We start from the raw sequence: 57,671 nt of genomic DNA, 5'->3' as shown, positions 1-57,671 counted from the left end.
CTGCCGGGCGGCGGGGTCCTGGGCCCGGTGGGTGAGCCAGGCGCGGAGGGGAGCGACGGCGGTGGTGGGGAGCAGCCCGCTGCCGCCGCCCGCCGACTCGGGGAGCTCGGGGATGGTGAACCGGGGTACGTCCCCGAGTCCGGCGCGGGTCAGGAGCGCCGCGTACTGCCGGGAGACCTCGGCGATCACCTGGTGGGGCACCCGGTCCAGGACGGTGACGAGGGCCGCGTCGTACTCCTTCGCGGTACGCAGCAGATGCCAGGGCACCGCGTCGGCGTACCGGGAGGCGGTGGTGACCATGACCCAGACGTCGGCGGCGCAGATGAGTTCGGCGGCCAGGACCCGGTTGCGTACGACGAGGGAGTCGATGTCGGGGGCGTCGAGGATCGCGAGCCCCCGGGGGAGGCTGACGGCGGTCTCCACCCGCAGCACGTTCCCCTCGTCGTCCGCGCCCGCGCCGAGGTCGTCGAGCCCGTCCGGGTCCCGGGCCTGACCCGGCGGCAGCCAGATGCGGGTGAGCTGCGGCAGCACCCGTACGCCGGCGAACCAGTGGTGGTCGTCGGGGTGGCAGACCAGCACCGGGGTGCGGGTGGTGGGCCGCAGCACCCCGGCCTCGCTGACCCGGCACCCCACGAGCGAGTTGACCAGCGTGGACTTCCCGGCTCCGGTGGACCCGCCGATCACGGCGAGCAGCGGGGCCTCGGGGTCCTTGAGGCGGGGCAGGAGGTAGTCGTCGAGCTGGGCGAGGAGTTCGACCCTGGTCTGCCGGGCGCGTTCGGCCCCCGGCAGGGGGAGTGGAAGACGCACGGCGGCGACACGGTCGCGCAGGGCGGAAAGTGCGTCGATGAGCTGAGGCCGTACGTCCATGGTCACCACATGCGAAGAATGCCCAATTTTAGAGCCTTTTTGAAGCGTATAGGCCCTTCTGCGCGGCGGTTCCACCCTCCAGACAGACTCCGGACGAAGTCGGGACAGAGGGGACGAGTGGGGCGCAGGCATAACGAGTGCACAACGCCCGGGCCGCAGGGCGCGAAAAGCGGTGCAGGAATCGCACCTACCTGCGATTATCGGTTCGCTTCACCGAACCTCCACATCGTGCCACGCAGGTGAAGCAACCGGGTCCAGGCGATCGGAGCCCTATCCTTGTCCCGGCACGGCCCACGGAACCACCCGATCAGGGCTCCCGGCCCCCGTAGCTCAGTGGATAGAGCAGGCGCCTTCTAAGCGCTTGGCCGCAGGTTCGAGTCCTGCCGGGGGCGCACGTTTTTGCAGGTCAGAGGCTATTTAAGCCCTCCGCAAGATCACTTGCGGAGGGCTTTTTCGTTGCCCTGGAGGGCGTTTTGCTCCGTTTTCTACCCCCATTTTGGGCTCCCCGTCCCACATACGTCCCCCACTTCGAGGGATATTCCACGGTCAGCCTCCAGCCGCGAGAGAGTAACGCCTGGTCAGAGCCGTTCTGATGGTCCATCGGGCACACACAGAGCGAGCGTCAAAGCGGCGCCTGCTCTGTTCGTGGCCGCTGCCTCAGGCTGCTCCGTCGGCGCTCCCCGACGTGGCACGCCACCGAACCAAGCAGATCGCGGAGCCAGCGGCTGTGCATCGGCCGCTTACCCGGAGTACGGCTTCGGCCCAGGGCCCCGCCGGAGACGAGCCTCACCCCTCGTCGTCTCCCGCTTCGGGTTCCGTGGTCAGCCCCGCCGCGTCCATGAGGTCCGGGTCCGAATCGTTGTCCGTCGTGCTCCCCTGCTCCTGCTCCACAGTTGGCCCCGCCGTCGCTCCTGTTGAAGCCTCATCACTCTGCACAAGCATCGGGAGGACGTATGCCTGAGCCAGTCCGGCCAGGTGAAGCGGGAGCGGCAGGGACAGCGCCGCCGCATAGTCCGGTGCCTGGCGCAGTTGGTGTACGGCGAGGGCCAGCGCCTCGGCATCGTCCGGCTTTCCCAGGGCAAGGGCGCCCGCGTCGTTGTTCGCGTGGCAGCCGAGCACCGCAATCTCGAGCAAGGTCGGGTTCCAGGCGCTGGTGCCCGCCTGCGAGGTGAGGTTGCCCGCGGCGTTGACCCTGGTGGCCAGGCGGTCGAGGGCGGGCGACACAGCGTGGGTACCGGGGCGCTCCGTGGTGCTGTAGAAGATCCGGTCCCTTGACGAGGCCCCGCCCTGCGACGGGGTGGTCTGGGCCCAGAAGCCGGCCGGCTGGCCGTGCGGCTTACCGGGGTCCGCAAGGCCCCACCATTGCGCGGACTCCCGCCCTCCGCATCCTCGGACGCGCACGAGGCGGAGTTCGTCGTCGAGCTGGCCCGCGGGGGCGTGGCCCGTCCGGATCAGATCCCGCTCGATCCGGCCGTCCTGCAGCCACGGCCAGTGCAGCCTGCTGTTCTGCGCGTGCGTGATCAGCGCGGTGGGCTGACCGCGCAGCGAGTGCAGGACACGCTGGAGGAAGGCCGCGGTCTCCTTGCGCTGCTGGGCGAGGTTGGTACGCCACTGCTTACCCGTTACCCGGGGAGCACTCGGTTGCGGGCCGTCGCCTTGCGGGTCGGGCTCCGCACATGCCTCGGGATCGATCTCGGCCTGTTTCACCAGGCCGAGGAGGAAGCGTGGATAGGGCACCCACTCCCCAGCGGCGTCGTCCCAGCCTCGTACGGCAGCCTGTCCCGTCGCGTGCGGCAGCGGGGTGGCCAGGACGGCCACGGGCAGGTGCTTGGGCAGGCGGGTCGGGCCGTCCTTGCGGCGCTTCACCATCCACACTGCGGCGTACTGAAGCCCCTCGGGCAGATCGTCGTCGAGGGTGTGCTGCGGCAGTACGCGGACGCCGAGCTGGCGCAGCCCATCGAGCCAGGAGCTGTGGGTGCGATGCCCGATGCTGTCCGCGTTGTCGATCTGCCGGTCGGTGGAGGGGGTCACGACGAACTGGGTCAGTACGCCCGCGTCGGCGCACCCCAGCCGCACGGCGAATTTGGGGTCCGTCGCCGACGGACGGAAGGTGCTGCGGTGGGCGATCTCCACCAGGGCGAGTTCGGGGCGGCCGGGGTCCGCGCCGTCCGCGCGCAGCCATGAGTCCAGGGCTTTTCGGCGCTCGACGATGGCCGTCGAGATGGCCGCTCCCTTGCCTTTGACGGCCGGGTCGGGCACCAGCCGGTCTCCGAGTCCGTCGGCCAGAGGCAGGCACCGCAGCCGCAGGACGAGTTCCTCCGTCCGCCATTCGAGGGCGACCGGTGCCCCGGGCCGGGCTTCGTCGAAGTCCCGATCCGTGATCGCGGCCGCAGAGGCACCACCGTCACCGTCAAGACCCAGGGCGTGCGCGAACTGGGCCACTGCTTCCTTGCGTACGTCTGGCGACTGCCACAGCAACCGGACCTCGACCAGCGGTGGACCACTGTGGTGCGGGGCCGGGTCGGCGATCCGTGCCTGTGCCGCGAGGTTCGCCCTGCGTGCCTGGGTCTCGCGCAGCAGCTCGGTCTTCTTGGCCTCGTCGGTCCTCGGTTTGGGCCGCCGATTCCCGGGAGCTCCGATGCCCTTACCGCGCCCCCGCTTCAGATCGGGAACCCGCACCACGGTCTCCGGAAGGGCCTGTTCGGCCCACTCGGTCAGCTGGGCTCGCTGGTTGGGCATGAAACCCGTGCCGATCTCGTGCTTCCCCATCCGGGTGCTGTGCACCACTGCGGCGCGGACCCCTCCCCCCTCGCCGATCCAGGAGCCCGGTTCGGTGAGAAGTTGTTCGGGGTCGGGGAAATGGCCGGCGAGGCTGAGTCCGCGCAGGATGCCGGCCGTGTCGTTCTCGGACCAGGCGAAGGTGTCCGCTGCCCGGTCCCGGCGCAGTCGGGCGAGTGCGTAGCGCTCGGTGGCCGGTGCTCCGGGGAGCCAGGGGATCGTGGGCCTCAAGTAGACCGTGGTGGCTTCGCGGTAGGAGAGGTTGAGGCGTTTGGTGGTGGCCCGCGGATGCGTCGCCCACCGCCGTACGCCCCAGTGCAGGTGCAGACGCGGCCTGGCGTCGAACGGCGCGGTGTGCAGGGAGATGTTGAGTACGACGGAGAACCACCACTCCTTACGCTTGACCGTCCGGCGTAGAGGCTGCGACATGAGCTCGGCCCCCTGGTCGCGAGGCCCGCGGGGTACAGCCCGAAAGCGCAGCTCTCCTCCTTCGAAGCGGTAGGGGTCGAGGGAGAGGACGCGGCGGGCCAACGCGTCGGTGGCGAGCTGGAACTGCCGGGGGTCAGGGGCGGCGGTCCCGCCGGGGGTGGCAGGGCCGGTGAGCAGTTCGACGCCGGTGACCGGCTGCCACTGGGGCAGGTTCCGCTTGAGGTCGGCGCTGCTCGCGAGGAGCAGCGAACGAAACTCGGGGTTCTGCCCCGCGTCACTGGGGCCGAGTGTGCGCAGCCATGCGTCCAGGAGCTGGCGCAGAGAGCGCTCCGGGAGGGGGTTGGTCGCCGAGGCGGGGACGTACATCCAGAAGTCATCGGCGGTCGGGGGGCGCTGCTCCGGCCCCGGCTCGACGGGGACACGGGGGCGGGGGCGCACGATCACGTCGGGTGCGAGGGTCTGCAGGACGCCGTCGAGCCGGCGCGTGGGCAGAGTCAGCTGCCTCTTCTCCTCGTCGCGCCCGTGGTTGTGCAGTTCGAGAAGGTCCGCGTGCCAGTGTTCGGGAAGGGCGAGGGCGCGGTAGTCCTCGGTCCAGGGGGCGCTGCCCTCGGCAAGGTGGTACGCGGATCGGCGGATGTGCTGGTACATGTCCGTTCTCCCTGCAATGTCGTCCGTGGTCGGTGGAGCGGCGTGTCTTCGACAGCCTTGGCAGCGGCGGCGTCCCGGTGTGTCAGTCGGTGCCTCTCGGCTCGGACGGAGCGCCAAGGCCGCACAGTGCTTCGTACAGCGGCCGGTAGAGCAGCTTGACGAGTTCGATGTCGGCAGGGTCGGGCCCTCCGGCAGTCCTCTCGGTGCCGCTGAAGTACGGGGCGAGGACGTCCCGGAGGCGTACCAGCAGTCCGGGGTCGTTGGTACGGGACCGCCTGCTCCTGCCCGCGACGGGTGCTTGTGCGGCGGCCAACCGCGGTGCGAAGGCGGCGTCGACGAACACGACGCGGGCCGGTACACCACCGCGGACGAGGCGGCCGATGACCTGCCAGAGGGTCACGAGCTGGTCCCAGACGAAGGACTCCTTCTCGTCGTCGGAGAGCGAGGAGTAGATGTAGGGACGGGACAGCACGTGCCGCCAGACCCGGCGGGCGACGGTGCGGAAGGTGCCGCCAGCCGCGTGGAGATCGTCGGCCTCCGCCACCAGATCACCGAATGTCGCCCCTTCGCTGGTCAGTTGACCTCGTACGAACCGGCTCGCCCAGTCGTTGATGGCGAAGACGGCCAGGGACAGGTCATCGGGACGAGGGTGGGGGCGGACCAGGAAGAACACGGTTCCGAACGCCGCCACCCTTTCCTCGCCGGGACGCTGAGGGGTGGTGAGGATGTTGTGCCCGCGCTCGACGGCGAGCAGGGGGGCGACGAGCAGTTCGGCGTCCGGGTCCTCGGCGAAGGAGGCGAGGTCACCGCGTCGCACCGCTCCGGTGCTCCGTGTCCGGCTTCCGGCCGGTGCCCTTCCGTCGATCGCGGTTTCGAGTTCCGCGTCGTCGGCGGCCAGGACACGGACCCGGCCGCGCCAGCGCGGGATCTCGTCCAGGGCCGTGGCAGCCACCCCGGCCTCCGCGTAACTGCCCACCAGAAGCAGGGCGCGCCTGCGACGCTGGTCGGGGATCTGTGCGAGTTCGCTCTGCAGCGGAGACGTGGTTCCGTCCCTGCGGGGACGGGCCAGCCGGTCGATCATCAGACGCAGCACGTCCTCGCGTTTGTCAGGGTCCTGCCCGGAGAGGCGAATCGGCTGCCCGGTCGCGTCGTAGAGGAACTCGGTGCGGAACACGGTGTCCCGGATGGACCGCAGTGCTTTGCTCTGCGGTTTCAGGACCGCGCGGACGGGAGCGAGGACATGGGCGCGGGTGGACGTGCCGGCCCAGCTGGTGCCGGACATCAGCAGAACGTGTGGACCGGGTTCGGCCCGGGAGGGATCGGCGCCGAGCTGGGGGAGGCCGAGGAGCAGTTCGCGGCCCACGCCCGCGCAGCGGAAGAAGCGCAGGGTTCCGGTGCGGCGTCCGTCCTTGTCGCGCGCGGCCGCCCTTTCGTCGATGAGGTACTGAAAACCGAGAACATTTCCCATGGGTGCCTCGGGCAGGAGAGGCGCGTAGTCGAGCGGTGGCCGGCGGGTCAGTTCGTGACTCGCCGCGTCGAGCCGCAGCGCCGCCTCCACCTGCGGCCACAGGAAGGTCACCCGGTCCAGACGCTGGTGCAACGCGGCAAGTACAAGGGTGAACTCCAGTCGCCGGGCGTTCAGTTCCCGCCACTCCTCGCTGAGCGGCACCTCCTCGCGCGCCGGTTCCCTGCCCTGACGGACGGGGTGCGGCGGTCGCTGCTGGGGCCCCGGCGCTCCGACGAGGAAGGAATCGAGGAGCGCGCGGACCCGGGCGCGCGTCCGCTTCTCGTCGAGGGTGTGCAGCACGTCGTGGGCGAGGGCGGTGAGTTCGTCGGCGGGCGTCAGATAGGGGCCCCGCCCGCCGAGCGGGTCGTCCCGGAACGTGTCGAAGAACCCGGTGATCTCACTGCGGCGGTGCGCCCAGGGCGTCTCCGGCTCAGGGAGATCCACCTCTTCTCCCGAGCCTTCCCCTGCGCCGTCGTCCTCGTCCTCGTACAGCGCGGTCTCGTCCTCGACGTCCGACGCCTCCGTGCCGTCCGGCCCCCGGACGGCACGGCCGGATCCCAGCGGGTACCAGGCGTTGAGCAGCTTCTCCTGAAGAGTCCATGCGCTGAAGTAATCGATCTGCGCCCAGTTCCGCAGCCCTTCGTCGTCGATGAGCATGGCGTACAACCGGTCCGCCGCGGTGCCCACGATGTCGAGGGCGGCGGACCACCGCTCCACGTCCTGGTCGGAGAGCGGCAGTCGTCCCTGCCGGGCGAGTTCGGCGATCTCGTGCGTCTGCAACTGGTCGAGCCAGGAATCGGAGACACCGGTGGTGACGAGGGTTGCCGACGGCGCGAACATCTGGTCCAGCTGCATCTGTACGCGGTCGGCCTCGTCAACGATCACGATGTCGCTGCGCAGGCAGGCCAGTTCCAGGTAGCGCAGGCGTTCGGCGTTGAGCTGGCGTGGAACAGCTGTCTGGACGAGGCTGGCGGGGTTCGCCACCCAGATCAGCGCGTCGACGAGGTCGCGCGCTGTGGAGTGCCGGGGACAGGCGCTCCACAGCGGGCAGGTGTGCGGGGTGCCCCATTCCTCCTCTTCCCCGCTGTCGCCCTCCGGGGTCTGCCGGCCGGCAGCGCCTCGGGCTCGTTCGAGTGCGCGCAGAGCGTTCTCGGCCGGCGCTTCGTCACCACCCTCGTCGGCCTCACCCTTGCGCACGGGATGCAGGCCGCCGCACGGTGCGTCGTTGTAGCGCAGTGGCTCCGATGTGTCGAGTGCGCGCAGCGCGTCCAGTGGGCAGGCGGTGCTGAGGTGTCGGAAGGCCGCGCCGGTGTGGGCGAGCAGTGAGTGCGCTCCGCGCGCGGCGAGTCTGCGGTGCAGCCGCTGGGTGTGCTGAGGCCGCGTGGTGCCACCCTGGATCAGGGCGGCCCTCAGGCCGAGTCCGCGGAAGAGCTCGGTCAGGGTGAGCTGCTCGGCCACGTCGCCGACGACGAGAGTGGTGCGCAGATCGTGGTGGTGCGCCCAAACGGCGAGCAGGGTCATCAAGGTCGATTTACCCGCGCCGACCATGCCGACGAGGTGGGTGAGCCGGTCCAGCGGCAGCGCGGAGGCCGACGTGAAGGCGGTTCCGTCGGGGGTACGGGTGTCGAGATCGAGGTCGTCGAGGCGCTGGGACCAGTTTCCCGCCGTGCGGCCGCGCCGCCGCTCCTCCTCTTCCATCCATCGTGCCACGTCGGCGAGTTCGTCGAGCGGCACCTCCAGCGGTCTCGCGGTGGCCGGGCGCCCGGCGGTGAGGGGGTGGCCCGGGAGGGGGTCCCGTACGAGGTCGGCCGGGATGGTGACGGAGGTACGCCGGTGGCGGCGGTCCATGAAGCGATGCTCGCCCGCCTCCGCCTGTTCCATCGGCTGGACGGCGAAGCCCGGCAGGCTCGCCAGGGCCTCGTCGTACACGGCGAAGCGGTCGGCGGCGACCTTGGGAGAGACCCGGTATGCCGCCTCCCCCGGCGCCGGGACACGGTACGCCCGCAGCCGTTCCGGCAGTTCCAGGTACGCGTCCAGGGACTGCCGCCACATCCGGCCGCGGCGCATCGGCCACAGCAGGTGCCGGGCGGCGGCCAGGGCAACCTGCTCAGCGGCGCCCACGGGCAGCTTCGCCGCGCGTGCGAAGGCGAGGCCGTAGCCGCCCAGGAGTGTCCACGCCCCGTCGGCGGCGTGGCCGGGTGCCACGGTCTCCATCAGCCGCAGGGCGAGCTCGACCTGGCAGAGCAGGGCGGGCCGGGTCCTGGCGTGCTCCTCGGGCCAGGGTCCGAGCGCGGCCACGACCGGCTGGTACCAACTGCTACGGTCACGCATCGTCCACTCCGTCCTCCTGCCCGGCGCACTCGGCCGGGGTCGTGGTGTCCATGGGGCGGTGTCCAGCGGCCCCTCGGGCGGAGCGCGGCGGTTCGTCCGCTTCGGCGCGCCGCGGACCGATAGAGGCGTCCGGTCCTCGGTCACCGGCCAGTCGCAGCCGGGCGGCCCGCACGAGTTGTCGATCCGTCAGAAGCCGGAGTCCGTCCGCCTCGGCGCGCCGCTCCTTGGCGTAGCTGTCGAGATAGTCGCGGCGTGCGCGGACCCTGAATTCCGGGACGACCCAGCACGCCTCGTCGTAGGGCGGTTCGGCCCGCACCGCGGTCGCACTGCGGCCGAGGAAGGCGGGATGTGCCCAGTCCTTGACGTCCACGGCCCACACATGACCGTCGGGGAAAATGGCCCGCACGTCGTACGAGTCGAAGTTGGGCCACATCTCGACGGTGAGCCCCAGCGCTCGCAGTTCGCTCTCCAGGGAGGTCTCGGCCTGGCCAGGCCCGGTGACGAACAGCCGTAGTGGTTTGCGCAGTTGGCGCAGCTCTCCGGTCTCCGCCGCCACGAGTGTCCGGCCGTGCGGCGCGGGGCCCTGGTGACGGCACTGGTCGCGCTCGCACCACCACTCGGTGGCGGACACCGGGTGCAGCAGGGTCAGGCAGCGGTGGCAGCACAGGTACGAGCCGTCGCGCCGGAACCCGGCGGGGACGGGAGCGTAGATCTCCTCGACGAGGAACCGGACCGGGTCGAGGAAGAGGTCGCAGGCGATCTCGGTCCAGTCGTCCTCCGTGACCACGGGCTGGGTGACCAGGAGGCGGCGGAAGGCCGTGTACGACTCGGGCGCGGACATCGCGCGGCAGACTCGCAGGGCCTCGTGGATGACCATGCGGTCGTACTGTCGCCCGGTGCTGTCGCCATGTCCGCGCACGGCAAGTTCGTGGCAGAGCTGGGAGGGTTCTGCCGAGCCCTCGTCGATCAGCCGGTCCGCGGCGTCGAACAGGTCGGTGGGCAGCTGGTCGAGAGGCCAGCTCATGAGCGGCCGGGCGCGTGCCCAGCGGACCATCTCGGGCACGCCGGCCGGCGGCGTGGCCCCGTTGCGCAGGCACTGGAGGGTCAAGGCGTCCAGGGCGCGCTGCGCGGCGGCCGGATAGGGCAGGGCGAAGGCATCGAGGTCGTCGACGGCCGCCAGGTGCAGGACGGCGGTGGCTACGTCCTTCAGAAGGACGACGTCCCGGTTGAACATCCAGTCCGGGGAAGCCTGCTGTTCAGTCATCGGACGCGGCACCTCCTCGCGGCGCCGGGTCGGCACTCGGCTCGGAGCCGTCGGCGGCAGAGGACGCATCGAGGCGGTGCGGAAGCGGGTGATCGGTGACGTAGGCGCTGCCGGGACGGCACCAGGTGCGCGCCAGGCAGCCGTGGCAGTGGCGCCCGGTCCTCGGTTCGTATGTGGTGTCCTCGATGAGCGGCTGGGCGAGAGAAGCGATGACATCTCTGGCCTCATCGACGGTCTCGGCGCGCCCGGGATCGACGCGTTCGAGCCTGCTCTCCCTGGGGCTCTCGCGCAGGTGCTCCAGCTCGACCCAGGAGCGGCGCGGGTCGTCGCCCACGGCCCCCGCGTGCAACAGCAGCACGCCGAGCGCCAGTTGCGGATATGTGCGCAGCAGTGAATCCCGCTCCCACAGAGGGCGGGAGGCGGTCTTCGTCTCGCGCCAGATCCACCGGCCACGATGGGTGTACACGAGATCGGGTACGGCGAGGACGACGACATCGAGTTCCGGAACGTAGGCCGTCACCCGATGCTGCACGAGGACGTGCTCGTCGGCGCCGAGTCCGTCGAGCGGGCACAGCAGCCGGTGCCCGGCCAGCATTCCGGCGGCTTCACGCGCGGACGCCTCGTCGAGACCGCTTTCGGACCGCAGCGCGTCCCGCTCGGGGGCCGCACGGTCCCGGCAGCCGCGCACCGGCTTTTCACTGTGGAGCGCATCCAGCCGGGAGTCGACGAACCTGCCACGCCGCGCCCCCTGGTTCTCGCCGGACAGGTTGTTGAGATGCAGATGCCTCACCAGGTGGTACTGGGCGGGGCATTCCGCGTACAGGCGCAGGTCCCAGGCGGAGACGGAACGCCGCTTGCGTGCGACAGACGCGGGCCGCCCTCCCCACAGACCCGGGGTGCGCTTCAGGTCCGTGCAACCGGCGATGGCCTTGCAGTCGACGCAGCTCTCGCCGGGCCTGGTGCCGGTCGCGGTCGCGGCGGAGAGGAAGGCCGGCACGGCGTCGTCCTCGAACCGCCCCTTCGCCTCGGCGGGCCCCTCACCGGACAACGGCGGCGCACCGAGCAGCGGTTCCATCGAGCCGTCGGTGCACCCGACGTCGAAGACGCGCACCAGGGTGGGTGGCCGGCTGGTACGGGTCGCCACGGCCGGGGGTTCGTCCCGCGCTCGGCGCCGGGGGGTGGATGCCCCATGGGCCATCACCTGTGCCACGGCTCCGAGTTCGGCGGCAGGGCGGCTGGTCTTGGCCCGGCCCAGCGAGGGCAGCCAGAGGTCGCGCACGGTCCCGTCGACGGAGGCGTACATGCGGCCCCACAGGGTGTGCTCGTACTGCCGGGCGCCGCGCGGATCGGGTGCGTCCAGTCGGCGGGTGCGCCACGTCCACGGCTGCTTGACCGCCAGGGTGGGCGGCAGCCCCGCTTCCGCGGCGGCGGCCTGCTCACGGGCGCGGGCCTCGACGTACCGCTCCAGGGCGTGCGCGGTCCACGCGAGATGTACGGGGTGGACCGGTGCGCCCCTGCCTCGGAACGGGCCACGGGTGTTCCGCAGCTCCTCGCGCACCTGCGCGACGGACTGACTGTCATGCTCCACACGGTCGAGCGCCGTGAAGAGCGGGCCGAATCCGAACTCCTCGTACGGCGTGGACAGGAACGGCACGGCCGGCTCGGCCACGAGCTGGGGCCGCATCGCGATGCGGCGGTGCGTGGGGCAGGCAGCGGCGTCGGGCCGAGCCATCCGGGGACTCGCCTTGATCAGCCAGTCGTCTCCGGCCACACCCGGTGGGTTCTGCATGGTGACCCCCGTTGCAGAGCGGCAAGGGCAAAGTGGACGTCCAGGACCAAGGGGCCTGGCAGGCGGTGAGCGGCACCTGGACGCCACCCAGCATGACACACGTCTGTGAACTGAGTCCATGAAGATCTAGCAACTCGGTCGCTTCACGCTAGTCTGTTGTGCCGGATGGTGCGGAAGGACGAAGGGGCGGCGCGGCGTGGACGCGGATTCGTACGCGGAGATGTACAGGCCCGGCACGGGTGATCTGATTGACGGGCGCTACGAGTTGACGGAGTCGCTCGGCAAGGGCGGGATGGCCCACGTCTGGCGGGCCCGCGAGGTCTCCCCGGGCGGCGGCACTTCCGAAGGTCGCGCGGTCTCGGCGGATCGCGAGGTCGCGGTGAAGTTCCTGCGCCACGACTCCGAGGCCCTATACACCCTCGACCCGGAGGAGAGGGAGGTCGAACTCGCCGTCAGAAACGCCCGGTTCCGGCGCGAGGCCACGCTTCTGGGCACGCTCGACCATCCAGGCATCACGGAGCTGTACAGCAGCGGGTCGCACCGGGGCGTGCCGTACATCGCCATGCGTCTGGTGACCGGGGTGAGTCTGCGGACCTTCCTGGACGAGCACACACCGCTGCCACTGGCGACGGCGATCGCCGTCGCCGTGCAGATGGCGGGGGCGCTGACCTGCGCACATACGTTGCCCGTCGTGCACAGGGACCTCAAGCCGGACAACATCATGATCGACGACGAGGGGGCGGTCGTCCTCATCGACTTCGGCATCGCCAAGCCGCTGCGGTCCGACGCCACTCGTTACACGGCGCACGGTTCCACCCTGGGCACCCGCGGCTATCTGGCGCCGGAGCAGCTCCTTGAGCGTGAGCCCACCGCGCGTACGGATGTGTACTGCTTCGGCTGCGTCTTCTACGAACTGCTCACCGGGCGTCCGCCGTTTCCGCTCGGCGCGGACGCCGGTCTGACCGAGAGGCATCTGTACGAGGAGCCGCTGCCGCCGAGCGTGTACGCCGCGGGCATCCCCGAGGTGATCGACGATCTCGTGCTGCGCATGCTCGCCAAGCAGCCGGGCCGGCGACCACCCGTGGACGAGGTCCTGGCGGTCCTCGAACCGCTCGGTCCGCAGCCCGGCGACCCCGGGCCACGTCCCCGCACCCACCCCGACGCCACGGCGCCGCTGCGTCGGCCCGTGGACCGGGCCGCACGCACCACCCGCGCTCCCGCCGCGCCCCCTGCCCCGTCCTTGGCGGAGAACGAGGCGGAGTGGCTGGACGTCCACGCGTTGGAACTGCTGTGCGCGCGGGCCGAGTCGGAGATCGCCACCCGCGAACCCGGTGAGGCGACCGATCGTCTGAGTGCGCTGACAGAACGGGTGCGCGGGGAGTGGGGAGAGCGCCGCCCCCTGGTGCGCCGCGTGTGGCGGACAGCGGCGGACGGGCTCCGCCTGGCCGGGGACTTCGGCTCCGCGGCTCGTCTCTACGAGGGGATCGACGACGCGCTCCTGCACGGCGACGGTCCGGCCGAGCGGGCGGAGCGCGCGGTGATCCGGCTGCGGCTGGCCGAATGCCGACTCGCCTTCGGTGAACTGGAGGCCGCCGTCGTCACGGTCGACGCCGCGGGCCGCACGGCCGCGGGCCTGCCGCGCGAGTACGCCCAACAGGTCGAGTCCGTAAGGCGTGAGGTCGACGCCCAGCTCTCGGCCCGGCTCGCGGACGGTCATGACACCTCGCAGGTCCGGACGGACAACGAGGCGCCGTGACGCGCTCCGCCGCCTCACACCACCGGACGCGCTACGCCCCGCCCGCGAGCCGCCCGGCCGCCAGTTCGTCACCGAGGTCGTGGACGAGGTCGCCGCCGAGCTCGGCGGTGCGCCGCGCCAGCTGTTCGAAGGCAGCGAGTTCACGGAACGCCTCGCCGTAGCGCCGCTGCTCGCGCAGCGGCACCTGGCGGACCTGGAGGCGGCGGACGTCGATGCGGGAGGAGCTCGTCGCGTGGGTTCCGGCCTGGCGGACGTTGGCCGGGGCACGCAGCGAACCGGCGAGGAACCAGGCGTCCAGCTGCTCGGGCTGCACCCGTACAGCGTGCAGTTGCGCGCCCAGGGCGGTGGGTACTCCTTCATGGACCCAGGCGGAGAAGGCCCGCGCCACCCCCACCACGACGATGTCTCCGGGTTCGGCGATCACGGCGTCGCGCACCGCCGGGTCGTCGGCGGCGAGGTGTCCCCTGGGTACGCCGTCCGACAGAAGGTCGGGAACCGTCAGCAGCGGGATATCCTCGGCGGACGGCGTCCCGGTGCGGACCGCTGTCTCCGGTGGCTGCTGGCCGCCGCGCAGGGTGAGCGCCCCCGCCCGCGCCAGTTCGGCGACGGTGGTGGCTGTGGGCGTGTCCTGTGCGGCGGAGGCGAGTTCGAGCGCCGCGAGCAGCCGGGCGGACTTGGTCATGTTAGTGGTGAGCTCCTTGAACTCTCGCCAGGACGCAGCCAGTCGGGGCGCGCTGTCCGCCGAGGACGGGGTGATGTGGCGTCCCGGAGTGAGGTCGACCTCGTCGTCGAGCAGCTCGATGACGGGTACGCGCCGCACATGGGCAGATCCCTCGTCCGGGACCGGCCCTCCCAAGGTCTCACGCAGGAAGTCACCGATCGCCGCCCAGTCGGGGGCCCATTCACGGCCCGGGTCCCGGGGGAAACGGGACACTCCGTCGGCCACCAGCAGGTGACCGCCTACAGGCGCCTCCTCACCTGCCGCGGGCGCCCGTAGCACCCACAGGTGCAGGGAGACGCTGTGCGGCGCGGCGCACCCTGGTGGCAGCGCCACGACAGCCTTCAGCTGGCCGGTGCGCAGCAGGGACCCGCGGATGCGCCGTCCGGCCTTGCGCGCCGCCACGGCGGGGGGCAGCAGCAGCACGGCCGCGCCTCCGGGCCGCAGACCGGCCAGACAGTGCTGGACCCAGGCGAGTTCGGGTTCGGTACGCGGCGGCAGGCCATGACTCCAGCGGGAATCCGTGGCCAGCTCCTCGTATCCCCAGTCCCGTTCGTTGAACGGCGGGTTACACAGCACGATATCGGCCGGCGCGTCGGCGAACGGGTCGTCGCGCAGCGAGTCCCCGCCGCGTACGTCGATGCGCGCGGGCTCCCTCTGCGGCACCTCCCCGGCGAGGGTCAGGCGGGCTTCGGCGAGTGCTGCGAGTACGGGGTCACGGTCGCCACCGAGCAAAGTGAGCGCTCCTCTGTCCGCCCTCGTGGCCTCGGTCACGGCCATCAGGAGGTGGCCGGTGCCGCAGGCGGGGTCCATCGCCGTCAGGCCGCCGTCGACGTCCGCCACGTGGGTGGCGATGTCCGCCATGAGCGAGGCGAGCGGCTCGGGGGTCGTGGCGATCTGGCGTACGTGGACGTCGAGCCAGCGGCGCAGCAGGAAGGCGAAGGTCTCCGGGCCTCCTTCGCGCCGCCCGAGATCCACGGCCCTTTCGATCAGAGCCGCCGTCTCTTTCGGGTACGCGGGCTGGCCTGCCCCGTCCCGCACGGCGAGCCGTCTGCCCACCTCAGCGATCGCCGCCCCCGTCTCGTCCCGTCCGCCGAGCGCCTCGAAGCGGGGCCAGAGCCATTCGCGCTCGGCGGATTTCTTGAGCTTCTTGTTCTCGCGCAGCCAGTTCTCGATGTCGGTGAGGGAGAACTGGGGATTGACGTCCGTGCCGGCGATCCGGGCGGGGAACGACGGATGACGCCGCCGCCAGTTGCTGACGGCGGCCCGCCCGACGCCCGCGAGACGAGCGATTTCCGCCAGGGACACGGGTACGGCACGCGGCGTGGACATCTGAACTCCCTGGATGTTTCTCAATAGATGCGGATGCTCCCCGCCTAAAGGCGCGTGATCAAGCCACTTTTCCTCACCCGCGCGTCCCGCAGACTACTACGCCCACCGTAAGCATTGACAGTGTTCACAGGGCAACAGAGCGCCACTCTTCCGGCCGCCTCACGCCGTCGAGAAAGTCGCTCGGCCGCCCGCTGTACGACATGTAGAGCGCCTCTCTCGCCCGGGTGCTCGCGACGAACAGCAGGCACCGTTCGGCCGCGAGGTCGGTCGCGTTCTGCAGCGGGTCGATGTCGGCGGGTGTCACCGCCGCCGCGAACGGGAACGCCGACGCGGTCACCCCCGCCACAACCACGCAGCGGAACTCAAGACCCTTCAGGCTATGCAGGCTCGACACCCGCACCCCGGCCGCGTCATCGGACTGCCCGTCCTTGACCCGCACCACGGGCAGCCCGGCCCGGGCGAGGCGATCGCTGATCATCGCGGTCTGTGTGTGGAATCGGGCGCAGACCGCGATCTCGGACGGCGCGACACCGGCCGCCACCCACGCTCCCACCGTGCGCACGACGGCGTTCGCCTCAGCCACATCCGTGCCGTGCCCCTCGCACACGGGCCGCTCCCCGTGCAGCAGGGACCGGTACCCGGAAAGCGAGTCCGGGGCGTCACCGGTCAGGTCCGCCACCGGCTCGCCGTCGAGCAGCGCCCGCGACCAGCACAGGATCTCCTCCGTGGAGCGGTAGTTGAGACGCAGTCGCGCGCCCCGTCCCGCGACGGAGATACCCAGGGAGCGCAGCGAGACCCGGGAGTCGTAGATCCGCTGGTGCGGGTCACCGGTGAGGAACAGGTCGTCGGGCCCTTCGGGCACGAGTGCCCGAAGCAGCCGCCACTGGGCGGGGTGCAGGTCCTGCGCCTCGTCCACCACCACATGGTCGTAGCGGAAGCCCTCGGCCGGCCTGCCCTCCAGGAGCCGGGCAGCTCTGGCGCACAGCTGCAGCCAGGTGCAGGCGCGGTCGCGGGCGAGTTCCTCCTCGAACCGCTCCATCGCCTGCCACAGCCGCGGACGCTGCCCGGCCGCCAGCTTGCTGCCGCGTCCGCGCCGCAGGCACTTCTCGTACTCCTCGCGGGTGCGCAAGTCCTGGGCGAGCAGCACGTGCCGGTACTCCTGGGCCAGGAACGCGTCGGCCCACGGAAGTTCGAGTCGGCGGGCCAGGCGCTTCCAGCGCAGCCGCTCGTCCTTGTCTCCGAGGACGTCCCCCGGGTTCCCGTGCAGCTCGCGCACGATGCGATGGGCGGTGGCGTCGACCGTGGTGACGGTGACCCGGTCGAGGAGCGCCTGGTCCTGGTCGAGGAGCAGGGCGAGCCCGGAGCGCAGCGAGCGGGCGAGCGCGCCGGTGTACGTGGTGAGCAGGACGCGGGTGTCGGGTGAGCGCCCGAGCAGGTGCTTGACGCGGTGCAGGGCGACCACGGTCTTGCCGGTGCCAGGGCCGCCGGTGATCTGGGCGGGGCCCGTGTTCGCGGGACGGTAGGCGACCCGTCGCTGGGTGGGATGCAGGAAGATCCGCCATGCGTCGAAGGGCTTGGCGAGGATGTCGGCGAGCTCCTCGGGCCCAGTGACCAAGGCGATCCGACTGCGCGTACGGCTGACGGCGGCGGCCAGCTCGCCCTGCTTGCCCTCGACCTCCTCGACGGCGGCCGTCTGCCGTACCGCGACAAGGTCACGGTAGATGTCCTCGGGCTCGAACCCTTCCGCGAGCAGCCACAACGCTTCGAACTGGTCCTCCGGCATCAGCGACCCGAACGCCTCCAGCTGCGCCTTGCCGGTGATGACGCGGGCGGCGCGCAGCGTGGCGTCGTCGACGCCGAGGTGGCGCAGCACGGTGTCCGACCACCGGGCGAACAGGAGCTCCGGCGCGGCCTCGGCCTCCTGGGCGAAGAGCGGGGTGATCTGCTCCATGGCGGTCAGATCACGCACTTCAAGACAGCGTGTGACCGCGTTGACCGAGTACAGCCGCCGCTTGGCCCAGGAGTACGCCTTGTCGTGGGAGACGACATGGACGAAGACGAACACGTCACTACCGTCGTCGGGCGCGAGCAGCACGATGCGCTGTCCGTCGTCGACCCGGATGGTGCGCATACGCGGATCACGGGAGCCGACCACGGACTCCAGGTGCAGGCCCTTGTCCGCGTGCAACTGGTGCACCGTCAGCTGCTGGAACTTCCCCATCGCCTTGTGCACCCGGGCGCGAGACGGCTTGTCGAGCCGGTCCACGCCCTCCCAGAAGGTGTTGGTGATCGCGATCTGCGGCATACGCGCCTCGCCTTCCTCCGCCAAGCTCCGCCACAGCGGCGAGCATTGACTTAGTTTACAATCCATCCGGTCGAATGCGGCCCATCTGCTCGATCCATGGTCCGTAAGCAGCTCTGCTTGGCAAGATTCATCTGGGATGCCTGTCGGCCGGACACGTAGCCACGGAGGGGGAACATGTCGATCGAGGTACTGCCGGTGTCCGGGGAGGGGTCGGAGCTGATGGGCCCGGTCATCGCCCTGGGCGACAGGTATACGAGATATCTGGGCCTGCTCACGCCGCCCGCGTACCACAAGCACGCCGAGGACGGCGGCCTGATGGCGGCCGTGGAGGACGGGGAAGTCGTCGGCTACGCGCTCTTCGGGCTCCCGAAACGGAATCTCCATGTGCGCCTCGCCCACTTGTGCGTGGCTGAGGAGCACCGGAGGAAGGGAATCGCACGCCGGCTGATCGAGGCCATTCGGGAGCGACACGCGCACCGGCTCGGAATCCGGGCCAAGTGCCGTCGCGATTACGGCCTCAGTGGCATGTGGGCGGGCCTCGGCTTCGTCCCCAAGGGCGAGAGCGTGGGCCGGGGCAAGGACAGGGAGATTCTGGACACGTGGTGGCTCGACCTCGGCCATGAGGACCTGTTCACCGAGGCTCGAAGCGAGGCTCTGCTCGTGGTGACCGTCGACCACAGCGTCTTCGCCGGGCTCCGCGGCACGGGGTCGGAACAAGCGGTGAAGGAGTCGCGGGCCCTCGAAGCGGGGTGGCTCGCCGACCTGATCGAACTCGCTTATACACCGCAGCTGCTGCACGCCGTACGCGACGTGGAGAAGGCGGAAGATCGGCAGCATCAGCGCACGGGCTTGGCCGGGCTGCGGTCGCTGCCCCCCGACACCGCCGCGGTCTCGGTCCGCCTGGCGGAGTTGGTCGCGGCCGTACGGAAAGAGTCGCCCGACGCACCACTCACCGCCGAGCAGCGCGCCCGCCTGCAGTATGTGGCCGAGACGTCCTGCGCCGGCCTCCAGGTACTGGTGACTCGCGATCCCGGACTCGCCGCCCTGGCTGATGTCGCCTGGGGCGTAGCGCGCGTCAAGGTCGTCTCCCCCGCCGTGGTCACCCTGCATGTCGATGAACTGCACCAGGCCCAGGTGTACCGGCCAGCCGATCTCATGGGTACCGCCTTCTCAGCCGAGGCAGTCACACCCGGCACCGAAGGCGAGCTGGTCGCCTTCTTCGACCAGGCCGACGGCGACAGGGGTTCCGCCTTCGCGGAGCGATTGAAATCCCTCGCCACGGACGGCGTGCTGTGGCACAGGGAACTGCTGCGAGACGGAGCGGGACGCCCCGTGGCTCTGAACGTCTGGGCCATGGACGGCCGCACACTCAACGTCGCCTTCCTGCGTACGGCCTCGCACCCCCTGGAGGAGTCACTCGCGAGGCAATTGCTCTTCATGCTGAAGAAGCTCGCACGGGAGAGAAGCGCACAGGCGGTCCGCATCGCGGATCCATACATGTCCGCGGCCACCAAGGCTGCGGCCGGCAGCGACGGCTTCATCGCCGACGAGAGCGGCTTCACGGCGGTCCTCGTCGATGTGTGCGGGTCCGCCGCCGCCGTATCCGCGGTGGCCGCCGAGATCGGAAACCGTCTGGGGCGCGTGATGCCGGCCCTGGATCCCCAGGTGCCACCGGAGATCGCGAGCGTAGCCGAGCAGGTGTGGTGGCCGGTGAAGCTCATCGATTCGGCCCTGCCGTCCTTCATCGCCCCCATCAGACCCCGTTGGTCGACGGAGCTGTTCGACGTTCCGGCCATGCTCGTCCCTCGGGCCGACGTGCTTGGCATCAGCCGTGAGCACGTCTACTACCGGTCACCGGGGGGCCGAGGGGAGTCGGTCCCCGCCCGTATCCTCTGGTACGTCAGCGGGAGCGGCTCCAGACAGCAGGGGAAGATGGTGATCGGCTGCTCGCGCCTGGACGAGGTGATCGTCGACGAGCCCGACACCCTCTTCTCGAAATTCGAACACCTGGGCGTATATGGTCGTGCCGACGTGCGCGCGACAGCCGACAGCTCGGGAAAGGCCATGGCCTTGAGGTTCTCCGACACGGAGCTCTTCCCCGTACATGTGACGCATTCCCGGTTGACCGCGTTGGCCGGGAAGCTGCGGCTACCGTTGCCGCTGACGTCACTGTCGAAGATCAGCAACGCGCTGTTCCAGGCTGTTTATGAAGAGGGGCACCGAACACCGTGAACGATCCGGAGCGCACGATGCTGCTGTCCGTCCATCCCCGGTTCGCCACGGCGATCCTGGCCGGGACGAAAACGGTGGAGGTCCGCCGCCAGCGCGTCGCCGCCCCGCCCGGAACTCCGGTCCTGCTCTACGCGACCGCCCCCACCATGGCCATCGTGGGCCTCGCGCGCATCGCCTCGGTCCGGGTGGCCTCTCCCCGCGAGGTCTGGACCGCCAGTCGGACGAAGGCCGGAATCAGTCGACGCGAGTATGACGAGTACATGAGCGGGGCGATCCAGGCGAGCGGGCTCTCGCTGGAAGCGCCCGTGGCCTTCCAAGCGCCAGTGCCACTGTCGGCCCTGCGGGCTTCAGGGTCGTTCCATCCACCGCAGAGCTACAGGTATTTGACGGGAGAGGATCTTCGAAAGCTGGTGATGGCCGCGCCGGACGGTGGCACGGTGCTGCGTGACACGCTGAGCGAACTCGTTCGGGTCTGAGCAGTACGTAGCGCAACGGCCACCAACCCGCGTTCCCACTCGCCAATCGGGGCGAGGTCGTAGCCGAGGTCGGGCAGGGCCAGCCCAAGCGACCGGCCCTATAGACGACTTCCCGGTTCAACCCTCGTGGCGAGGGCCGTCACCCGGCGGCGGGTCCAGCACTGTCTGGTAAGCACGGCCGGTCTCGCGGGCTTCAGCCATGCGGTTGTAGATGTCGAGGATGAGATCCCGGGTGCGATAGGTGCCGTGTGCGGCCACTTCGTCGTCCCTGATGCGCGAGAAGGAATTCATCACATACTCCAGGTCCTCGGGCCCTAGACCGTAGAGGTGGAAGAAGGCGGCGTCCAACTCCGCTCGCAGCAGCGCTCGTCGCGCTTCGTCCCAGCGGAACGGGCGGCTACCGCCAACCCCGATGGCTGCGGCAAACGGCTCCATATCGCTTGCGGTGAAGGAGAGTTCAGCCACCCGCGCCGCCACCCACTCCGCGACGCTTGCACCGCCCCACGGACATGGCTCATCACCCGATTCAGGCGCTGGTACCGGAAGTTGGTAGGCCGTAAAGAACTTCAGGTGAGTGCCGCTGAACTTCTGGCGGGCCACGAAGTCGAGAACATACGACGACAGCGCCGCCTGAAGCAAGGCCGGATTACCGAGGGACGGCAGCATCAACAACGTGCCATCGGGAACAGCCGTGCGACGTAGGGCCGTATTGATCATGGTTCGTCGATCGGAGCTACGACAGATGTCACGCCACCCCAAGAGCCAGTCCTCATACCACTCCTTGTCCGCCAACCGCGTGGCCACCCCCGGCCACATGATCCGATTCCCCTTCTTGTCCCGTTTACCCGAATCCACGTCGAAGTCCGGCGCCCAATATCTTGGCATCGGCGCGAAGTTCGGGTCATCGTGCTGTTCCGGAGTCACCCGAGGCAGTGTCCCTACATTCGCCTGCGCCTGCGTCTGTCCCTCGTAACTGCCTAGTCGATGATCAAAGTGGTGGAACATCTTCGCCTCGTACAGGGGCAAGTAACGACGTCCGTCGGATGGGTGGGTGAATACGTTCCCCCTCAACTTCCAGCCTTCGGATTCCAGCTCATGTCTGCGCCGAAACAATTTGGAGTCCGAAGCACTGTTGAACAGCCCCTGCCGGAACTTGAGACCCCACGGATTGGAACCACCCCACCCCTTTTCATCCGACTCCTTGAAGAGGATGGAAACTCGCCCGTAGATACCAAACGTAATCTCCGCATCACGCCGCGTCTCGAACACCGGCAGGTTTCCGGTGTTCGGGTTTACCAGCAGAATCTCCTCGACGGGCATGGCGAACCGGCGCTCCGGAAGGTCTTCCATGTACCAGGTACCGAAGGCGAAGGACGCTTCGCGGACCTGCTCCTCCCGACCGGTGACGGTCAGCAGTGCGAAACGGACCGAGTGGTGAACGTCCCTGCTGAGCACGAATGCCTCGTTCTTGAAGTCCAGGAACGAGACGAGCCGCTTCGAGCGGACCAGGTCAGAGAAGAACGGTGCGGTCGTTGCGTCCGTGGCAATGCCCGTCTGAAGGACGAGGCCAAACCGCCCCCGGGGCGCGATCCCATGCGACGCGGCCTCGGCAAACAGCGGGTATGTGTTCAGCTTGCCACGCGCGGCCAGCGGGTAGCGGCCAGACCACCGGGCCAGATGAGAGTACCCGTCGGACAGCCGCTTCTCGGCGACGTACTCCTTGTACAGCTCCCGGTCCGCTTCCTCCTCGCTGACCGCAAGCTGGTCGATCAATACCTGCCGGGCCGCCTGATTAGGCGCCTTGCTGATTTCGGGCGCACTGGTCGCGAAATGCTCCTCTGTCTTAAATTCAAGGGTTTCCCACGGGGGATTCCCCAGCACACAGCTGAACCCACCCATCCACCCGGCCCGCTCGTCCACGCCCGGCGCCGTCGGGTCGGCCGGCACCCGGAACACCTCCGGGAACTCAAGATGCCAGTGGAAAAAGTGGTACTCCTCGCGTAGCTCCCGCACTGTGCGCGCGGTGCCGCCGGGCAGGTGCGCGTCAGCATCGATCTCGGTTTCCGTGTCGCCATCGGCCGAGTGGAGGGCGAGGAGGGAGTCAGTCGTGAGGGCGGGCGGTGAGGCTGTCTCGACCTTTGCCCACACGAACGCCGCACACCAGGCATCGGCGAGTCTGCGGGCCCTGATGTAGTCCTTGGACGTCGTCAGCTCATGGTAAGCGCGGATCTGTTCCTGAACGTCTTCCAGTTCCGTCGACCGGGCATCCGTGATCGCGGACGTGGCTTTGGCAAAAGGCGCGTTGGACACGGCGATGGCGTACTCCCTCGAGAATAGGGCCCCCTGGTCCATGCCCTTGCGGATCGCCGCCAGCCAGCGCTCGCGCTCGCTCGCGTTGCGGGCCTTCAGGTTCCGGACGGCCTTCGACTCGTCACCCTCCAGCACTTTGAACGCCTCGTCGGGCAGGCCGCCCGCGAGGAGCTTGGGGGTGGTACCGAGGAGCCCATTGCCGTGCTTGATGTGCGCGTCGAGGAACGTGAGCGGGCGGCCGGGTTTCATGGCCTCGATCCACAGGGAGACCTTGGCCAACTCCACGGCCATCGGGTTGAGGTCGACGCCATACACACAGCGGGAGATGACCTCGCGCAAAGCGTCGCGCACGGCTTCGGCGGTCGGCTCCGGGTCGTCGGTCTCGATCTCCGCGAGTCGGCGGGCGATGCGGCGGGCCGCCGCGACCAGGAAGTGGCCGCTGCCGCAGGCCGGGTCGCACACGGCCAGCGCGAGCAGCGCCGCCTTGCGTTCCCGCTTCGTCGTACCCGAGCGGACGGCCCGCTCGATGACCGGGTCGAGGGCCGAGTCCAGCAGACAGTCGATCAGCGGTGATGGCGTGTAGTAGGAGCCGGAGGTCTTGCGGTCGTTGCCGCCCAGCTTCTTCAGGACATAGGAGCCGTCGTCTTCCTGCCGGGGTTCGAGTTCAAGCAACGACTCATAGACCGAGCCGAGTTCATCCGCTCCCAGATGCCGATAGTCGACCTTGCGGGGGCGGCCGAGCTTGACGTCGAAGATGACAGCGAGGGCGCGCACGGCCTCGTACAGAGACTCGTTGGTGAGGGCAAGGCCGTCGAGCCGGCTGTCCACCGGGTTGGGTTCGAAGAGACCGCCGAGGGCGGGCAGACCCAGTTCGGGGCGCCCGCCGGGCTCGCCGAGGCCCTTGATGACCAGGGTGAGAGCCTCCCACTGGTCGCCGTGAGGGCTGCCGGTGCGGCGGGCGAGGCGGCGCAGGCGGCCGGTGGAGAAGTACTTCTCGTAGCGGTCGCGTACGGTCTTGTCGGCCTCCGGGTGCAGGAGCAGGCCGCGGTCCTCGGTGACGAAGAGGAACAGCAGCCTGTAGACGAGCCGCAGCAGGGCTGGGTGCAGGTCACGGACGGTGAGCGTGCGGGAGTGCAGGGCCTCGCGCAGCTTCGCGTTGTCGGGGTGTGCGATGAGTCCGCCGCCGATCACCGTGAGGGCTTTCTCGACGCCCTTGCGGAGCTCCTTGAGAGCGCGGGTGCCGGAGTCGATAGCCTCGGTGCGCCACTTCTCCAGCGGGCAGGATACGGCGGTGTCACCCTCGAAGCGGGTGCGGTGCAGCAGGCGCCACAGGAGGACGAAGTCGTCGGACCGCTTGCCCTCGAAGATTGCCTGAAGGTCGAACTCGATGAACGCGGCGCCGGTCAGCGACGCGGACTCGCGCAGCAACCGCAGCTGGCGGCCGTTGGACAGGGCACCCCACAGGGTCTTGTCGCCGGAGCGGTTGAGATACTCCTGCACCATGGACTGCGGGGCCTGCGGCGCCACATGCGGGGTGCGGACGTCCAGCGGGATGTTCCAGCCGGTGAGGTGCACGGGCACGTGCGCCCACGCATGACTGACCGGGAAGTCCTTCGTGTCGTCGTGGGCGGGCAGGCCGGGCTCCGGCACGGCAGACAGCGCGCCGAAGCCGAGCTGCTCGAACAGGGGCAGCAACCAGCGTTCGGTGGTGAGCCCCACCGCGTGCACACCGGCGTCGTCGTCTGCCCCGTCGCGGGCGAGGGCGTCCTGGTAGGCGGCCCAGACACCGCGCAGATAGCCCCAGGAGCGCTCGGCGGCGTCCCGTACGGACTCGCCCTTGGCGAACAGCCGGTAGTCAGCGGGCTTCGAGCCGGACTGCTCCTTGCCTTCCTTGATACGGACGAGAAGGTCGTAGGGCAGCAGACCGCCGACGGTGGCGACGGTGTCGGTGACCAGGGTTCTCGCGGTGCTCACGCGTCGCCTCCCAGCTGGATTGTGGCGGCCGGACGGTAGAGAAAGACACCGAGGACGTCCGGATCGCCCTGCGGGACGGCCTTCAGGCCGGCGAGACGGGCCCGGGCCGCAGTGCGGACCCGGTGGTGCGAGGCTTCCAGCTCCGTCGCGGCCGACTCGGAGTGCAGTCGCAGTTCGTCCATGAGGCCGGTGTCCAAGGCGGCGAGGATCGACGCGATGTGATCAGTGGCGAAGCCCGAGTCGGAGTTTCCGGTGGCGCGGGCCTCAAGGAGGGCCAGCGCCTCCTCCTCCGTCAGCCACTGCGGCACTTCGGGTCTGCCCTGGAAGGCCACCACCCGGGCCTCCTCGGCGAGTTGGGGACGCATTTCGCCGTCGCGGCTGGGCAGGCTGAGCTGGAAGCGGTGACGTACGAGGAGCATGGTGGTGGGCCGCCCCACGGCGTTCGTACGGATCACCCCGCAGCGGCGGGCGGGGCGCTGCCAGGCCGGGAACTTCTCGTCCAAGGCGGTGTCCAAGACGAAGCGGGCGGTCGCGGCCACCACGGGGTCGGTGCGGGTCAGCGCCACCTCGCCGCGCGGAGCGCTCGGCGCGTCGTGGAAGACGACCGGGCGCGGGTGGCGGGGGCCGAGCGCCGCGGTCACGGCGTCGCGCAGGCCCTGCGGAAGCGCGTCGATGTGGGCAGTGAACCCGCCCTGCTTGCGATCGGCGGGCACCCCGCGCAATGCACCGAGCGCCCGGCGGGTGAACTCCCTGACCTCCTCGCCCGTGCCGAGTGCAGCACGGATCTCGGCGACCTCGGTGGCCACGTCCTCCTTCTTGATCCGGTTCTGGGCGTAGAGGGAACGGGACGCCTTCTCGCGCTCGGCAGAGGACTCCCAGGCGAGCTCCAACTGCTCAGCGGCGGGCAGCTGTTCCCGCTCGAACAGCCCCTCCTGCTCGAAGGAAGGGGTGTCGCTGCGCAGGATCAGCTCTTCGAACACCGCTTGCATGGCGCTCTCCGCCTGCTGCGGCACGGGGACGGAGATGCCGATGGCGCGGCGGATGCGCTCATGCTTGCGCAGCAGCACCTTCAGGACGATGTCGTCGACCGGGTTATCCGCCCCGTACAGGGTCAGCGCCTTCACTGTGTCGGTACGCTGCCCGAAGCGGTCGACGCGACCCTCGCGCTGCTCGTGGCGGGTCGGGTTCCAGGCCAGGTCATAGTGGATGACAGCGTCGAAAGACTCCTGGAGGTTGACGCCCTCGGACAGGCAGTCGGTGGCCACCAGGACCCGCCGCTCGGGGGCAGGCTCTCCGTGCTCGTCCGCGCCGGTGAGTTCGGCGATGCGGTGCAGGCGCATGTCTGGCGAGAGTTCGCCAGTGACGGAGGCTACCGCTACCGGGTGTTCGGTGCCTCTCTTGTTGAGCACCTTCTTCAGGTGGTCGGCGACGTAGTCGGACGTGGCGATGTAACGGCAGAACACGATCGGCCGGTAACCGGAATCGAGGAGGTCGGTCACCGTCGCCACCAGCTTCTTCAGCTTGGTGTCGCGGGTGGGACCGGCGAGTTTGCCCGCGGCCTCGGCCATGGCGACGAGACGGGACTTCTCCTCGGCGTTGAGATCGTCGGGGCCGGTCTCTCCGGTCGTGGACGTGGCGGTGGGCAGCAGGCTGCCCGGTACCTCGTCCGCGGACTGGGCGCTGTCGGTGTCCGCCGGGTCCGAGACGGTCACCTGCCCGGTACGGTCCACCTCGTCAGGGTTGTCCGCCTCCTGGACACCGGCCCTCGTGTTCAGCGACCGCACAGCGGCGGCGGGCGAGGAGGAAAGGGTGCGCAGCAGCGCCAGGGTCGACCACCAGCGCTGCCGCTGCTGCAACGCGCCGTCGGCGGAGCGCACCGTCTCCCGGGCGTATGCGAGGACCTCGGCGAGCAGGGCGCGGTAGTCGCGGTGCAGGGTGTAAGAGACCTCGGCGGTGTCCCGGCTGGAGGGGAAGTGTGCGCCGTCCTGGAAGTCCTCACGAATGTCGGCGCGGCGGCGCTGCACGAAGAACTGGGCTAGCAGCTCACGGCCCGCGCGGGATTCGAAGCCCACGGTGGCGAGGCGGGCGTCAAGTAGCCCGAGCAGCCTTCGGAAAGGCTCCTCCTTGCCGCTGTGCGGGGTCGCGGTGACCAGGAGGAGGTGGCGGTCGGGGACGTCGGCGAGCGCACGCAACAGTCCGTAGCGCTGCTGTGACGTGCGCGCCGAGACCTGCGCGGTGGAGTCCGCGACACAGGTGTGCGCCTCGTCGACGATCACCAGGTCGGGGCAGTTGTTCAGGAAGTCCTCGCGGTAGCGGGGCGACTTGATGAAGTCTGTGGAAACGACGTAGGCGCCGTCGGAGCGGAACACAGAATGCCCGTACGGCGTCTCGCGCTCAAGGCGGCCGATAGTGGCGGGCAGTACCAGCCGCGCGTCGATACCGAACTTGCCGCGCAGCTCGGCCCGCCATTGTTCGGCTAGCGCCGGGGAGCACAGCACGACCAGACCACGGGCATCGCCCTGGGCAAGCAGTTCGGCCGCGATGAGGCCGGCCTCGACGGTCTTGCCGATGCCCACGTCGTCGGCGATCAGCAGCCGCACTGTGTCCTGGCGCAGCGCCATCATCAGCGGCACCAGCTGGTACGGGCGTGGGTCCACGGCGATCGAGGCGAGCGACCGGAAGGGGCCCGCCCCTGCGCGGAACCCGATCCGCAGGGCGGTGCGCAGCAGACCGGCGGTGTGCTGGTCGCCGAGGTCACCGGGCGTGGGCGGGGCGAACGTGGCAGGCACCACGGTCTCCAGGCCCGGCAGCACCCCCGCGATGTCGACATCGGCGCCGCCCAGCGGGCGCAGCACGAGGAGGTCTTCGGTGGAGTCCGGCAGCACCACCCATTCACGGCCCCGGGCATGGACGAGAGAGCCGACGGCGTACTTCGGGGCCGGCGCGGCGGCGGTGGTCATACGGGCCTTCCGGGCGGGTGCGGGCGTGCTTGGTGTACGTACGGAGGAGGAGGCCATCGGCCGACGCTGCTGGGCGAGGCGTCCGGTCGCAGGTCAGCGGCGGGGTTCGCCGAACACCTGAGGGTACTCGGCAACCTTCTTGGACCAGTCGTCGTCGTAGCGGACGCGGACCACTTCCCAGCCGAAGTCCTTCAGCCGTTCCTCCGCCTCCTCGTCGCGAAGCACGATGTCGTCGTGGTCGTGGTGCGGGCCGTCGACGAAGACCGCGATCGGGCCGAACCCGGTGTCGTACACGAAGTCCGGCTTGGACAGCGCCTCGCGCACCTTGATCTGCTGGTGGTCCGGGAGCCGGTGGCCGTGCGACCTCAGGTACTCGACGAAACGCTCCTCCAGGGTGGAGTCGGCGCCCTGGCGCAGCACGTCGGCGTGCTCGTCGCGCGAACGGCCCGGGGTGGACTCGCCGACGGTGCCGTCCGCGAACGCCTGGAGCAGGTCGCGCACGAGCTGCCGGTCGATAACGCGGTGGTGACGCTGGTTGGCGAAGGACAGCAGACAGTCGTAGCAACCCTTCTCACACGGGTCGCCGCTGGTCTTCTCGTCGCCGCGGTCACGCCCCAACTGGTCGAAGTGGGCGATCTGCAGAGCCTTGCGCGCGGCGCGCGCCAGAGCTCCGGGCTCGGCCTGCAGACGCCGCAGGACACCCGCGCCGCCCTCCGCGCTCTCGATGAGCAGGAGGCGTTCACGCGGCCCGTCGTGCGGCGGCAGCTCCTCGGTGTCGAGTTCGGAGTCCTCCAACTGGAACTCTGCCTCGATGCCCCGCTCCAGGGCGTACTGAAGGGTGACGGCGGTGTCCCGGTCGACCGGCTCAGCCAAGTGGAGGACGAGAATGTTCCGGGTGTCCTGCACGTACGGGATCACCGGCATCTTGCGGTGGGCCTTCTCGGCGTCCGCGAGTCCTTCCTGCTCCTGGGGAGTCTCCCTGCCACCCTTCTTGGCCGCGCCGCCCGCGAGCCACTCCCCCGTCACCGGGTCCATCCAGAAGCCGATCTCGCCCTTGGCGACGGAACGACGGTAGCCGAGGTTGGTAAGCCGGATGGTGGCGCTGTCTCCGTACGCCAGCTCGGCGAGGGCGCGGCCGGAGGCAGTCTGCGCCATGGCACGCAGCGATCCGTCGCGGCCGTCCTCGTGCTTCTTGAAGCGGTACGAGATCTCCACCTTGTAACCGGTGCGCTGGCGCTCCTCCTCGTCGGAGGAGATCCGGTCTCGGCGGTGGGTGAAGACGGTGTGCAGGTGCAGCAGACCGGTCCGCGCGTCACCGAGACCGCTGCCGCAGCCCGTGCAGACGTCCTCGTGCTGCTCCTCCGGGGACAGATAGCCGCAGGCCCCGCACACCTTCGCGCTCTCGGTGGTCAGCTCACCCGCGGTGTCCGGCGGCAGCTGCACCCGGTCCACCTTGTAGCGGCTGCCCTCGTGGTAGATGAGCGCGCCGGGCCCGAACTCGCGGATCGCGATGAACCGGGAGCGCTGCAGGTAGTCGCCGTCGTAGCCGCCACGGCTGGTGCGGCCGGTGCCCGGGATGTACGCGGCGAGCGGCAGCCTGGGGAAGGAGTAGCCCGGCAGGAAGCCCTCGGAGGCGAAGTAGCGGTAGGGGAAGAAGTCGGACATCACGGTCCGCTCGCCGCCCTGTTCGTTGCGCAGCAGCGAGAGTTGGCTCTCGGCCTGCGCGCGGCGGCGCTTGGCCTGGTCCTTGGAGCGGCCCGTGGCGGTGCGGTTGAGGATGTTGCGGTGCTGGATCTCGCGTTCTTCGAGGGCTTGCCTGAAGAGGTTCTTCCAGCGCCCGCACGCCTTGCGGAAGCTGCCCGGCGCGGCCTCGACGGTCTGCTCCAGCCACCGCTCGTGCCACCAGGACGTGGTGCGCAGCAGATCGCCACAGCCGTCCAGGACAGTACGGGCGCGCGCCAGGGCGCGGCGGCGGGCAGCTGGCTCCTCGATGGCCGTGGCCACCGACGACGCCAGTTCCAGCGAGGGGTGGTCGCCGTCGGCATCGATCAGCCGGGCCATGCTGGTGCCGAGATCGAGCCGGGTCTCGGCGAGCCAGATCGCGTGCACGTGGGAGGCGAGCAGATCCTCGTTGGCCAGGTCGAGCCGGGGCGGGGCGACCCGGCCAGCCACCATCTGCTGGCGCCGGGTGAAGTAGTACTGGTCGTGGCTGTTGCCGGTCGCGCAGTACGTGGTCACGAGCGCGGGCTGGCCGCTGCGGCCCGCGCGGCCGGAGCGCTGCGCGTAGTTGGCAGGGGTCGGCGGCACGTTGCGCAGGTTGACGGCGTTGAGGTTCTTGATGTCGACGCCGAGTTCCATCGTCGGCGAGCAGTACAGGAGGGGAAGCCGGGTGCCCTCGCCGAACAGATCCTCGCGTTCTTGGCGGACGTCGGGGTGGACCTGGGCCGTGTGCTCGGCGGCGTGCAGACCGGCGAAGGTGGCGGCGATGTCCTGGTAGAGCCGCTTGAAGAAGGCGTTGACGCGAGGGCCACGCTCGCCACGGTAGGTACGGCGCAGGCGGTCCACGGCACCGTGGTCGTCGTCGCGGGCGTGCCAGCGGATGACGGTGTGGTTGATCCGGTAGCCGGGCTCCTCGCCCCGCCCCTGGGAGACCTCGGCCAGGACTCCGCCGTCGGCCAGCACACGGAGCAGGTCGCGGATGACGTCCTGGGCCTCGTCGAGGGAGAGCCCCTGTCCCCAGTCGGGGAAGGTGGTGTCCTTGCGGACATGGCGGCCGAACGCGGTGCGGCCGGTCAGGTTCAGCTCGCTGCGGCCGCGCCCGGTGCGGCCGGGACGGCCGGGACGGGCCACGGCGAACCTGGCTGGCGGCGGTGCCGCCTCCGTGTCAGCGATCCCCCACGCGTCGTTGAGCCGCGCCGACTCCTTGCGGAGCTCGGCGAACTTGGCCTCGGTGAAGTAGGGCGTGTCCACGGCCCGTTGGCGCCGCAGTTCGTCCATGAGGACCTTGGAGAGCCGGTGGCGTGCCTCGGGAGTGGCCATGCGCAGCGGACCCACGGTGTCCCGCCACCGGTCCTCGTCGCCGGCGATGGCGTCGAGCCCCCCGTACTCCAGACCGAGCAACCCGGTCTGTTCCAGGTTGGGCATGGTGACGCGCCAGCCGCGTTCCAGGTCGAGGAAGAGACGGTATTCGGCGACCGCGGACAGCGCCTCCAGCGTGCTCTCCGCCAGCTCCTCGATCTCGGTGGGCTTGGCCGCGTACTCGTGCGGGGAGAGCCCCATCACCGCCACCACGTCCTCGCCGAGCCGCTTCCAGCGCAGACCCTTGTCACCGGCGGCAACCATCGCCCGGTACAGGGCACCGCGCAGCTGCGTGACCATGACGAAGTCGTTGAAGTGGCCCGACTGCAGACTCGCGTCCTGCCGGTTGTCGACAAAGGTCAGCAACTTCCGTGCATCCTCACCAAGTTCACCCTCGGGAATACTCTTGAGGTGACGCACGATCGAGGCACTGACGACGGAGGTGGCGGTCGAGCGACCCTCCTGGTCGAGGGTCATCAGCTTGGCGAAGTCCCGCTCCTTGACCTGCTCATAGCCGACGCCGCACTCCAGGCAGAAGAGGAACGGAGCAGGCAGGTAAGCCGCATAGATGCCGCCGTTCACCCTTCCGCCCCCGGTGCCGTCCGGGCGCACCCACACCGGCTGAGGCGCCCGCTTCCTACGGCTCGCGGTGAGCACCGGGGCGCCCTTGCGCTCGTCGAAGGTGAGCCAGCTGTCGGGGAAGCGCCGCTGCTCGATGGCGTCGCCGACCTGCTCCGGCCACGGGTTGACGGTCGAGATGTACAGATACCCCTGCTCGTCGTCCTCGTCCTCGCGCGTGCGGAAGGCGACAGAACCGTCGTCCCGCTCGTCGCGGGCGACCATCAGGTACTCCTGCCCACATTCACGGCAGAAGGACAGCGGCAGCAGCAGCTTCTCAGGAGCGTTCGGGACGCGCTGCTGATAGGTACGGGTGATGTGGCGGTCAGCCTCTCCCTCCAGGGAGACGTAGACCGATCCGCCCTTGGACAGGAACTGGTGCAGCCTGAAGGCGAACAACGGGCGGTTATCCTCCGCGCCGCGGGCGGCCACTCCCGCCTGGAGGGTGGCCCGGATGGCCTCAGCGCACGCCGCGTACCAACGTTCCTCCGGGTCGTCTTCCTCGATACCGAACGCCTCGGAACGCAGACGCACCGCAGCGGCCTCCACGGTGAGCGGTTCGGCGCGGACCAGAAGCGTGCTGCCGTCCTCATCCTCGGTCTCGACCAGACCAAAGGCGATCTCGATCCAGCGGGCCAGCGGATCGGCGGCCAGCCGCCCGTACTCGGCCGGAGGGTTGTTCTCCCTCACCCGCTCGGAGAGTTCGGATGGCGTGGGCACGGCGTCGCCAGTCGCCCGCACCAGGGTCTCACCGACCACCCTCTCCGGGGAGATCTCCGTGTCGAAGAGGGTGGAGGCGACGCGGGCGACCTCGCTGCGGCGCGCGGTGGGGGTGCCCTCGGTGGCCATCGTCGCGGACGTACCCACACACTGCAGGTTGGGTGACTCGCATGCCTCGCGTACCCGCCGCACCAGCACGGCGACGTCGGCGCCCTGCCGCCCCCGGTAGGTGTGCAGCTCGTCGAGGACGAGGAAGCGCAGCCCCTTGGCCGCCCCGATGAGCTTCTCGCGTTCCTTGGGACGGGTGAGCATCAGCTCCAGCATCACGTAGTTGGTGAGCAGGATGTCCGGCTTGGACTCGCGGATGGCCTCCTTTTCGTCCTCCCTTTCCTGACCGGTGTAACGGGCATAGGTGACCGGCTCGCACCCCTCGCCGAATCCGGCGGTGAGGAACTTCGCCAGCTCCCGCTCCTGGCTGTTGGCGAGGGCGTTCATGGGGTAGACGATGATCGCCTTGATGCCTGGCGCGGCGCCGGCCTCCTTCTCGCGCAGCACCCGGTCGACGATCGGCACGATGTAGCCGAGGCTCTTGCCTGAGCCGGTACCGGTGGTCAGGACATACGACTCCCTGGAGCCGGCCGCCTCGATCGCCTCAAGCTGGTGCCGGTGGAAGCGGATCGGACGGACTGAGGCGCCCCGCTCGTCTTTGCCGGTACGGAAGATGTCCGCGCACGCCGGGTGCAGCAGCCCCCCCGGCCGCGCGAGATCCTCGACCGAACCACCAGATTCGAAGCTCGGATTCAGGGAGAGATAAGGGTCGGGCCACTGGTCTCCGTCGGCGAGCGACTTCGCCACCTGGGCGTCGATGCGGGCGTCGTCGATCACCACCGATCCGGATGTGTACTCCTTGTAGTCCCGGATAAGCCGCTGGTGCACCTTGAAGACGTCCACGTGTTCCCCACTTGTTCCCGAGGCGGTACGGAGCAACGGTAACCACCCGCCGACCGCGGTGCGCCACACTCCCCTTGATCGTACGCCACACATCACAACATGCACCTGTGAACTTAGTCAATGAATACTGGTAACGAGGATGCTGGTTCACGGAACGACGCGCTCATGCCACACTCTGTCCGACGCGCCCGCCCGGGCAGGCGCGTCGAGCCTCGAAGACGGACGCGGACGGAGTCGCCCCGCACAATGGACATCGGACCTGTGATCGCCAAGCGCTACCGGATCAAACGGGAGATCGGCTCCGGCGGCATGGGGGTCGTCTGGCTCGCCCACGACGAACACCTCGGCCGCGACGTCGCGCTCAAGACCTTGAACACGCCCCCTGGCCTGACTCAGGACCAGCGCGCCCGGGACGCCGAACGCTTCCGACGCGAGGCCCGCGCCGCCGCGCGCCTCGACCACACGGGCATCGCGACCGTCTACGACCTCGGCGAGGAACGCGGCACACGATTTCTGGTCATGCAGTACGTGACCGGCATCGACCTTGAGGACCGAATCGCCGAGCAGGAACGACTGAGCATCGAGGAAGCCGCTTCGGTTGGGGTGCAGATCGCCTCTGTCCTCGGCTCCGTACACGCTCGCGACGTGGTCCACCGCGACCTCAAGGGCCGCAACGTCATCATCCGCACCGACGGCGTGGTCAAGGTCCTCGACTTCGGCGTCGCCGCTTTCCTGGAACCCGGCACCGCCAAGCTGACCACCACAGGCGAGCGGCCGGGCAGCCTGGAATGCATGGCACCCGAACAGATCCTGGGCAAACCGGTCGACCACCGCACCGACCTGTACGCGCTCGGCTGCCTGCTCCACAAGATGCTCACCGGCGAACCCGTCTTCGAGCACCGCTCGGAACTCATGCTCCCCGGCCTGATCCTCGACCACCCGCCGAGCCCTCTAAGCGACCTGCGTCCCAACATCCCCGCAGACCTTGAAACCCTCGTGCTCGAGCTCCTCTCCAAGGCACCGAACGACCGCCCGGCCCACGCCGGCGAGGTCTGGCGGCGGCTTGCCACCTGGCTCCCCGAACGCGGCGACCCGGCAGCCGCACTCACCCCCTGGTCCGAGGTCGACCCACTGCGCCCCTTCCGGCACCCGATGGGGCCGGACGCACGTCCGGTCCGCTCATGGGCAAGACCTTCACGACCGGGGCGGCCGGGTTGATACCTGCACCCACCACCTGTGCACGGGCGAGGGGGAGGCTTCACGCTACAGCCAGAAGCCCACAGCAGCGACGGAGCTGCGGGCGAGGGTAAGGAATCTCATCAGCGCCAGATTGACTCTGTGACACAATTATCGTGTCATGGAGTCATGCTGTACGTAACGCCCTCCCTGGACTCCGACAACCGCCGCGCTCTCGACGAGATCGAGAGTATGCGCCGCTCCCTGCGCCACATGCTCCGCGCCACCCCGCGCTGGACCCGTCAGCTGCGCCGCAATCTCACCGCCCGCGCCATCGCCGGATCGAACACCATCGAGGGGTACGCGGCGACGGTCGATGACGTGGAAGCCCTCATGTCGGGTGAGGAACCGCTGGAGACCGGGGAGAAGACGCGTGCCGAGCTGGAGGGCTACCAGCGCGGCATGACCTACATCCAGGCCCTCGCCGACGTCGGAGACGACTTCCGCTACGACGCCGGCCTGCTCAATGGCCTGCACTTCATGCTCCAGGGCCACCACCTCGACAAACGCCCCGGCCGCTGGCGCGACGGGCCCGTCTACGTCACCAGCCCCGACGACCCCATGGTCCCCGCCTACACCGCACCGGACCAGGCGGACGTGCCCGCCCTCATGGCGGAGTTCATCGAGTGGCTCAACGAGGGCGACCTCGACGCACCCGTCCACGTCCGCGCGTCCATGGCCCACCTCAACCTCGTCAAGATCCATCCGTGGAAGGACGGCAACGGGCGCATGTCGCGGGCCCTGTCCACGCTCGTGTTCTCCCGCGAGGCTCTGATGCCGCCCGAGTTCTCCTCCATCGAGGAATGGCTCGGCCGGGGACAGAACACCTACGCCTACTACCAGATCTTGGAGGATGTGGGCGGACCGCACTGGAGCCCCGAGCGGGATACTCGCCCCTGGATCCGGTTCTGCCTGACCGCCCACCATCGCCAGGCCCAGCAGGCCCAGCGCCGCTTCGATGTCATGTCGCGGGCCTGGACCCGTCTGGTCGAAGGTGTCGAGGCCGCCGGTCTGGACGAGCGGGTGGTCTATGCCCTGCTGCCCGCGTTCTCGGACGCGAAGGTGCGCCGCACCGTCTACCAGCAGGACGCCGACCTCAGCGACCAGCAAGCCATCCGCGACATCCGGGAGCTCGTGGCCCGCGGCTGGCTCGTTCCCCACGGCAAGGCCCGCGCCCGCTACTACGCCCCCGGCCCCCTCATGGACCCAGTCCGGGACGAGGTCCGCCAGTCCATGGAGCCGTACACGGACCCCTACCGGCGCGAGCGGTGACCCCCACCGGCGATCACACGATCAAGGTGACCGAGACATCCGGCATCTCGTCGAGTCGCTGCCGCAGATCCTGCTCTTGACCACTGATGCACTGCGCGTACGTGGCGAACAGCATGGCAACGCTGGTGCCGGCCCACTCTGCCACCTGAGCAGGCGGGATGCCGTTGTTCAGCCACATCGTCAGCCTGGTGTGCCGAAGGTCGTATACGCGTTGTCCTGTCGGCGACGCGTATACGTGGGGTGACAGGGTTGCCCTGCGGGCGTGGTCCCACATACGGCGGTAGACGGAACCGGCGAGAACTCCGCCGCGTTCCCCGGGAACGAGTCGATCGCCGGGGCGCAGGCTCGCCTCCTGGACACGCGCCCGCAAGAGGGTGGACAGGGTCGGAGGGCACGGCACTATGCGCGTTTCACCCTCTGCTCTGGCTTTCAGACGTCGCCGATCGTGCCGGGTTCCGCTGTCGGTCCACGTGCGCCCGATCTCGGGCTCGGCGGTGTGCACCACGATGTCGGCCCACCGCCCTACCCCCGATGCAGGCAGGACTAGGTCCGAGACGCGCAGCGCGACCGCTTCTTCCGGACGTAGCCCCGTGAAGTACAACGTGGCGAAAAATGCCTGCAGTCTTCGCCCGCTGCGCGGCCTGCCGCGGATCCAGCCGAGCAGCTGCGCAGCCTGCCGCTCGTTCAGCAGACGGCGTCGGTCGATCGCACTGGCAGACCGCTGCGTGGGGTTTCGCGACTCGGGAACAGGGTCGGACGGCAGAATGCCGCGGACGATCGCATACCTCATCAGCAGATGCAGGACTCGTCGATGTCGCTTCACGGACGAAGCGGCCGCCCGTCTCCCGTCCAGCAGCGTTCCCAGTACCAGCAGCACGTCCTGGACGGTGAGCGGATCGGTCCAGGCGTCCATGGTCGGAGTGTGCCGTCGCACCCAGCCGAGTACGGCGGCCACGTCATCCGGGGCATCGTCGCGGCGGTTGGTGTTGAAAGCCCAATCGCTCAGGGCCGTACGGACCCGGCGGGAGGGGACGCCCGGTGGGTCCCGGTCCATCAGCGCGGTGGTGACGATCATCAGCGTGCGCGCCGTGTTCTTCCGGTGATTCGCCGACACGCGCGGCCACTGGGCGTCCGTGAACTGGACGGCGAAGTCGTACCACCCGACCGAGGAAGCTTTCGGCTCATGCCGGTCCGGCAGGCCGGTCGACATGTTGAACGGCTCTCCGGCGTGCGTCGCGGTCACCAGCTCCGCTCGGAAACCGTCGGCCAGCGCGAACGTCTGGAACGTCTTGCGATGACGCTTTCCACCGACGGACCAGCGGACCCCGTAGGACTCGCGCAGCTTCCCGGAGCCCCGCTCGATCTGCCAGACCCTGACATCAAAGGTGGTATCCATGGTCGGCACCTCGATCAGGTCTCGCCCGTGGCGACCCTCGTCAAGGAAGCGGGTCCTTGAATCGCTACGGACTCTCCCTCCATGGTCCCACCACCAGTCGGCGGGCAAGATCGTCCCACATGCGTCCCCCAAAACGGCTGACGATGCGTCACTGCGCTATAAAATGCCAGGTCAGAGCGGTAGAGATAACGTTGGAATAAGTGTCTTCTAAGCGCTTGGCCGCAGGTTCGAGTCCTGCCGGGGGCGCAGCGACCGCACGACCGTGAGGCCCTCCGCACCGGGGGGCCTTTTCGCTGGTCGGGGCAGGGTAGCGGGGAGCGGTGTAGTGGCGGCGTAAGAGCGGGTCGGCGCGCGGCCCGGGGCGGCCGTCGGTGTGCGGCCCGGGGCGCCGTGGATCTGCGCGTATCCAGGCAAAAGGCCATTCCGGTTGAGGAGTGGGCACATGCCGGATCATTCTTGCGGGCATGACCCCGCACTTCCCCGCCCTTGATGCGTCCGGCCCGCGCGATTACGCCTTCGACTGGGCGCTGGTGGACGTGGAGACGTCCGGGCTCGTCGCGCGGCGGGACCGGGTGCTGTCGGTGGCGGTGGTGACCATCGGTCCGGACGGGGAGCAGACCGGGGAGTTCTCGACCCTGCTGAATCCGGGGTGCGACCCCGGTCCGGTGCGGGTGCACGGCCTGACCGCCGAGCGGCTGCTGGGGGCGCCGACCTTCGAGCAGGTCGCGGGGCGGATCGGGGCGCTGCTCCAGGACCGGGTCCTGGTGGCCCACAACGCCCAGTTCGACTACGACTTCCTGGCCCACGAGTTCGCGCGGGCCCGGCTGTATCTGCCGGTCGCCCAGCGGCTGTGCACCCTCGCCCTCAACCGGCAGGTGGACCCGCCCGCCGAGGACCTGAAGCTGGGCACTCTGGCGGCGCACTACGGCGTGCCGCAGCAGCGGGCACACGACGCGCTGGACGACACCCGCGTGCTGGCCGGGATCCTGCGTGCGACGCTGCGAGAGGCCGCGCGGCTCGATCTGCCGCTGCCGTTGGTGGCGTGCCCGCCGCGCCAGGACGCGCAGTTCGCACCGCAGCCGCCGAAGACCCCGTGCGCGTACCGCAATCCGGGGCGGGCGGAGGCGGGCGGTCCGCTCGTGCAGGGGATGAAGGTCGCCATCACCGGGGAAACGGCGACCTCGCGCGCCGAGCTGGTGGCGCGGTCTGTCGCGGCGGGGCTGAACGTGATGTCGTCGGTCAGCCGCCACACCAGCGCGCTGGTCACCAACGAGGCGGGGTCGGGGTCCGCGAAGGCCCGGCGGGCGGCGGCGGAGGGCGTGCCGGTGGTCGATGAGCACACCTTCCTGAAGCTGCTCGCCGACGTACGACCCGGGACGCCGCACCGGGCGGCGGGGGTGGCGGGGACGGTGGAGGCGGTGGGGGCTGCTGCGGTGGGGGCGCCGGAGGCTGTCGCACCGGAGGCGGCCGGGGGGATCGGAGCGGTGCCCGAAGCGACCGTTCCCGCGCCTGTGCCGGCTGCGCCCGTGGCTCCCCGCGCCATCTTCGTACCGGAAGCGGACGTCCCCGTTCCCCGTCGGCCGACGGCGGCTCCGGCAGACCGTCCCCTGGCCGGGCGGCGCGTCCTCGTTCTCGGTGGCACGCACCCCGCCGCTGCCGCCGCGCGCACCCGGGTCGTCGAGCTGGGCGGCTCGGCCGCCGTCAACCTCTCGCGCAGTGTCACCGATGCCGTCCTCCTGCCGGGGGGCGAGGCCGATCGCCGGATACGGCGGATCACGGAGCTGGGGCTTCCCGTGCACGACGAACACTGGCTGACCGCGCCTGAAGCCGCCCCGGCCGGGGCCGGTACCAACCCCCGGGCGACCCGGCCGTCACCTCCGGAGCCGGAAGCGGACTGTCCCCGTACGCCTCTCGTCCTGCCGCGCGGCGGAGTCGTGGACCTGCCCGTGCACCGGGCGGCTCCGGCGCCCCCGTGGCACATCACCGCGGCCTGGGCGCCGCAGGACGGGTGCGAGATCGACGTCGTCGCGTTCGTGCTCGACGAGGACGAACAGGTGACCTTCGACCAGGACTTCGTCTTCTACGGTGCCCCCGAGAACCCCGCGGGCACCGTGCGCCTCCTCACCGACGGCCCGGCCGAACAGACTGTCGCCGTCGACCTCGCCTCCCTCCCGCCCGCCTGCCGCAAGGTCGCCGTCGCGGCCGCGATCGACGGGGAGACGACCTTCGGGAGCGTCGGCGCGGTCCAGGTCACCGCCGTCCCCGGCACCGGTGCCGCACCCCTGGCCCGGGCCACCCTCGACGCGGCCACCACGGAACGCACCCTGCTCCTCGCCGAGTTCTACCGCCGTGGGCCGGTCTGGCGCTTCCGTGCCGTCGGTCAGGGGTACGACCACGGGCTCGCGACCCTGGCACGCGGTTACGGCGTCGACATCGCCGACTGAGCCGGGCACCACCACCCGGGCCACCCCCACCCCGGGCGCCTCCACTCCGGCCGCCGCTCCCCCGGCCGCCGTCGGCACAGCACCCCCGCCCCGGTAACTCCGGCCCCGCCCGCCCCCTGCGCCTCCCTAAGCGGAATCCGTTGCGCAAGGGTGGCAGACCGACGAAACGTTCGGTACGGAACGACGTTCAGGACGGCTCAAGAGCGGGCAAATCGATCCTGTACGGCCCGAGGCGGAATCCCGCCGCAGGGCGCTCCCCACTCCTCCGCAAACCCGTTCGGGCGAGCGCAACTTCGTTGTGCCGTCCGGCCGCCGCCCCTGCCCTTCACTCGCCGAACACCCCTGCGAACCCACGCACCACCTGGAAAGGAGCGCCACGATGGCGACGCCGCTGTCCGCCGACAAGCTGCTCAAAGCCCTCCGCGACGAAGGCCTCCACGTCGTCGAGCACCGGAGCTGGCGCACGAACAACCGGAATCACAAGGGGGCCTGGGGCCCGACGCACGGCGTCATGATCCATCACACCGTCACCTCGGGCACCGCCTCCTCCGTCGAGCTCTGCTACAACGGCCACTCCGCCCTCCCCGGCCCCCTCTGCCACGGCGTGATCGCCAAGGACGGGACCGTCCACCTCGTGGGCAACGGGCGGGCCAACCACGCCGGGCTCGGCGACGACGACGTCCTGCGCGCCGTGATCGCGGAGAAGGCCCTGCCCCCGGACAACGAGGCCAACACCGACGGCAACCGGTACTTCTACGGCTTCGAGTGCGTCAACCTCGGCGACGGGAAGGACCCGTGGCCGGCGGCCCAGCTGCTCGCCATCGAACGGGCCGCCGCGGCCGTCTGCCGGGCGCACCGCTGGTCGGAGCGGTCGGTCATCGGGCACCTGGAGTGGCAGCCGGGCAAGGTCGATCCGCGCGGCTTCACCATGAACTCGATGCGCACCAGGATCGGCAAGCGGCTGGGCGGCGCGCCGGACGGGCCCTCCAAACCTCCCCCGAAACCGACGTACGAGCCCTTCCCCGGCGCGTCCTTCTTCAAGGCGGGCCGCAACAGCCCCATCGTCACGGCGATGGGCAGGCGGCTGGTGGCCGAGGGCTGCGGCCGGTACACCGTGGGCCCCGGACCGGCCTGGTCCACCGCGGACCGGAACTCGTACGCGGCCTGGCAGCGCAAGCTGGGCTACACGGGCACCGACGCGGACGGCATCCCGGGCAAGACCAGCTGGGACCGGCTCAAGGTGCCCAACGTGTGAGGCATCAGGACCGTCCGGGACCTCAGATGGCGAGGGCCGCGGCGCCGCCGTCCCACAGCGCGATGGCCAGCAGCAGGCACGCCACCAGCGTGAACGCGGTGCGGATCTGGTGGAGGGTGTTCCACCGGGACTCGAAGGCCGTACGGGCGGCGCTGTCGTCGCCGCCCTCCGACTTCGCGAGCGCGTTGTTGAGCGGGATGTTCCCGGCGATCGTGACCAGGTGCCCGGCAACCACGCAGACCAGCGCCCCCACGATCGCGGGGATCTCCACGGAGTCGTACTCGCCGATTCCGGTGAAGAGCGCGGCGGCGGGCAGGGCGACCACGCCGAGGAAGAGGACGAGGAAGGCGGGGCCGGGGACCTTCTCGTTGAAACGGCGCATCACCGCGGTGAACTGCTCGTCCGGCAGCCCGGCGAGACCGGGCATGATCGCGATCAGGAACGTCAGCATGATGCCCGCGTAGAGGCAGTTGGCGACCAGGGAGAGCACCAGGAACAGGGAGATCATGGCGCACATCATGACCCGGAACGGCCGTTCGCACAGACACATTTCGGATGTCTGTGCGAAGGGCCGTTCCTGACAAGGCCGTCTCGGCCTCGAACGGCCCGCCCGGTTCAGCCGATCTCCCCCTCGGCCGCCTCTCCCCCGTCGTCCGGCACCTCCACCCCGTGGATCTCGCTCGCCTGCCCGATCGCCGTCGCCAGCTTCCGTACGGAACTGTCCTCGGTCTCCTCCGCCAACCGCGAAGCACGGGAGGCGAGTTCCCCGAGGGTCGGCGTGCCGGGCAGGTCGCCGCCGCGCAGAGTGTCCGCGAAGTAGGCTGCCACGGCGGCCACCTGGAGGTGGCGCGACTCACCGCCCCACAGCTTGCCCCCGATCGCCCCGGTCCGGACCGAGCCGCTCTTCTCGTGCGCCTCGCGGGACTTGGGGTCGAGCCAGCGTACGGTCGCCCTGGCCACCTCTCCCGAAGCGCCTTCGCGCAGCCGTACGGCATAGAGCGCGGTCACCGTGTGGCCGGGGCCGACCTCGCCGCCGTCCACGCTGTCGTCCCGGAAGTCCTCGTCGGCGACCTTGCGGTTCTCGTAGCCGATCAGCCGGAACTGCTTCACGGTCTTCCGGTCGAACGCCACCTGCGCCTTGGCGTCCCGCGCGCGGAGTTCGAGGTGGGCGGGGAGCTGGTCGACGAAGACCTTGCGGGCCTGCTCCTCGTCGCCGACGTACGTGGTGTGGCCGTCGCCCCGGTTGGTGAGGCGCTCCATGAACGCGTCGCCGTACTCGCTGCCGACGCCGACCCCGAAGAGCGTGATGCCGTACTCGCGGCGCGCGGAGTCGATCTTCTCCAGGATGTTGTCGGCGCTGGTGTCACCGGTGTTGGCGAGGGCGTCGGAGAGCAGCACCACCCGGTTGGTGACGCCCTTGCGGTGGCCCTTGACGGACTCCTCGTAACCGCGGGTGATCCCCGCCTCGACGTTGGTGGACTGCGCGGCCCGCATCTCCTCCACCGCCTCCCGGATCCTGTTCCGGTTGCCCTGGACGCGGGTCATCGGGAGCCGGGTCTCGGCCTCGTCGCTGAAGGTGACCAGGGAGACGGAGTCGTCGTCGCGCAGTTCGTCGGTGAGGAGGTTCAGGGACTTCCTGACCAGTTCCAGACGGCCGGGCGCGGACATGGAGCCGGAGATGTCGACGACGAACGTCAGGGCGGCGGGCGGCCGTTCGCTGCTCGGCGGGGCGACCTTGGTGGCGAGTCCGACGCGCAGCAGCGACCATCCGGAGGCCCCGGAGCCCGCGCCTCCGCCGCTCCCGGGGCCGATCCGCGCCCCGTCGACCGTGACGGAGAAACCGTTGCCCTTGGGGCGCTCGTACCCCTGCTTGAAGCTGTTGACGAACTCCTCGGGGCGGATGTCCGCCGCGTTCGGCAGCCTGCCGTCACCGAGGGTGCGGCGCGCGTATCCGTAGCTGGCGGTGTCCACGTCCAGGGCGAAGGTGGAGAGGTAGTCGGGGACGGCGACGGTGTCCGGCTCGGCGGCATCGCCGCCATCCCCGTCCCCGCCGTTCTTCCCGCTCTCCCCGTTCTTCCCGGACTGCCTTCCCGGCCCCGGCCCCGGTGCGGGCTGCGTGCCGTCGTACGTGCCCTGCGGCGCACGCGCGCCGGAGCGCGGGTCCGGGACGGCGTCGTCCGCCCCGGTGCCCGTTCCGGAGCACGCGGTGAGCAGCATCCCGCCCGCGAGCAGAAGCGCCGCCGCCCGGCCCCGTGCCCGTACCCCCGCTGTTCGCCTGTCGCTTCGCTGATGCATCCGTATCCCCCACGTCGTCACGGTGCCGTGTCCTGTCTCCGACACCTGTGAATGTGACGTACGGGGCCGCCCACCGGAGTCGACGAAAGCGTTGCGGAACCATCTCGATGCGGCAACAGGGGCCGGGCGGAACGGACCGATGGGCGGCGAAACCCCGGAACATCAGCTTCAGGACACGATGTCCTTACGACTGAACCCTCGGAAGGCCAGAGCGAACAGGATCAGGGCGTACGTCACCGAGATCGCCGCCCCCTTGATCATGCCGCCCCACTCCAGCTCCGGCTGGAGCGCGTCGGCCCAGGCGAACTGCCAGTGCGCGGGCAGGAACTCGCGCCAGGAGCCGAGCGCCGTGACGGCGTCGAGCACATTGCCCACGATGGTGAGGCCCACCGCGCCGCCGACCGCGCCGAGCGGGGCGTCCGTCTTCGTCGAGAGCCAGAACGCCAGTCCGGCGGTGACGAGCTGGGAGACGAAGATGAACGCGACGACGAGCGCGAGGCGGGGCACGGTGTCCCCGGCGGCCAGCGCTCCCCCGGTGGGCAGCTTCAGCGGCCCCCACCCGTAGGCCGCCGTCCCCGCCGCCAGCGCGACCAGCGGCAGCAGCACCATCGCGGCGAGGCTGAAGCCGAGCGCGACGACGAGCTTGGACCACAGCAGCCGGATCCGGGGCACGGGCGCGGCGAGCAGATAGCGCAGCGAGGACCAGCTCGCCTCGGAGGCCACGGTGTCCCCGCAGAACAGGGCGACCGGGATCACCAGCAGGAAGCCGGCCGAGACGAACAGGGAGGTGGCGGCGAAGTTCGCGGCGGACTCGGTCGCCACGTCCATCAGGTTGATCCGGTTGCCGCCCCGGCGCCCGCCGCCGTCCTCGCCGTCCGGCGAGCCGCCGATCGCGAAGGCGACGATCAGGATGAAGGGGAGGGCCGTGAGGATCCCGCCCATGAGGAGCGTGCGGCGTCGGCGCAGTTGCCGCATGGCCTCGACGCGGAGGGGAAGCGTGTACCGGGCCCGGTAGCCGGGGGCCTCCGGGTGCTCGGTCCCGGGGTGTCCGGCCGTCCCGCGGGCCTCGGGGGGCTGGGTGGGGGCGCTCATGCTGCTCCTCCGGAGATCAGGGTGAGGAAGGCGTCCTCCAGGCGGCGGTGCGGTCCGACCCCGGTGACCGGGACGTCGAGCCGGACGAGGTCGGTGACGAGGCGTGCGGTGGTGGCCCCGTCGAGGCGGACGAGGAGGCCGCGCCCGTCGTCGGTGCGGACGGCGGAGCCGATTCCGGGCAGGGCGGCGACCTTCTCGGCCAGCGGCTCGGACACCTCCTCCGCCGTGGTCACCAGGATCATGTCGCCGGAACCGGTGATCTCGGCGACCGGACCGGCCTGGACGAGCCGGCCCCGGTCCATGACGACCAGGTGGGTGCAGGACTGCTCGACCTCGGAGAGGAGGTGGCTGGAGACGATGACGGTCCGGCCCCCGGCCGCGTAACGGATCATCACGTCACGCATCTCGCGGATCTGCGGCGGGTCCAGCCCGTTGGTCGGCTCGTCGAGGATGAGCAGGTCCGGCATGCCGAGCATGGCCTGCGCGATGGCGAGCCGCTGCCGCATGCCCTGGGAGTACGTCCGCACCGCACGGGCGAGCGCGTCCCCGAGGCCCGCGATCTCCAGGGCCTCCTCGATGTGCGCGTCCTCGGCGGGGCGGCCGGTGGCCTGCCAGTACAGGTCCAGGTTGGCGCGCCCGGAGAGGTGCGGCAGGAAGCCCGCCCCTTCGACGAACGCCCCCACCCGGGACAGCACCGGGGCGCCCGGGCGGATGGCCTGCCCGAAGACCCGGATCTCGCCCTCGTCGGGGGTGATGAGCCCCATGAGCATGCGCAGGGTGGTGGTCTTGCCCGCGCCGTTGGGGCCGAGCAGCCCGAGGACCTGCCCCTTCTCGACGCGGAAGGAGAGGTCGCGCACGGCGTACCGGTCGACGGACTTCGCGTACTTCTTCGAGAGCCCGGTGATCTGGAGCGGTACGTCGGTGAGTTCGGGGTCCGGTGCCGGGGTCGCGGTGCGGCGGCGGGCCGTGAGCAGCAGACCGGCCGCGATGACGAGGGCGGCGGCCGGGAGGCCCCAGGTCCACCAGGGGAGGGTGGCCGCCGCGGTCTTCACACCGGGGGCGGTGGGGACGGTCAGGGGTCCGTCGGCGGTCACGGTGTACGTGGCGGGCTCGGCCGGGGACGCGTACCCGAGGTCGGTCGCGGAGAACACGAGCCGCATCCGGTGCCCGGCGTCGAACTCGTGGTCCACGGCGGGCAGCGCCAGCTCGACCGGCTTGCCCTGCTGGTCGGGGGTGATCCGGTAGGGCGCGACGAGCTGGGACGGGAGCACCTGCTGCCTGCCGTCCGGAGACACGTCGTACACCTTGCCGAAGAGCACCGCGTCACGGCCCTCCGTCGCCTTGACGTTCACGCGGACGGTGGGGGTGCCGGTGACGTGTACGGAGGTGGCCAGCGGGGCCGACTCGAAGCGCGCGAACTGTCCGGGGAAGTCGAGCGAGAGCCCGACGCCGAGCGAGGAGAGCTGGGAGAGCCCGCCGCCGACGCCGGGGACGGCGGAGATGGCGGGGGGCGCGGCGCCGGCGGGGTTGCGGAAGGTCTCGGTGGAGGCGGAGGCGGCGGTTCCGTCGGACGGGGCGGACGCTCCGGTTCCGCTGGAGTCGCGGGAGGTGCCGGTTCCGGCGGACGGGGCGGTTCCGGCGGGTGTTCCGGTTCCGCCGGTTCCGGCCGTCGCACCAGCTCCACCGCTCGTACCACCGCCCGCGCGCAGCGGAATCTCCCGGCCGCCGCTGCGCAGCCCCGGGTAGGTGTCGCTGGTCGCGCCGCGCTTCATGGCGGCGCCGTCGGTGGAGTCGAAGCCTCCGGTACGGGTGACGCGGAAGGCGGGTCCGGTGTCGGTACCGGTCTCCTCCTTCAGGTAGCGGTCGAACCAGGAGCCGACGCGCCCTTCGACGCGCGCGGTCTCGTTGTCGCCGCCGTCGTGCCCGCCCGAGATCCAGTCGACGGAGACGGGTGCGCCGTTGGCGCTGATCGCCTTCTGCATGGCGTCGGCGTGGCCGAGCGGGAAGAGGGAGTCGGACTGCCCCTGGAGCAGGAGCGAAGGGACCTTGATGCGGTCCGCAACGGCGGAGGGGGAGCGCTCGGTGAGCAGGTCGATCGCGGCGGCGTCGGGCTTACCGCTGACGGCGACGCGCTCGTACATCGCGCAGAGCTGCTTCTCGAACCTCTCGCAGCCGCCGCCGGAGGTGATGAAGATCCCGGCCCAGAGCTTCTTGAAGACGCCGTCGGGGAAGAGGGCGTCGGCGAGGTTCCAGTAGGTGATCACGGGTGCGATGGCGTCGACGCGCCGGTCGTGCCCGGCGGCGAGCAGGGAGACGGCCCCGCCGTAGGAGGCACCGGTGAGGCCGACCCGGGGGTCGCCCTTCCCGTCCAGCTCGACCTCCGGCCGCTCCGCCAGCCAGTCGATGAGCCGGGAGACGTCCTTGACCTCGCCCGCCGGGTCGTTGAGGGAGATCTTCCCGCCGGACCTGCCGAAGCCGCGCGCGGACCAGGTCAGCACCGCGTACCCGTCGGCCGCCAGCTTCTCCGCCTGGGCCCGCACATCGTTCTTGCTGCCGCCGAAGCCGTGCCCGATGAGCACGGCGGGCCGCTTTCCGGAACCGCCGGAGGTGAAGAACGAGGTGTCGATCGGCACCCCGTCCATCCGCAGCATCCGGTCCTCGCGCTGCACGGCGGGCGGGCCGTCGTCGGCGACGGCGGTCCAGGTGCCACCGCCCACGAGTACGGCGAGCGCGGCGACGGCCGCGGCCCACCGGCCAGGTGTACGGGGCAGCAGGCGCCGCCATCGAGCAGTAGGGGTCTCCATCCCTCGACCCTAAACGGAGGATGCCACCGCCCGAAGTGCCGTCAGGGGGAGCCGGGCGGCCTCCCTGAGAGGTACGGTGCCCCCTCCCCGTACTCCGGATGCGGTACGGGCTTCGCCCCACCCGGAGGCCATTGTGGACATTCGCCGCACAACGACCGTCACGGAACTCCTCACCGCCGGCCACCTCTTCGACGCCCCGCCCCGCGAGGAGTGGGCGGCCCGCTTCCTCGCCGCGCCCGGCCACGTGCTGCTGATCGCGTACGTGGACGGGGTCCCGGCGGGCTTCGTCTCGGGCATCGAGATGCTGCACCCGGACAAGGGCACGGAGATGTGCCTGTACGAACTCGGCGTCGACGACCCGTTCCGCCGCCGGGGCATCGGCAGGGCACTCACGCGGGCGCTCGTGGACCTCGCCCGGGAACGCGGCTGCTACGGCCTGTGGGTCGGGGTGGAGCCCGGCAACGAGGCGGCGCGGGCGACCTACCGGTCGGCGGAGGCGGCGGAGGAGGACGGGGGGTTCGCGATGCTGACGTGGGATTTCGAGGGCGGTGGGGCCGGGTGAGGCGGGCCGCTTCTCCTGCGGGAATCCCAGGTGAAGCGTGCTGCTCCGCGCGCCCCTGGGGCAGCTACCGCCCGGCCACCGGCACCGGCCGGGGAGCGCCGAGGTCGAGCGGCGTCTCCACCGGCAGCAGGGCGGCGGCCCGCTCCCGCTCCCCCGCCCGGACGGCCGCGTGCACCTCGCGGGCGAGCGGGGTGACATCGCGTACGGAGACGGTCCACTCGTCCGCGTACCGCCGCGCGGCCTCCCCGCTCAGCCCGAGCTGGAGGGAGCGGTACGGGAGCGGGTTCAGGTCCAGATCGCGCTCGGGGTCCCACTGCACCCGGGCGGGGGCGGCGCGCAGACTGCGCTTCCAGGAATCCTCGTCCCGGTGCACATCGCGTACGTAGTGGGAGAGTTCGGCGTGCGCGAGGGCCCACTCCAGCCCGTCCCGGTCGATCTCCACGGCGAGGACGACCTCCTGCCCCTCCTTCGTACCCCACCCGCAGCGGTACATCATCCAGAGGAAGCTGGGCTTGATCCACGTCATCCGGTCCCGCTTCCAGGCGGCGGGGAACCGTCCGTCGCGCGCGGCGGGGAGCCCGATGGCGGGCGGATACGCCTGGTAGACGGTGACGGTGGTGGCGGTGTGCCGGGCGCGGATCTCGTAACGGGGCGGGAGGGGCTGGGCGTTCATGGGACCAGGGTGCGGGACGCGGTCACGCCCCGGCACCTGGTTTTCCCGCCCTGTCGTCAACGTACCGCTGCTCAGTACAGCTTGTTCACCGCCGTCCGCAGGGTCTCCTTCCACGCGGCCACGGGCGGTTCGCCCCAGTAGCTCGACCACAGGACGAGCGTGACGGTGTCGCCGTCGCGGCCCACGCCCCACAGGTAGTTGAAGTCGGGGCGCGGGGAGTTGGTGTCGAAGGTGTGCATCCCCTGGAGGGTCGCGCCGTCCTCCACGTCCACCGTGCCGTGGTCGTAGCCGGTCGCGGTCACGCCGGGGTCCTGCGGGCGGTTCGCGCAGTCGGCGTAGTCCTGCCGGGTCGCGTCCGCGAACGCGATGGCCTCCGCCTCCGTGTCGAAGGCCGCCACCTTCTGCTGGGCGAACGCGGTCTCCGCGGTGGTGAAATCCCGGTACCAGACGTTCACTTCGGGTCGGTCCTCCGGCCAGGCCGCCAGGCACCCCTGCGCCTCGCCCCAGCCCCGCGCGACCGGGAACGCGCGCCACGACTCGGTCCTGGGCAGATCGGAGATGTACAGCGTCCCCGGCCTCGGCCGCCACTGCTCGGCGCCCACGGCCGGCCCCGACGCCATCCCGAGCGACAGCACCACGGCGGGCGGGGCTTTCCTTCGCAGTGACCCGAAAGCTTCCCTTTGTTGACGCGTTCTGCCCGCCCGCGGCATCGTCGCCGGGGGCGGGCAGAGGGCGTGGCCGGACAGGGATCAGTGGTTGCGCGGGAAGCCCAGGTCGACGCCCGACGGCGCGTCCGCCGGGTCCGGCCAGCGGGTGGTGACGACCTTGCCCCGGGTGTAGAAGTGCACGCCGTCGTTGCCGTAGATGTGGTGGTCGCCGAAGAGCGAGTCCTTCCAGCCGCCGAAGGAGTGGTAGCCCACCGGGACCGGGATCGGCACGTTGACGCCGACCATGCCCGCCTGGATCTCCAGCTGGAAGCGGCGGGCCGCGCCGCCGTCGCGGGTGAAGATCGCGGTGCCGTTGCCGAAGGGCGAGGCGTTCATGAGGGCGACACCGTCCTCGTACGTCTCCACGCGGAGCACGCACAGGACCGGGCCGAAGATCTCGTCCTTGTACGCGTCGGAGTCGGTGGAGACCTTGTCCAGGAGGGAGAGGCCGATCCAGTGGCCGTCCTCGAAGCCCTCCACCGTGTGGCCCGTGCCGTCGAGGACGACCTCCGCGCCCTGGGCGGCGGCGCCCGTGACGTACGAGGCGACCTTGTCGCGGTGGGCGGCGGTGATCAGGGGGCCCATCTCGGAGGTGGGGTCGTTGCCGGGGCCGATCTTGATCTTCTCGGCGCGCTCGCGGATCTTGTCGACCAGCTCGTCACCGATCGCGCCGACCGCGACCACGGCCGAGATCGCCATGCAGCGCTCACCCGCGGAGCCGTACGCCGCCGAGACCGCCGCGTCGGCCGCCGCGTCCAGGTCGGCGTCCGGGAGGACCAGCATGTGATTCTTCGCGCCGCCGAGGGCCTGGACGCGCTTGCCGTTGGCGGAGGCGGTGGCGTGGATGTAGCGGGCGATGGGGGTGGAGCCGACGAAGGAGACGGCCGCCACGTCGGGGTGGGCGAGGAGGGCGTCCACCGCGACCTTGTCCCCGTGCACGACGTTGAGCACGCCGTCCGGAAGGCCCGCCTCCGTCGCCAGCTCGGCCAGCAGGACGGCGGCCGACGGGTCCTTCTCGCTCGGCTTCAGCACGAACGTGTTGCCGCAGGCGATCGCCAGCGGGAACATCCACATCGGCACCATGGCCGGGAAGTTGAACGGGGTGATGCCCGCGACCACGCCCAGCGACTGACGGATCGAGGAGACGTCGACCCGGCTGGACACCTGCGTGGACAGCTCGCCCTTGAGCTGGGTCGTGATCCCGCACGCCAGCTCGACGATCTCCAGGCCCCGGGCGACCTCGCCCAGCGCGTCCGAGTGCACCTTGCCGTGCTCGGCGGTGATCAGCGCGGCGATGTCGTCGCGGTGGGCGTCCAGCAGCGCGCGGTAGCGGAAGAGGACCGCGGTGCGCTGGGCGAGGGAGGAGGTGCCCCAGGTGGCGTACGCGGTCTTCGCCGCCGCGACTGCCGCGTCGACCTGCTCGACCGAGGCCAGCGCCACCTGCGTGGTGACCGCACCGGTGGCGGGGTCCGTGACGGGACCGTACTGGCCCGACGTGCCCTCCACTGTCTTGCCGCCGATCCAGTGGTTGACGGTCTTCGTCATGACGTACTCCTTCAGACTTCGGGCAGACTGGCTGGCTCAGGCGTGGTTTCACAGGTGGTGGCGTCGGGCGGCGACCTGCCGGTCGTACTCTTCCCGGGCCTTGACCGCCGCCGGTCGCGTCGCGGTCTCGGCCACAGGAACATCCCACCACGCCTGTGCCGGAGGGGGGCCCGACACTGTGTCGGGCGTTTCGGTCTCGACGTAGACACAAGTGGGGCCCTCCGCGCTGCGGGCCTCCGCGAGGACTTTACGCAGGTCGTCGACCGTGGTGGCGCGCAGGACGTGCATGCCGAGGGAGGCCGCGTTGGCGGCCAGGTCGACGGGGAGCGGCGGGCCGGTGAAGCCGCCGTCGGGGTCCCGGTGGCGGTAGGCCGTCCCGAAGCGCTCGCCGCCGACCGCCTCGGAGAGGCCGCCGATGGAGGCGTACCCGTGGTTCTGGAGGATCAGCAGTTTCAGGGGCAGGTTCTCCTGGACGGCGGTGACGATCTCGGTGGGGTTCATCAGATACGTGCCGTCGCCGACGAGCGCCCAGACGGGGCGGGGCCGCTCTTGCGTTTCGGTGGCGAGGAGGACGCCGATCGCGGCCGGGATCTCGTAGCCCATGCAGGAGTAGCCGTACTCCACGTGGTACTGGTCGCGGGAACGTGCGCGCCAGAGCTTGTGCAGGTCGCCGGGGAGGGAGCCCGCGGCGTTGATGAGGATGTCCTCCTCGGTGACCAGGGTGTCGAGGAGGCCGAGGACCTGGGCCTGGGTGGGGCGCGCGGTGGGGTCGGGGGTGGTGAAGGATGCCTCGACCCGTTCCTCCCACGCCTCCTTCGCGCCGGTGTACTCCGTCTCGTACGCCGGGTCGATCCGGTACCCCCGTCCGGCGAGCGCGCTGGTGAGCGCCTCCAGGCCGGTGCGGGCGTCGGCGACCAGGGGGAGGGCGGCCAGCTTGTGGGCGTCGAAGCCGGTGATGTTGAGGTTGAGGAAGCGGACGGCCGGGTTCTCGAAGAGGGTGCCGGATGCGGTGGTGAAGTCCGTGTACCGGGTGCCGATGCCGATCACCAGGTCGGCGGTGCGGGCCAGCTCGTCGGCGGTGGCGGTGCCGGTGTGGCCGATACCGCCCACGTCCGCCGGGTGGTCGTGGCGCAGGGCCCCCTTGCCCGCCTGGGTGGAGGCGACCGGGATGCGGGTGGCGGCGGTGAAGGCGGCGAGGGTCTCCTCGGCCCCGCTGTGACGGACCCCGCCGCCCGCGACGATCAGGGGGCGGCGGGCAGAGCGCACCGCCCGTACGGCCTGCTCCAGCTCGGCCGTGTCGGGCGCGGGCCTGCGGACCCGCCAGACCCGCTCGGCGAAGAACTCCTCCGGCCAGTCGTACGCCTCCGCCTGCACGTCCTGCGGCAGCGCCAGCGTGACCGCGCCCGTCTCGGCCGGGTCGGCGAGGATCCGCATCGCCTGGAGGGCCGCCGGAATCAACGCTTCCGGGCGGGTGACCCGGTCGAAGTAGCGCGAAACGGGGCGCAGGCAGTCGTTGACCGACACGTCACCGGCGTACGGGACTTCGAGCTGCTGGAGTACGGGGTCGGCGGGCCGGGTCGCGAACGTGTCGCCGGGGAGGAGGAGTACGGGGAGGTGGTTGATGGTGGCGAGGGCGGCGCCGGTCACGAGGTTGGTGGCGCCGGGGCCGATGGAGGTGGTCACCGCGTGTGCGGAGAGCCGGCCGCACTGCCGGGCATACCCCACGGCCGCGTGCACCATGGCCTGTTCGTTACGGCCCTGGAGGTACGGCATGCGGGGGGCGTTGGCGTTGCGGATGCCGTGGCCGCCGCCGTTCCGCGTCCTGTTGCCCGCTTCGACGAGCGCCTGGCCGATTCCGGCGACATTGCCGTGGCCGAAGATGCCCCAGGTGGCGCTGATCAGACGGTGGCGGCGGCCGTCGCGCTCGGTGTACTGCCGGGCGAGGAAGGCGACCAGGGCCTGAGCGGTGGTCAGACGGCGGGTGGGGGCGGGGCGCGTACGGGCGGGGCTTGGGCGCGTACGGGCAGGGTCTGCGGGGCTCACGTGGCTCGCAGGATCGGTGTGGCTTGCGCCGTCGCTGGAGCTTGCGGGACTCGTCGGGCTCAAGGCGTTACCTCCGGGCCGGGCGACGGATGCGCCGTGTAGAGCGGGAGTCTGACGTCGACCGGCTGCTGTGGCCAGGTGTCGCGGATCCATCCGTGGTCCGGATGGTCGCGGATCAGCCAGGCCCGCTCCTCCCCCGGCCCCGCCATGACGTTCAGGTAGTACAGCGTCCGGCCGGGCGGGGCGATCGACGGGCCGTGCCAGCCGTCGGGGATGAGGACCGCGTCACCGCCGCGGACCTCGGCGAGGACATCCGTACCTCCGTCGCGCGACGGGGAGACCCGGTGGTAGCCGAGCCCGCCGCCCTCCACCTCGAAGTAGTAGATCTCCTCCAGCTCGCACTCATCGCCCGGAACGTGCTCGTCGTGCTTGTGGGGCGGGTAGGAGGACCAGTTCCCGCCGGGCGTGAGCACTTCGACGGCGATCAGGCGGTCGCAGTCGAAGGTGTCGGCGGCGGCGAAGTTGTTGACCTGGCGGGAACAGTTGCCAGTGCCGCGCAGTTCGACGGGTACCTCCGGCGCGGGGCCGTAGCGAGCGGGGAGTCGTCGCTCGCACTTCGCTCCTGCCAGGGCGAAGCGGCCTCCTGCGCCGGAGGCGATCTGTGCTCGGTCGTCGCGCGGCACGTAGGCGAAATCGCTCACCCCGCTGAACACGCTTTCCCGGCCCAGCAGTTCAAAGGTGCCACCTGCCGTATGCACCGTACAGCCACCGGCCAACGGCAGGACGATCCATTCGCTCTCCCCGGTGACGAGCGTATGAACTCCGCCCGGCTCCAGCTCAAGAACGCGGAGACTGGACCGATCCCATCCGGCCATTTTCGGATCGATGTCCAGGGCGTAGGGCCCGCGCCCCGCGCTGCCGGAGGGCAGGTGGTGGCGCGCGGCGGGAGGCGTACCCCCGGTGTGGTGCTCATGGTGCGTGTCTTCCATGCCCACTCCTTACCCGTTACCCGCCCTGGTCCCGTACTTCCCCGGCCTGTACTTCCCCGCCCGTACTTACCCGGCTCGCGCTTCCCCGCCCGTACGTCCCCGGCCCGTGCTTCCCCGGCTACAGCAGCGATACGGCGGTGTCGACGGCCCCCGCCACGTCCCCGTCGACCGGGTAGAGCAGCGAACGCCCCACGACCAGCCCCCTTACGGTCGGCAGCCGCAGCGCCTCGCGCCACTTCCCGTACGCCCCGTCCAGGTCGTCGCCCACCTCGCCGCCGAGCAGGACGGCGGGCAGCGTGGAGGTCTCCATGACCTGGGCCATGTCGTCCGGATCGTCCGTGACGGGGACTTTGAGCCAGGTGTACGCGGAGCTCCCGGCCAGGCCCGAGGCGATGGCGATGGAGGTGGCGACGGCGGCGCCGCCCAGGTCGTTGCGGAGGCGGCCGTCGACGCGCCCGCAGAGGAACGGTTCGACGAAGACGGGCAGCCGGTGCGCGGCCATCTCGTCGATCGTCCGGGCGGCCGCGTGCAGGGTGTCGAGGGAGCCGGGGTCGTCGTGGTCGATGCGGAGCAGCAGCTTCCCCGCGTCGAACCCGTGGCGGACCAGGTCCTCGGGGCGGTGCCCGGTGAACCGGTCGTCCAGCTCGAAGGCGGCGCCCGCGAGCCCGCCCCGGTTCATGGAGCCCATGACGACCTTGTCCTCCAGGGCGCCGAGGAGGAGCAGGTCGTCCAGGACGTCGGCGGAGGCGAGGACTCCGTCGACCCCGGGTCGGGAGAGCGCGAGGCAGAGCCGCTGGAGGAGCTCGAACCGGTTGGCCATGGCGAGGGCCCGGTCCCCGACGGCGAGGGCGCCGCGTGCGGGGTGGTCGGCGGCGACGATCATCAGTCGGCCGGGGTGGGGCGGGCGCGCCCGGTCCGAGGCGGTGTCGGCCGTACGGAGCAGGGGCCGCCGCTTCCGTCGTGCGGCGGCCTCGGCGACCGCTTCGGGGCGCTCGGCGCGGAGCCGGACCAGGTCGCGGACGGAGGGGGCGGCGGGGGTCATGAGCCCGCTCCGGCCCGGGGAGGAGCGGGAGCGTCTGAGGCGGCCTGGGCACTCGTGGCCCCGGGAGGCTCGGCCGTCACGGCCCCCTCCGCGAGCGCCCGTTCGACCTCGTCCGGGAAGGGCATCGCGGAGGAGCAGGCGAGCCGGGAGGCGACGATGGCCCCGGCGGCGTTCGCGTACCGCATGATCCGGGCGAGGTCCCATCCGGCGAGCAGCCCGTGGCAGAGCGCCCCGCCGAACGCGTCCCCGGCGCCGAGTCCGTTGACGACCTCCACCGGCAGCGGCTCCACATCGGCGGTGGAGCCGTCGCGGTGGACGGCGAGGACGCCCTTCGGCCCCTGTTTGACGACGGCGAGCTCCACCCCGGCCGCGAGCAGGGCGCGGGCGGCGGCGTGCGGTTCGCGCTCGCCGGTCGCGATCTCGCACTCGTCGATGTTGCCCACGGCGACGGTGGCATGGGCGAGCGCTTCCCGGTAGCGGGCGGGCGCCACCTCGCTGTGGTCCCCGCCGTCCCAGAACATGGGCCGCCAGTCCAGGTCGAACACAGTCGCGGTACGGGGTGCCCCGGCCGGGGCCTCACTGCGGGCCCGGAGCGCGGCCAGCGTCGCGGCCCGGCTGGGCTCGGCGCTGAGCCCGGTGCCGGTCATCCAGAAGATCCGGGCGGCGCGCACCGCGTCGAGATCGAGCTCCGGCGGGTGGATCTCCAGATCGGGTGCCTTGGGCTGCCGGTAGAAGTAGAGGGGGAAGTCGTCGGGCGGGAAGATCTCGCAGAACGTGACGGGGGTCGGATACTCCTCGACCTCCGTCACCCACCGGTCGTCCACCCCGAACCGTGCCAGTTCCTGGTGGAGGTACGCGCCGAAGGCGTCCTTCCCGGTACGGGTGATCACCGCCGTCCGCCGCCCCTGCCTGGCCGCCGCCACCGCCACGTTCGCCGGGGAGCCGCCGAGGAACTTACCGAAGGTCTCGACCCGGGCGAGCGGCACCCCGATCTCCAGGGGGTAGAGATCCACCCCGATCCGCCCCATGGTGATCACGTCGTACGGCTCAAGCTCAGGCATACGCATCCCTTCGACCCACCGGCTCGACCCACCGGATCGCCCAACCGGATCGACCGCCGATGGTCGGCCGAGGGTCGGCCGATCCAGGTCTAGCCCCCTGCCGGGAACCCTGTCAACATTTTGTCCGGACATTCGGACGAACCCTTGACACTCTTCCGGACGGGCCGCGACGCTGGGCGATATGACCCCCTCCGCACCCTCTTCGGCCCGCATCCGCATCGGCTCGGCACCCGACTCGTGGGGGGTGTGGTTCCCCGACGACCCTCGGCAGGTGCCCTGGCGGCGCTTCCTGGACGAGGTGGCGGAGGCCGGGTACGAGTGGATCGAGCTCGGCCCGTACGGCTATCTGCCCACCGATCCGGTCCGGCTGGCGGACGAGACCCGCAGCCGTGGCCTCACCGTCTCCGCGGGCACCGTCTTCACCGGATTGCACCACGGCCCCGACGTCTGGGACCGGACCTGGGCGCATGTCGCGGACATCGCCGAACTGACCCGGGCCATGGGCGCGGAACACCTCGTCGTCATCCCCTCCTTCTGGCGCGATGACAAGACGGGCGAGGTCCTGGAGGACCGCACGCTCACCCCCGCGCAGTGGCGGGATCTCACCACGCAGACGGAGCGGCTGGGGCGGGAGGTCCAGGAGCGCTACGGGCTCCGCATCGTCGTCCACCCGCACGCGGACACCCACATCGACAGCGAGGAGAACGTCAACCGCTTCCTCGACGCCACCGACCCCGCCCTCGTCTCGCTCTGCCTGGACACCGGGCACTACGCCTACTGCGGCGGCGACAGCGTCAAGCTCATCGAGACGTACGGGGAGCGCATCGGCTACCTCCACCTGAAGCAGGTCGACCCCGAGGTCCTGGCGGCGGTGGTGGCGGACGAGGTCCCGTTCGGCCCGGCCGTGGCGCAGGGCGTGATGTGCGAACCGCCCGGCGGCGTACCCGCCCTGGAACCGGTCCTGGAGGCGGCACGCGCCCTGGACGTCGACCTGTTCGCGATCGTGGAGCAGGACATGTACCCGTGCGACCCGGACAAGCCGCTCCCCATCGCGCGCCGCACCCGCGAGTTCCTCCGCTCCTGCGGACGGCCCTGACCGCCGGGTCACACCCCCGTACGCCCGTCGATGCGCTCGCGGATCAGGTCGGCGTGCCCGCAGTGGCGCGCGTACTCGCCGATCATGTGCGTGTAGATCCAGCGCAGCGTCACCTCCCCGCCCATGAACGGGCTGGTGTCGTCGAGCCCCCGGCCCGCGCAGTTCTCCCGCCCCCGCCGGACCTCCTCCTCCCACACCGCCACCGCGCTCTCGTACGTGGCGTCCTCGGCGAGCTCGAACCCACCGTCGTGCCCAGCACCGCCATCGGCAGGTGCGAACAGCGGCGGAACGTCCTCCTGCACGAGGACCCGCCGGAACCAGTTCCGCTCGACGGCCGCGGCGTGCTGGACCAGACCGAGCAACGTGATGGACGAGGGCGCCGCCGACGCCTCACGGAGCCGCTCCTCGGGCAACTCCGCGCACTTCTGGGCGAGGGTGACGCGGTAGAAGTCGAGCCAGCTCTCCAGCGAGGTGCGCTCGTCGGCGACCAGCGGGGGCATCGGACGTTCGGAAGTGCTCATGATCTCCATCGTGGCACCCGGGTCTGACAACGCCCGGATTCCGCACTACGGTCAGCCGTTCACCCTTTCTGTCACAGCAGTAACTGTTTCGCCACACATGTCTCCGTTACGCGGGTTTTCCGTCACAGGCGCACAACAGCCCCGCTCAGCCTGCCGTGCGACGTCGTTCAACCGGGCGCAGGCTGCGTGATCACCGGAGCAGAACCGGTCAGAGCAGCAGCGACAGAGCAACGCAGCGCAGAGAGGTGTCACGGATGACGGACAGAACACTCTGGTCCTACAAGGACATTGCCGCGCACATCCAGGTCCAGCCGGACACCGTCCGCTCCTATCGCAAACATGGCCTCCTCCCGCCGCCCGACCAGGTGAAGAACGGAAAGCCGTACTGGTACGGGGACACCATCCGGGCCTGGGTCGCCTCCCGCCCCCGCAACCGGCCCCGCTGACCCCCACGACATGTCCTACTGCCGGGGCTCCTTCCGGAACAGGGCCGTCCAAAGAAAGGACTTCCCAATCGTGATGTCAAGCCGCAGCCGTGACGGGAGGTGAACCTTGGTAGCGCTGTCCGTCACGGATCATGGCCCACAGGACGTTG

The 57,671-nt window shown here is 70.5% G+C and carries 33 protein-coding genes and 1 tRNA gene (1 of these 34 running past the window's edge); 11 read left to right on the top strand and 23 right to left on the bottom strand.

Features of this window, described 5'->3' with window-relative positions:
- Nucleotides 1-867 carry the 5' portion of a dynamin family protein gene (locus ACFW9Z_RS31345; RefSeq protein ID WP_384646023.1) on the bottom strand. The gene continues 777 nt to the left of window position 1, outside the view, so the window shows 867 of its 1,644 coding nt (coding positions 1-867); the start codon lies at nt 865-867; its stop codon lies beyond the left edge, outside the window.
- 319 nt (nt 868-1,186) lie between these two features.
- Here ACFW9Z_RS31345 and ACFW9Z_RS31340 point away from each other — a divergent pair.
- Nucleotides 1,187-1,259: transfer RNA gene (locus tag ACFW9Z_RS31340), tRNA-Arg, on the top strand.
- A gap of 394 nt (nt 1,260-1,653) precedes the next feature.
- Here the strand turns inward: ACFW9Z_RS31340 and ACFW9Z_RS31335 are convergent.
- The 4 genes from ACFW9Z_RS31335 to ACFW9Z_RS31320 form a co-directional block, all read right to left on the bottom strand.
- A complete protein-coding gene (locus ACFW9Z_RS31335) occupies nt 1,654-4,722 on the bottom strand; it encodes a pPIWI_RE module domain-containing protein (RefSeq protein WP_384646021.1) in 3,069 nt (1,022 codons plus the stop codon).
- 82 nt (nt 4,723-4,804) lie between these two features.
- Nucleotides 4,805-8,560, bottom strand: a complete 3,756-nt coding sequence (locus ACFW9Z_RS31330; RefSeq protein WP_384646020.1) for a hypothetical protein — start codon at nt 8,558-8,560, stop codon at nt 4,805-4,807.
- Nucleotides 8,553-9,824, bottom strand: coding sequence for an HU-CCDC81 and SPOR domain-containing protein (locus ACFW9Z_RS31325; protein WP_161283773.1), 1,272 nt, complete (start codon nt 9,822-9,824; stop codon nt 8,553-8,555). The genes ACFW9Z_RS31330 and ACFW9Z_RS31325 overlap by 8 nt, the downstream gene beginning before the upstream one ends.
- The gene (locus ACFW9Z_RS31320) at nt 9,817-11,613 is read right to left on the bottom strand and encodes a PD-(D/E)XK nuclease family protein (RefSeq protein WP_384646019.1); all 1,797 of its coding nucleotides are present in this window, start codon (nt 11,611-11,613) and stop codon (nt 9,817-9,819) included. Before ACFW9Z_RS31320 ends, ACFW9Z_RS31325 begins: the two co-directional genes overlap by 8 nt.
- 196 nt (nt 11,614-11,809) lie before the next feature.
- Between ACFW9Z_RS31320 and ACFW9Z_RS31315 the strand changes: the two genes are divergently transcribed.
- Nucleotides 11,810-13,369 carry a serine/threonine-protein kinase gene (locus ACFW9Z_RS31315; protein ID WP_384646018.1) on the top strand — a complete coding sequence of 520 codons (1,560 nt, stop codon included), beginning with the start codon at nt 11,810-11,812 and terminating at the stop codon, nt 13,367-13,369.
- Nucleotides 13,370-13,400: 31 nt separating this feature from the next.
- Here the strand turns inward: ACFW9Z_RS31315 and ACFW9Z_RS31310 are convergent, their stop codons facing one another.
- Together ACFW9Z_RS31310 and ACFW9Z_RS31305 are read right to left on the bottom strand one after the other, a co-directional pair.
- Complete coding sequence (locus tag ACFW9Z_RS31310; protein WP_384646017.1) at nt 13,401-15,419, bottom strand: N-6 DNA methylase; 2,019 nt, start codon at nt 15,417-15,419, stop codon at nt 13,401-13,403.
- Nucleotides 15,420-15,543: 124 nt separating this feature from the next.
- The gene (locus ACFW9Z_RS31305) at nt 15,544-17,724 is read right to left on the bottom strand and encodes a UvrD-helicase domain-containing protein (RefSeq protein WP_384646016.1); all 2,181 of its coding nucleotides are present in this window, start codon (nt 17,722-17,724) and stop codon (nt 15,544-15,546) included.
- 174 nt (nt 17,725-17,898) lie between these two features.
- On the opposite strand from ACFW9Z_RS31305, the gene ACFW9Z_RS31300 reads away from it, so the two are divergent.
- Nucleotides 17,899-19,956 carry a GNAT family N-acetyltransferase gene (locus ACFW9Z_RS31300; protein WP_384646014.1) on the top strand — a complete coding sequence of 686 codons (2,058 nt, stop codon included), beginning with the start codon at nt 17,899-17,901 and terminating at the stop codon, nt 19,954-19,956.
- On the top strand, nt 19,953-20,432 hold the full coding sequence (locus ACFW9Z_RS31295) for an ASCH domain-containing protein (protein ID WP_384646013.1): 480 nt from the start codon (nt 19,953-19,955) through the stop codon (nt 20,430-20,432). The genes ACFW9Z_RS31300 and ACFW9Z_RS31295 overlap by 4 nt, the downstream gene beginning before the upstream one ends.
- 117 nt (nt 20,433-20,549) lie before the next feature.
- Here ACFW9Z_RS31295 and ACFW9Z_RS31290 read toward each other — a convergent pair whose 3' ends face one another.
- The 3 genes from ACFW9Z_RS31290 to ACFW9Z_RS31280 all read right to left on the bottom strand — a co-directional run bounded on the left by ACFW9Z_RS31290 (nt 20,550) and on the right by ACFW9Z_RS31280 (nt 33,043).
- Nucleotides 20,550-24,716: an Eco57I restriction-modification methylase domain-containing protein gene (locus tag ACFW9Z_RS31290; RefSeq protein ID WP_384646012.1), complete on the bottom strand. Its 4,167-nt coding sequence runs from the start codon at nt 24,714-24,716 to the stop codon at nt 20,550-20,552.
- Nucleotides 24,713-27,676 carry a helicase-related protein gene (locus ACFW9Z_RS31285; protein ID WP_384646011.1) on the bottom strand — a complete coding sequence of 988 codons (2,964 nt, stop codon included), beginning with the start codon at nt 27,674-27,676 and terminating at the stop codon, nt 24,713-24,715. The genes ACFW9Z_RS31290 and ACFW9Z_RS31285 overlap by 4 nt, the downstream gene beginning before the upstream one ends.
- Nucleotides 27,677-27,769: 93 nt before the next feature.
- Complete coding sequence (locus ACFW9Z_RS31280) at nt 27,770-33,043, bottom strand: DEAD/DEAH box helicase (RefSeq protein ID WP_384646010.1); 5,274 nt, start codon at nt 33,041-33,043, stop codon at nt 27,770-27,772.
- Between the two features lie 246 nt (nt 33,044-33,289).
- Between ACFW9Z_RS31280 and ACFW9Z_RS31275 the strand changes: the two genes are divergently transcribed.
- Together ACFW9Z_RS31275 and ACFW9Z_RS31270 are read left to right on the top strand one after the other, a co-directional pair.
- Nucleotides 33,290-34,261, top strand: coding sequence for a serine/threonine-protein kinase (locus tag ACFW9Z_RS31275; RefSeq protein WP_384646008.1), 972 nt, complete (start codon nt 33,290-33,292; stop codon nt 34,259-34,261).
- 147 nt (nt 34,262-34,408) lie between these two features.
- On the top strand, nt 34,409-35,551 hold the full coding sequence (locus tag ACFW9Z_RS31270; RefSeq protein WP_384646007.1) for a Fic family protein: 1,143 nt from the start codon (nt 34,409-34,411) through the stop codon (nt 35,549-35,551).
- A gap of 13 nt (nt 35,552-35,564) precedes the next feature.
- Here the strand turns inward: ACFW9Z_RS31270 and ACFW9Z_RS31265 are convergent, their stop codons facing one another.
- Nucleotides 35,565-36,947, bottom strand: a complete 1,383-nt coding sequence (locus ACFW9Z_RS31265; RefSeq protein WP_384646006.1) for a tyrosine-type recombinase/integrase — start codon at nt 36,945-36,947, stop codon at nt 35,565-35,567.
- 464 nt (nt 36,948-37,411) lie between these two features.
- On the opposite strand from ACFW9Z_RS31265, the gene ACFW9Z_RS31260 reads away from it, so the two are divergent.
- Nucleotides 37,412-39,391 carry a TerD family protein gene (locus ACFW9Z_RS31260; protein ID WP_384646005.1) on the top strand — a complete coding sequence of 660 codons (1,980 nt, stop codon included), beginning with the start codon at nt 37,412-37,414 and terminating at the stop codon, nt 39,389-39,391.
- Between the two features lie 379 nt (nt 39,392-39,770).
- Nucleotides 39,771-40,646, top strand: a complete 876-nt coding sequence (locus tag ACFW9Z_RS31255) for a peptidoglycan-binding protein (RefSeq protein WP_384646003.1) — start codon at nt 39,771-39,773, stop codon at nt 40,644-40,646.
- A 22-nt stretch (nt 40,647-40,668) separates the two neighbouring features.
- Here ACFW9Z_RS31255 and ACFW9Z_RS31250 read toward each other — a convergent pair whose 3' ends face one another.
- The 4 genes from ACFW9Z_RS31250 to ACFW9Z_RS31235 all read right to left on the bottom strand — a co-directional run bounded on the left by ACFW9Z_RS31250 (nt 40,669) and on the right by ACFW9Z_RS31235 (nt 46,837).
- Nucleotides 40,669-41,166, bottom strand: coding sequence for a DUF1772 domain-containing protein (locus tag ACFW9Z_RS31250; protein WP_384646059.1), 498 nt, complete (start codon nt 41,164-41,166; stop codon nt 40,669-40,671).
- A 95-nt stretch (nt 41,167-41,261) separates the two neighbouring features.
- On the bottom strand, nt 41,262-42,941 hold the full coding sequence (locus tag ACFW9Z_RS31245) for a von Willebrand factor type A domain-containing protein (protein ID WP_384646002.1): 1,680 nt from the start codon (nt 42,939-42,941) through the stop codon (nt 41,262-41,264).
- A gap of 168 nt (nt 42,942-43,109) precedes the next feature.
- Nucleotides 43,110-44,033, bottom strand: coding sequence for an ABC transporter permease (locus ACFW9Z_RS31240; protein WP_384646001.1), 924 nt, complete (start codon nt 44,031-44,033; stop codon nt 43,110-43,112).
- Entirely contained in the window at nt 44,030-46,837 is a 2,808-nt protein-coding gene (locus tag ACFW9Z_RS31235) for an alpha/beta fold hydrolase (protein WP_384646000.1), read from the bottom strand. The genes ACFW9Z_RS31240 and ACFW9Z_RS31235 overlap by 4 nt, the downstream gene beginning before the upstream one ends.
- Nucleotides 46,838-46,970: 133 nt before the next feature.
- On the opposite strand from ACFW9Z_RS31235, the gene ACFW9Z_RS31230 reads away from it, so the two are divergent.
- Nucleotides 46,971-47,399: a GNAT family N-acetyltransferase gene (locus ACFW9Z_RS31230; protein ID WP_384645999.1), complete on the top strand. Its 429-nt coding sequence runs from the start codon at nt 46,971-46,973 to the stop codon at nt 47,397-47,399.
- Nucleotides 47,400-47,463: 64 nt separating this feature from the next.
- On the opposite strand, the gene ACFW9Z_RS31225 is transcribed toward ACFW9Z_RS31230, so the two are convergent.
- From ACFW9Z_RS31225 to iolC, 7 genes are all read right to left on the bottom strand, one after another.
- A complete protein-coding gene (locus ACFW9Z_RS31225; RefSeq protein ID WP_384645998.1) occupies nt 47,464-48,072 on the bottom strand; it encodes a DUF4291 domain-containing protein in 609 nt (202 codons plus the stop codon).
- 71 nt (nt 48,073-48,143) lie between these two features.
- Nucleotides 48,144-48,710 (bottom strand): hypothetical protein, encoded by a 567-nt coding sequence (locus ACFW9Z_RS31220; protein WP_384645997.1) that lies wholly within the window; start codon nt 48,708-48,710, stop codon nt 48,144-48,146.
- 111 nt (nt 48,711-48,821) lie between these two features.
- Nucleotides 48,822-50,324: a CoA-acylating methylmalonate-semialdehyde dehydrogenase gene (locus ACFW9Z_RS31215; protein ID WP_384645996.1), complete on the bottom strand. Its 1,503-nt coding sequence runs from the start codon at nt 50,322-50,324 to the stop codon at nt 48,822-48,824.
- Nucleotides 50,325-50,372: 48 nt separating this feature from the next.
- On the bottom strand, nt 50,373-52,367 hold the full coding sequence (gene iolD, locus ACFW9Z_RS31210; protein WP_384645995.1) for a 3D-(3,5/4)-trihydroxycyclohexane-1,2-dione acylhydrolase (decyclizing): 1,995 nt from the start codon (nt 52,365-52,367) through the stop codon (nt 50,373-50,375).
- 59 nt (nt 52,368-52,426) lie between these two features.
- Complete coding sequence (gene iolB, locus ACFW9Z_RS31205) at nt 52,427-53,356, bottom strand: 5-deoxy-glucuronate isomerase (protein ID WP_384645994.1); 930 nt, start codon at nt 53,354-53,356, stop codon at nt 52,427-52,429.
- A 118-nt stretch (nt 53,357-53,474) separates the two neighbouring features.
- A complete protein-coding gene (locus ACFW9Z_RS31200; protein ID WP_384645993.1) occupies nt 53,475-54,398 on the bottom strand; it encodes a deoxyribose-phosphate aldolase in 924 nt (307 codons plus the stop codon).
- Nucleotides 54,395-55,465, bottom strand: coding sequence for a 5-dehydro-2-deoxygluconokinase (iolC, locus tag ACFW9Z_RS31195; RefSeq protein WP_384645992.1), 1,071 nt, complete (start codon nt 55,463-55,465; stop codon nt 54,395-54,397). Before iolC ends, ACFW9Z_RS31200 begins: the two co-directional genes overlap by 4 nt.
- A gap of 175 nt (nt 55,466-55,640) precedes the next feature.
- Here iolC and ACFW9Z_RS31190 point away from each other — a divergent pair, with 175 nt between their 5' ends.
- On the top strand, nt 55,641-56,555 hold the full coding sequence (locus tag ACFW9Z_RS31190; protein WP_384645991.1) for a sugar phosphate isomerase/epimerase family protein: 915 nt from the start codon (nt 55,641-55,643) through the stop codon (nt 56,553-56,555).
- A gap of 8 nt (nt 56,556-56,563) precedes the next feature.
- Here the strand turns inward: ACFW9Z_RS31190 and ACFW9Z_RS31185 are convergent, their stop codons facing one another.
- Entirely contained in the window at nt 56,564-57,076 is a 513-nt protein-coding gene (locus tag ACFW9Z_RS31185; protein ID WP_384645990.1) for a DinB family protein, read from the bottom strand.
- Between the two features lie 254 nt (nt 57,077-57,330).
- Here ACFW9Z_RS31185 and ACFW9Z_RS31180 point away from each other — a divergent pair, with 254 nt between their 5' ends.
- Nucleotides 57,331-57,522, top strand: coding sequence for a helix-turn-helix transcriptional regulator (locus tag ACFW9Z_RS31180; RefSeq protein ID WP_384645988.1), 192 nt, complete (start codon nt 57,331-57,333; stop codon nt 57,520-57,522).
- The last annotated feature ends 149 nt before the right edge of the window (nt 57,523-57,671 follow it).

Source organism: Streptomyces sp. NPDC059452 (assembly GCF_042750035.1).
Classification (GTDB): Bacteria; Actinomycetota; Actinomycetes; order Streptomycetales; family Streptomycetaceae; genus Streptomyces.
This window is presented reverse-complemented; position numbering and strand designations above follow the sequence as displayed.

Coding starts and splice junctions, on each gene's coding strand:
- ACFW9Z_RS31335 (WP_384646021.1), bottom strand. CDS start 4,722: ATGTACCAGCACATCCGCCGATCCGCGTACCACCTTGCCGAGGGCAGC.
- ACFW9Z_RS31330 (WP_384646020.1), bottom strand. CDS start 8,560: ATGCGTGACCGTAGCAGTTGGTACCAGCCGGTCGTGGCCGCGCTCGGA.
- ACFW9Z_RS31325 (WP_161283773.1), bottom strand. CDS start 9,824: ATGACTGAACAGCAGGCTTCCCCGGACTGGATGTTCAACCGGGACGTC.
- ACFW9Z_RS31320 (WP_384646019.1), bottom strand. CDS start 11,613: ATGCAGAACCCACCGGGTGTGGCCGGAGACGACTGGCTGATCAAGGCG.
- ACFW9Z_RS31310 (WP_384646017.1), bottom strand. CDS start 15,419: ATGTCCACGCCGCGTGCCGTACCCGTGTCCCTGGCGGAAATCGCTCGT.
- ACFW9Z_RS31305 (WP_384646016.1), bottom strand. CDS start 17,724: ATGCCGCAGATCGCGATCACCAACACCTTCTGGGAGGGCGTGGACCGG.
- ACFW9Z_RS31300 (WP_384646014.1), top strand. CDS start 17,899: ATGTCGATCGAGGTACTGCCGGTGTCCGGGGAGGGGTCGGAGCTGATG.
- ACFW9Z_RS31285 (WP_384646011.1), bottom strand. CDS start 27,676: ATGACCACCGCCGCCGCGCCGGCCCCGAAGTACGCCGTCGGCTCTCTC.
- ACFW9Z_RS31275 (WP_384646008.1), top strand. CDS start 33,290: ATGGACATCGGACCTGTGATCGCCAAGCGCTACCGGATCAAACGGGAG.
- ACFW9Z_RS31270 (WP_384646007.1), top strand. CDS start 34,409: ATGCTGTACGTAACGCCCTCCCTGGACTCCGACAACCGCCGCGCTCTC.
- ACFW9Z_RS31265 (WP_384646006.1), bottom strand. CDS start 36,947: ATGGATACCACCTTTGATGTCAGGGTCTGGCAGATCGAGCGGGGCTCC.
- ACFW9Z_RS31260 (WP_384646005.1), top strand. CDS start 37,412: ATGACCCCGCACTTCCCCGCCCTTGATGCGTCCGGCCCGCGCGATTAC.
- ACFW9Z_RS31255 (WP_384646003.1), top strand. CDS start 39,771: ATGGCGACGCCGCTGTCCGCCGACAAGCTGCTCAAAGCCCTCCGCGAC.
- ACFW9Z_RS31250 (WP_384646059.1), bottom strand. CDS start 41,166: ATGATGTGCGCCATGATCTCCCTGTTCCTGGTGCTCTCCCTGGTCGCC.
- ACFW9Z_RS31245 (WP_384646002.1), bottom strand. CDS start 42,941: ATGCATCAGCGAAGCGACAGGCGAACAGCGGGGGTACGGGCACGGGGC.
- ACFW9Z_RS31240 (WP_384646001.1), bottom strand. CDS start 44,033: ATGAGCGCCCCCACCCAGCCCCCCGAGGCCCGCGGGACGGCCGGACAC.
- ACFW9Z_RS31235 (WP_384646000.1), bottom strand. CDS start 46,837: ATGGAGACCCCTACTGCTCGATGGCGGCGCCTGCTGCCCCGTACACCT.
- ACFW9Z_RS31225 (WP_384645998.1), bottom strand. CDS start 48,072: ATGAACGCCCAGCCCCTCCCGCCCCGTTACGAGATCCGCGCCCGGCAC.
- ACFW9Z_RS31215 (WP_384645996.1), bottom strand. CDS start 50,324: ATGACGAAGACCGTCAACCACTGGATCGGCGGCAAGACAGTGGAGGGC.
- iolB (WP_384645994.1), bottom strand. CDS start 53,356: ATGGAAGACACGCACCATGAGCACCACACCGGGGGTACGCCTCCCGCC.
- ACFW9Z_RS31200 (WP_384645993.1), bottom strand. CDS start 54,398: ATGACCCCCGCCGCCCCCTCCGTCCGCGACCTGGTCCGGCTCCGCGCC.
- iolC (WP_384645992.1), bottom strand. CDS start 55,465: ATGCGTATGCCTGAGCTTGAGCCGTACGACGTGATCACCATGGGGCGG.
- ACFW9Z_RS31190 (WP_384645991.1), top strand. CDS start 55,641: ATGACCCCCTCCGCACCCTCTTCGGCCCGCATCCGCATCGGCTCGGCA.
- ACFW9Z_RS31185 (WP_384645990.1), bottom strand. CDS start 57,076: ATGAGCACTTCCGAACGTCCGATGCCCCCGCTGGTCGCCGACGAGCGC.
- ACFW9Z_RS31180 (WP_384645988.1), top strand. CDS start 57,331: ATGACGGACAGAACACTCTGGTCCTACAAGGACATTGCCGCGCACATC.